Source organism: Streptomyces sp. NPDC020299, from assembly GCF_044387825.1.
GTDB lineage: Bacteria > Actinomycetota > Actinomycetes > Streptomycetales > Streptomycetaceae > Streptomyces.
Genome location: NZ_JBIRWL010000003.1, coordinates 648,416 through 703,971, shown reverse-complemented (window position 1 = coordinate 703,971; position 55,556 = coordinate 648,416). Strand labels below are relative to the sequence as shown.

Annotated in this window: 55 protein-coding genes and 1 pseudogene (1 of these 56 cut by a window edge); 23 read left to right on the top strand and 33 right to left on the bottom strand. The window is 70.9% G+C overall.

Features of this window, described 5'->3' with window-relative positions; translation table 11 throughout:
* Positions 1-126 precede the first annotated feature (126 nt).
* On the bottom strand, positions 127-1,722 hold the full coding sequence (locus ACH45E_RS11200; protein WP_361445983.1) for an MDR family MFS transporter: 1,596 nt from the start codon (positions 1,720-1,722) through the stop codon (positions 127-129).
* A 122-nt stretch (positions 1,723-1,844) separates the two neighbouring features.
* On the opposite strand from ACH45E_RS11200, the gene ACH45E_RS11195 reads away from it, so the two are divergent.
* Positions 1,845-2,447 (top strand): TetR/AcrR family transcriptional regulator, encoded by a 603-nt coding sequence (locus ACH45E_RS11195; protein WP_361445986.1) that lies wholly within the window; start codon positions 1,845-1,847, stop codon positions 2,445-2,447.
* Here ACH45E_RS11195 and ACH45E_RS11190 read toward each other — a convergent pair.
* Positions 2,444-3,058, bottom strand: a complete 615-nt coding sequence (locus ACH45E_RS11190) for a M23 family metallopeptidase (RefSeq protein ID WP_361445989.1) — start codon at positions 3,056-3,058, stop codon at positions 2,444-2,446. The genes ACH45E_RS11195 and ACH45E_RS11190 overlap by 4 nt on opposite strands.
* A gap of 601 nt (positions 3,059-3,659) precedes the next feature.
* Between ACH45E_RS11190 and ACH45E_RS11185 the strand changes: the two genes are divergently transcribed.
* Both ACH45E_RS11185 and ACH45E_RS11180 read left to right on the top strand, forming a co-directional pair.
* Positions 3,660-3,812, top strand: a complete 153-nt coding sequence (locus ACH45E_RS11185; RefSeq protein ID WP_361445992.1) for a hypothetical protein — start codon at positions 3,660-3,662, stop codon at positions 3,810-3,812.
* 120 nt (positions 3,813-3,932) lie between these two features.
* Entirely contained in the window at positions 3,933-4,550 is a 618-nt protein-coding gene (locus tag ACH45E_RS11180; protein WP_361445995.1) for an HAD family acid phosphatase, read from the top strand.
* An 82-nt stretch (positions 4,551-4,632) separates the two neighbouring features.
* Here the strand turns inward: ACH45E_RS11180 and ACH45E_RS11175 are convergent, their stop codons facing one another.
* Positions 4,633-7,158 carry an ATP-dependent Clp protease ATP-binding subunit gene (locus tag ACH45E_RS11175; RefSeq protein WP_361445998.1) on the bottom strand — a complete coding sequence of 842 codons (2,526 nt, stop codon included), beginning with the start codon at positions 7,156-7,158 and terminating at the stop codon, positions 4,633-4,635.
* A gap of 431 nt (positions 7,159-7,589) precedes the next feature.
* Here ACH45E_RS11175 and ACH45E_RS11170 point away from each other — a divergent pair, with 431 nt between their 5' ends.
* Positions 7,590-8,198 carry an SCO3374 family protein gene (locus tag ACH45E_RS11170; protein ID WP_399040442.1) on the top strand — a complete coding sequence of 203 codons (609 nt, stop codon included), beginning with the start codon at positions 7,590-7,592 and terminating at the stop codon, positions 8,196-8,198.
* On the opposite strand, the gene ACH45E_RS11165 is transcribed toward ACH45E_RS11170, so the two are convergent.
* From ACH45E_RS11165 to ACH45E_RS11120, 10 genes are all read right to left on the bottom strand, one after another.
* Complete coding sequence (locus ACH45E_RS11165; RefSeq protein WP_361446004.1) at positions 8,177-8,512, bottom strand: Lsr2 family protein; 336 nt, start codon at positions 8,510-8,512, stop codon at positions 8,177-8,179. The two genes, ACH45E_RS11170 and ACH45E_RS11165, sit on opposite strands and share 22 nt — an antisense overlap.
* Before the next feature lie 207 nt (positions 8,513-8,719).
* Positions 8,720-9,253 (bottom strand): amino-acid N-acetyltransferase, encoded by a 534-nt coding sequence (locus ACH45E_RS11160; protein ID WP_361446007.1) that lies wholly within the window; start codon positions 9,251-9,253, stop codon positions 8,720-8,722.
* Positions 9,254-9,262: 9 nt separating this feature from the next.
* On the bottom strand, positions 9,263-9,703 hold the full coding sequence (locus tag ACH45E_RS11155) for a BlaI/MecI/CopY family transcriptional regulator (protein ID WP_399040440.1): 441 nt from the start codon (positions 9,701-9,703) through the stop codon (positions 9,263-9,265).
* A gap of 144 nt (positions 9,704-9,847) precedes the next feature.
* The gene (locus ACH45E_RS11150) at positions 9,848-10,027 is read right to left on the bottom strand and encodes a hypothetical protein (RefSeq protein ID WP_361446013.1); all 180 of its coding nucleotides are present in this window, start codon (positions 10,025-10,027) and stop codon (positions 9,848-9,850) included.
* Between the two features lie 47 nt (positions 10,028-10,074).
* A complete protein-coding gene (locus ACH45E_RS11145) occupies positions 10,075-10,677 on the bottom strand; it encodes a hypothetical protein (protein WP_361446016.1) in 603 nt (200 codons plus the stop codon).
* Positions 10,678-10,907: 230 nt separating this feature from the next.
* Complete coding sequence (locus tag ACH45E_RS11140) at positions 10,908-11,705, bottom strand: type III pantothenate kinase (protein ID WP_361446019.1); 798 nt, start codon at positions 11,703-11,705, stop codon at positions 10,908-10,910.
* 5 nt (positions 11,706-11,710) lie between these two features.
* Entirely contained in the window at positions 11,711-12,697 is a 987-nt protein-coding gene (gene nadC / locus ACH45E_RS11135; RefSeq protein ID WP_361446022.1) for a carboxylating nicotinate-nucleotide diphosphorylase, read from the bottom strand.
* A gap of 5 nt (positions 12,698-12,702) precedes the next feature.
* On the bottom strand, positions 12,703-14,436 hold the full coding sequence (locus ACH45E_RS11130) for an L-aspartate oxidase (protein ID WP_361446025.1): 1,734 nt from the start codon (positions 14,434-14,436) through the stop codon (positions 12,703-12,705).
* The gene (panC, locus tag ACH45E_RS11125; protein WP_361446027.1) at positions 14,433-15,434 is read right to left on the bottom strand and encodes a pantoate--beta-alanine ligase; all 1,002 of its coding nucleotides are present in this window, start codon (positions 15,432-15,434) and stop codon (positions 14,433-14,435) included. The genes ACH45E_RS11130 and panC overlap by 4 nt, the downstream gene beginning before the upstream one ends.
* Positions 15,435-15,504: 70 nt before the next feature.
* Entirely contained in the window at positions 15,505-16,497 is a 993-nt protein-coding gene (locus ACH45E_RS11120) for a DUF2520 domain-containing protein (RefSeq protein WP_361446029.1), read from the bottom strand.
* 187 nt (positions 16,498-16,684) lie between these two features.
* Between ACH45E_RS11120 and ACH45E_RS11115 the strand changes: the two genes are divergently transcribed.
* Positions 16,685-17,857, top strand: coding sequence for a beta-eliminating lyase-related protein (locus tag ACH45E_RS11115; protein WP_361446031.1), 1,173 nt, complete (start codon positions 16,685-16,687; stop codon positions 17,855-17,857).
* Between the two features lie 22 nt (positions 17,858-17,879).
* Here the strand turns inward: ACH45E_RS11115 and ACH45E_RS11110 are convergent, their stop codons facing one another.
* The 3 genes from ACH45E_RS11110 to ACH45E_RS11100 all read right to left on the bottom strand — a co-directional run bounded on the left by ACH45E_RS11110 (position 17,880) and on the right by ACH45E_RS11100 (position 20,517).
* A complete protein-coding gene (locus ACH45E_RS11110; protein WP_361446033.1) occupies positions 17,880-18,512 on the bottom strand; it encodes an ATP-binding protein in 633 nt (210 codons plus the stop codon).
* 3 nt (positions 18,513-18,515) lie between these two features.
* Entirely contained in the window at positions 18,516-19,187 is a 672-nt protein-coding gene (locus ACH45E_RS11105) for a response regulator transcription factor (protein WP_361446035.1), read from the bottom strand.
* Between the two features lie 124 nt (positions 19,188-19,311).
* Positions 19,312-20,517, bottom strand: a complete 1,206-nt coding sequence (locus ACH45E_RS11100) for a sensor histidine kinase (RefSeq protein ID WP_361446037.1) — start codon at positions 20,515-20,517, stop codon at positions 19,312-19,314.
* 118 nt (positions 20,518-20,635) lie between these two features.
* On the opposite strand from ACH45E_RS11100, the gene ACH45E_RS11095 reads away from it, so the two are divergent.
* On the top strand, positions 20,636-21,700 hold the full coding sequence (locus ACH45E_RS11095; protein ID WP_361446039.1) for an SAM-dependent methyltransferase: 1,065 nt from the start codon (positions 20,636-20,638) through the stop codon (positions 21,698-21,700).
* On the opposite strand, the gene ACH45E_RS11090 is transcribed toward ACH45E_RS11095, so the two are convergent.
* A complete protein-coding gene (locus ACH45E_RS11090; protein ID WP_361446417.1) occupies positions 21,665-22,834 on the bottom strand; it encodes an NADH-quinone oxidoreductase subunit D in 1,170 nt (389 codons plus the stop codon). The genes ACH45E_RS11095 and ACH45E_RS11090 overlap by 36 nt on opposite strands.
* A 40-nt stretch (positions 22,835-22,874) precedes the next feature.
* Here ACH45E_RS11090 and ACH45E_RS11085 point away from each other — a divergent pair, with 40 nt between their 5' ends.
* Together ACH45E_RS11085 and ACH45E_RS11080 are read left to right on the top strand one after the other, a co-directional pair.
* Positions 22,875-23,378 carry a PH domain-containing protein gene (locus tag ACH45E_RS11085; protein ID WP_361446041.1) on the top strand — a complete coding sequence of 168 codons (504 nt, stop codon included), beginning with the start codon at positions 22,875-22,877 and terminating at the stop codon, positions 23,376-23,378.
* A complete protein-coding gene (locus tag ACH45E_RS11080; protein ID WP_361446043.1) occupies positions 23,375-24,712 on the top strand; it encodes a PH domain-containing protein in 1,338 nt (445 codons plus the stop codon). The genes ACH45E_RS11085 and ACH45E_RS11080 overlap by 4 nt, the downstream gene beginning before the upstream one ends.
* 84 nt (positions 24,713-24,796) lie before the next feature.
* Here the strand turns inward: ACH45E_RS11080 and ACH45E_RS11075 are convergent, their stop codons facing one another.
* The gene (locus tag ACH45E_RS11075; protein ID WP_361446044.1) at positions 24,797-25,930 is read right to left on the bottom strand and encodes a hypothetical protein; all 1,134 of its coding nucleotides are present in this window, start codon (positions 25,928-25,930) and stop codon (positions 24,797-24,799) included.
* A gap of 78 nt (positions 25,931-26,008) precedes the next feature.
* A complete protein-coding gene (locus ACH45E_RS11070) occupies positions 26,009-27,136 on the bottom strand; it encodes an alpha/beta hydrolase-fold protein (RefSeq protein WP_361446045.1) in 1,128 nt (375 codons plus the stop codon).
* Positions 27,137-27,365: 229 nt separating this feature from the next.
* Here ACH45E_RS11070 and ACH45E_RS11065 point away from each other — a divergent pair, with 229 nt between their 5' ends.
* The 6 genes from ACH45E_RS11065 (at position 27,366) to ACH45E_RS11040 (ending at position 32,450) form a co-directional block, all read left to right on the top strand.
* On the top strand, positions 27,366-29,186 hold the full coding sequence (locus ACH45E_RS11065) for a phosphatidylglycerol lysyltransferase domain-containing protein (protein ID WP_361446047.1): 1,821 nt from the start codon (positions 27,366-27,368) through the stop codon (positions 29,184-29,186).
* 117 nt (positions 29,187-29,303) lie between these two features.
* Positions 29,304-30,164, top strand: a complete 861-nt coding sequence (folP, locus tag ACH45E_RS11060) for a dihydropteroate synthase (protein ID WP_361446049.1) — start codon at positions 29,304-29,306, stop codon at positions 30,162-30,164.
* Positions 30,161-30,664 (top strand): nuclear transport factor 2 family protein, encoded by a 504-nt coding sequence (locus ACH45E_RS11055; protein WP_361446051.1) that lies wholly within the window; start codon positions 30,161-30,163, stop codon positions 30,662-30,664. Before folP ends, ACH45E_RS11055 begins: the two co-directional genes overlap by 4 nt.
* A 276-nt stretch (positions 30,665-30,940) precedes the next feature.
* Entirely contained in the window at positions 30,941-31,300 is a 360-nt protein-coding gene (gene folB, locus ACH45E_RS11050; protein WP_361446053.1) for a dihydroneopterin aldolase, read from the top strand.
* Entirely contained in the window at positions 31,297-31,908 is a 612-nt protein-coding gene (gene folK, locus ACH45E_RS11045) for a 2-amino-4-hydroxy-6-hydroxymethyldihydropteridine diphosphokinase (RefSeq protein WP_361446055.1), read from the top strand. The genes folB and folK overlap by 4 nt, the downstream gene beginning before the upstream one ends.
* Before the next feature lie 53 nt (positions 31,909-31,961).
* The gene (locus tag ACH45E_RS11040; RefSeq protein ID WP_361446057.1) at positions 31,962-32,450 is read left to right on the top strand and encodes a DUF3180 domain-containing protein; all 489 of its coding nucleotides are present in this window, start codon (positions 31,962-31,964) and stop codon (positions 32,448-32,450) included.
* Between the two features lie 9 nt (positions 32,451-32,459).
* On the opposite strand, the gene folE is transcribed toward ACH45E_RS11040, so the two are convergent.
* From folE to dacB, 6 genes are all read right to left on the bottom strand, one after another.
* Positions 32,460-33,065 carry a GTP cyclohydrolase I FolE gene (folE, locus tag ACH45E_RS11035; protein WP_361446059.1) on the bottom strand — a complete coding sequence of 202 codons (606 nt, stop codon included), beginning with the start codon at positions 33,063-33,065 and terminating at the stop codon, positions 32,460-32,462.
* A gap of 116 nt (positions 33,066-33,181) precedes the next feature.
* Complete coding sequence (gene ftsH / locus ACH45E_RS11030) at positions 33,182-35,221, bottom strand: ATP-dependent zinc metalloprotease FtsH (protein WP_361446419.1); 2,040 nt, start codon at positions 35,219-35,221, stop codon at positions 33,182-33,184.
* 196 nt (positions 35,222-35,417) lie between these two features.
* Positions 35,418-35,978, bottom strand: coding sequence for a hypoxanthine phosphoribosyltransferase (gene hpt, locus ACH45E_RS11025; RefSeq protein ID WP_361446061.1), 561 nt, complete (start codon positions 35,976-35,978; stop codon positions 35,418-35,420).
* 75 nt (positions 35,979-36,053) lie between these two features.
* The gene (gene tilS, locus ACH45E_RS11020; RefSeq protein WP_361446063.1) at positions 36,054-37,103 is read right to left on the bottom strand and encodes a tRNA lysidine(34) synthetase TilS; all 1,050 of its coding nucleotides are present in this window, start codon (positions 37,101-37,103) and stop codon (positions 36,054-36,056) included.
* Positions 37,104-37,295: 192 nt separating this feature from the next.
* On the bottom strand, positions 37,296-38,423 hold the full coding sequence (locus tag ACH45E_RS11015; RefSeq protein WP_361446065.1) for a zinc-dependent metalloprotease: 1,128 nt from the start codon (positions 38,421-38,423) through the stop codon (positions 37,296-37,298).
* 281 nt (positions 38,424-38,704) lie between these two features.
* Complete coding sequence (gene dacB / locus ACH45E_RS11010; RefSeq protein ID WP_361446067.1) at positions 38,705-40,339, bottom strand: D-alanyl-D-alanine carboxypeptidase/D-alanyl-D-alanine-endopeptidase; 1,635 nt, start codon at positions 40,337-40,339, stop codon at positions 38,705-38,707.
* Between the two features lie 79 nt (positions 40,340-40,418).
* Between dacB and ACH45E_RS11005 the strand changes: the two genes are divergently transcribed.
* Together ACH45E_RS11005 and ACH45E_RS11000 are read left to right on the top strand one after the other, a co-directional pair.
* Positions 40,419-40,910, top strand: coding sequence for an inorganic diphosphatase (locus tag ACH45E_RS11005; RefSeq protein ID WP_046730908.1), 492 nt, complete (start codon positions 40,419-40,421; stop codon positions 40,908-40,910).
* A gap of 118 nt (positions 40,911-41,028) precedes the next feature.
* The gene (locus ACH45E_RS11000; protein ID WP_361446070.1) at positions 41,029-42,693 is read left to right on the top strand and encodes a threonine/serine exporter family protein; all 1,665 of its coding nucleotides are present in this window, start codon (positions 41,029-41,031) and stop codon (positions 42,691-42,693) included.
* Positions 42,694-42,710: 17 nt separating this feature from the next.
* Here ACH45E_RS11000 and ACH45E_RS10995 read toward each other — a convergent pair whose 3' ends face one another.
* A complete protein-coding gene (locus ACH45E_RS10995; protein ID WP_361446072.1) occupies positions 42,711-43,628 on the bottom strand; it encodes a VTT domain-containing protein in 918 nt (305 codons plus the stop codon).
* A gap of 141 nt (positions 43,629-43,769) precedes the next feature.
* On the opposite strand from ACH45E_RS10995, the gene ACH45E_RS10990 reads away from it, so the two are divergent.
* Positions 43,770-44,135, top strand: coding sequence for a YbjQ family protein (locus tag ACH45E_RS10990; protein WP_361446074.1), 366 nt, complete (start codon positions 43,770-43,772; stop codon positions 44,133-44,135).
* Between the two features lie 17 nt (positions 44,136-44,152).
* Here ACH45E_RS10990 and ACH45E_RS10985 read toward each other — a convergent pair whose 3' ends face one another.
* Positions 44,153-44,914 (bottom strand): MerR family transcriptional regulator, encoded by a 762-nt coding sequence (locus ACH45E_RS10985; protein WP_361446076.1) that lies wholly within the window; start codon positions 44,912-44,914, stop codon positions 44,153-44,155.
* A 113-nt stretch (positions 44,915-45,027) separates the two neighbouring features.
* Here ACH45E_RS10985 and ACH45E_RS10980 point away from each other — a divergent pair, with 113 nt between their 5' ends.
* Both ACH45E_RS10980 and ACH45E_RS10975 read left to right on the top strand, forming a co-directional pair.
* Positions 45,028-46,317 (top strand): ion channel protein, encoded by a 1,290-nt coding sequence (locus tag ACH45E_RS10980; RefSeq protein WP_361446078.1) that lies wholly within the window; start codon positions 45,028-45,030, stop codon positions 46,315-46,317.
* A 34-nt stretch (positions 46,318-46,351) separates the two neighbouring features.
* Positions 46,352-47,764 carry a glutamate decarboxylase gene (locus tag ACH45E_RS10975; protein WP_361446080.1) on the top strand — a complete coding sequence of 471 codons (1,413 nt, stop codon included), beginning with the start codon at positions 46,352-46,354 and terminating at the stop codon, positions 47,762-47,764.
* 301 nt (positions 47,765-48,065) lie between these two features.
* On the opposite strand, the gene ACH45E_RS10970 is transcribed toward ACH45E_RS10975, so the two are convergent.
* From ACH45E_RS10970 to ACH45E_RS10960, 3 genes are all read right to left on the bottom strand, one after another.
* A complete protein-coding gene (locus tag ACH45E_RS10970; protein WP_361446082.1) occupies positions 48,066-48,602 on the bottom strand; it encodes a DinB family protein in 537 nt (178 codons plus the stop codon).
* A gap of 101 nt (positions 48,603-48,703) precedes the next feature.
* Positions 48,704-50,164, bottom strand: a complete 1,461-nt coding sequence (locus ACH45E_RS10965) for an aldehyde dehydrogenase family protein (protein WP_361446084.1) — start codon at positions 50,162-50,164, stop codon at positions 48,704-48,706.
* A 176-nt stretch (positions 50,165-50,340) separates the two neighbouring features.
* The gene (locus tag ACH45E_RS10960; RefSeq protein ID WP_361446421.1) at positions 50,341-51,165 is read right to left on the bottom strand and encodes a helix-turn-helix transcriptional regulator; all 825 of its coding nucleotides are present in this window, start codon (positions 51,163-51,165) and stop codon (positions 50,341-50,343) included.
* A 333-nt stretch (positions 51,166-51,498) separates the two neighbouring features.
* On the opposite strand from ACH45E_RS10960, the gene ACH45E_RS10955 reads away from it, so the two are divergent.
* Positions 51,499-52,011: an ATP-binding protein gene (locus ACH45E_RS10955; protein ID WP_399040427.1), complete on the top strand. Its 513-nt coding sequence runs from the start codon at positions 51,499-51,501 to the stop codon at positions 52,009-52,011.
* A 101-nt stretch (positions 52,012-52,112) separates the two neighbouring features.
* Here the strand turns inward: ACH45E_RS10955 and ACH45E_RS10950 are convergent, their stop codons facing one another.
* Both ACH45E_RS10950 and ACH45E_RS10945 read right to left on the bottom strand, forming a co-directional pair.
* Positions 52,113-52,382 (bottom strand): DUF397 domain-containing protein, encoded by a 270-nt coding sequence (locus ACH45E_RS10950; RefSeq protein WP_399040425.1) that lies wholly within the window; start codon positions 52,380-52,382, stop codon positions 52,113-52,115.
* 159 nt (positions 52,383-52,541) lie between these two features.
* Positions 52,542-52,718: pseudogene (locus ACH45E_RS10945) on the bottom strand (SRPBCC domain-containing protein); the annotation flags it as partial.
* Between the two features lie 152 nt (positions 52,719-52,870).
* Between ACH45E_RS10945 and ACH45E_RS10940 the strand changes: the two are divergent.
* Together ACH45E_RS10940 and ACH45E_RS10935 are read left to right on the top strand one after the other, a co-directional pair.
* Positions 52,871-53,368 (top strand): hypothetical protein, encoded by a 498-nt coding sequence (locus ACH45E_RS10940; protein WP_361446088.1) that lies wholly within the window; start codon positions 52,871-52,873, stop codon positions 53,366-53,368.
* A gap of 81 nt (positions 53,369-53,449) precedes the next feature.
* Positions 53,450-53,971, top strand: a complete 522-nt coding sequence (locus ACH45E_RS10935; protein ID WP_361446090.1) for a DUF4232 domain-containing protein — start codon at positions 53,450-53,452, stop codon at positions 53,969-53,971.
* 19 nt (positions 53,972-53,990) lie between these two features.
* Here the strand turns inward: ACH45E_RS10935 and ACH45E_RS10930 are convergent, their stop codons facing one another.
* A complete protein-coding gene (locus tag ACH45E_RS10930) occupies positions 53,991-55,103 on the bottom strand; it encodes a DUF2786 domain-containing protein (protein WP_361446092.1) in 1,113 nt (370 codons plus the stop codon).
* A gap of 134 nt (positions 55,104-55,237) precedes the next feature.
* Between ACH45E_RS10930 and ACH45E_RS10925 the strand changes: the two genes are divergently transcribed.
* Positions 55,238-55,556: the 5' portion of a LysE family translocator gene (locus ACH45E_RS10925; RefSeq protein WP_361446094.1), read on the top strand. Its footprint extends 308 nt past the window's final position; 319 of the gene's 627 nt are visible here — the first part of the coding sequence; its start codon is at positions 55,238-55,240; its stop codon lies off the right edge, out of view.

Below are 55,556 nucleotides of genomic sequence, written 5' to 3'. Positions count from 1 at the left end.
CGGGGATGGTGGCACGAGGCACTGACAACGGCGCCGCGACTTCAGCCGCGCAGCCGCGACTTCGGCCGCCCATGGCGAAGGCCCCCGGGGCGGACACACTCCGGGGGCCTTCGGCTCACTGTCCGGTCAGACGGCCTCGACGACCGGTGCCGGTACCGCGTCGGCGTCGCCCGCCGCGCCGCCCCCCGGCTTCTGCGGTCCGCCCTTGAGCGGGACCTCCTTGACGAAGAAGGCCGCCACCAGCACGACCACCGCGACGACCGCGCCCAGCAGGAACGCCGAGTGCGTACCGGCGGAGACCGCGTGCTGGTACGCCTCCCGGGCCGCCGCCGGCAGCTTCTTCAGGCTGGCCGCGTCGAGCTGCGCGGACTGCATCTTGGAGGCCGCGGAGCCGACCCGCTCGGCCATGACGTCCTTGACCCGGTTGTTGAACAGGGCGCCCATGATGGCGACGCCGAAGGAGGAGCCGAGCGTACGGAAGAGGGTGGTGGACGAGGAGGCCACGCCCATGTCCTTCATCTCCACGCTGTTCTGCGCGACCAGCATGGTGATCTGCATCAGGCAGCCCATGCCGAGGCCGAGGACCGCCATGAACACCCCGGAGGTGAACCGGGAGGTCCCGGTGTCCATCGTCGACAGCAGGTACAGGCCGGTGATCATCAGGACACCGCCGGCGATCGGGAAGACCTTGTAGCGCCCGCTGTTGGTGGTGATCCGCCCGGCGACCATCGAGGTCACCAGCATCGCGCCGAGCATCGGCAGGAGCAGCAGCCCGGAGTTGGTCGCGGAAGCGCCCTGCACGGACTGCTGGTACAGCGGCAGGAAGAGCGTGGCGCCGAACATCACGAAGCCGGTGATGAAGCCGATGACCGACATCAGCGTGAAGTTGCGGCTACGGAAGATGTGCAGCGGTACGACCGGCTCGGCGGCCCGGGTCTGCCAGAACACGAACCCGACCAGCGCGGCGACACCGATGCCGATCAGCTCCATGATCCGCGCGGACGTCCACGCGTACTCCGAGCCGCCCCAGGTGGTGACCAGCACGATCGAGGTGATGCCGATGGTCAGCAGCGCGGCGCCCAGGTAGTCGATGCGGGCCTTGGAGCGCTTCTTCGGCAGGTGCAGGACGGCGCTGACCAGCGCCAGCGCGACCGCGCCGAGCGGCAGGTTGATGTAGAAGGACCAGCGCCAGCCCCAGTTGTCGGTGATGGTGCCGCCGACCAGCGGGCCGCCGATCATCGCCAGTGCCATGACGCCGGCCATCATGCCCTGGTACTTGCCGCGCTCCCGGGGCGGGATCAGATCACCGATGATCGCCATGACTCCGACCATCAGACCGCCGGCGCCGAGCCCCTGAACGGCCCGGAACCCGATGAGCTCACCCATGTTCTGGGCCATGCCGCTGAGCGCGGACCCGATCAGGAAGATCACGATCGAGGTGAGGAAGGTGGCCTTACGGCCGAACATGTCGCCGAGCTTGCCCCAGATCGGGGTCGCCGCGGCGGTCGCCAGGGTGTATCCGGTCACCACCCACGACAGGTGCTCCAGGCCCCCGAGCTCGCCCACGATCGTCGGCATCGCGGTGCCCACGATCATGTTGTCCAGCATCGCGAGCATCATCGCGATCATCAGTGCGAGCAGGACGACCCGCACGCTCCGGGGCTTTTTGCCCTCTGCTCCATCACTTGCCACGATTTGCGCGCCCTCTGTGTCCGCCGCCATCTTTCCCACTCCCCCAGACTGCCACTTACTTGCCGCCCGGCTAGTTGACTACACTGGTGAAGGTAGCGATGTCACTAGCCGGGCGTCAAGTAAGTTTCCGCGGGAGCGCGAGGAGTACGAGGATGGGCGTCACCATGGACGGCACCAAGCAGCAGCGCCGCGGCAACACCCGCCAGCGCATCCAGGACGTGGCCCTCGAACTCTTCGCCGAGCAGGGCTACGAGAAGACGTCCCTGCGCGAGATCGCCGAGCACCTGGACGTCACCAAGGCGGCGCTCTACTACCACTTCAAGACCAAGGAAGAGATCATCGTCAGCCTCTTCGAGGACCTGACGCAGCCGATCCTGGAACTGATCGAGTGGGGCGCGCGACAGCCGCACACGCTCGAGACGAAGCAGGAGATCGTACGGCGTTACAGCCAGGCGCTGACCGGCGCCGAACCGCTCTTCCGCTTCATGCAGGAGAACCAGGCGACGGTACGGGAACTGCGCATCGGCGACACCTTCAAGGACCGCATGCGCGGCCTGCGCGACATCATCATCGACCCCGACGCGCCCCTCGTCGACCAGGTCCGCTGCGTCAGCGCCCTGTTCACGCTGCACGCGGGCATGTTCATCATGCAGGACGTCGAAGGCGACCCCGAGAAGAGGCGCGAGGCCGTACTCGAGGTCGCCGTGGACCTGGTCACGCAGGCGCACGAGGGCGCCCGCGGGACGGGAAGTTAGACGATCACGCCCTTGGCCCGCAGGAAGGGGACCGGGTCGATCGCGGAACCGTAGTTCGGGGTCGTGCGGATCTCGAAGTGCAGGTGCGGGCCGGTGGAGTTGCCGGTGTTGCCGGACTTGGCTATGTGCTGGCCCGTGCTGACGGTCTGGCCGATCCTGACGTCGATCCGCGACAGGTGGGCGTACTGCGAGTACTGACCGTCGGCATGCTTGATGACGATGGCGTTGCCGTAGGCGGGACCGTCACCGGCGCCGTTGCCGCCGGCCTTCACCACGGTGCCGTCGTGCGCGGCGAAGACGTTCGTACCGCTCGGCACGGCGAAGTCCTGCCCGCTGTGCTTGTGCATCCAGTGGCTGCCGGCCTGGTCGAAGCCCGCGGACAGCGTGTACTTCTTCACCGGGTCGACCCAGGCGGGCTTCACGGCGTGCTTGGCAGCGGCGGCCGGCTTGGCGGCGACGGTCTTGGTGGTGGCCGCGGCCTCGTGCGTGCCGGCGGCGCTCGCGACCCCGACGCCCAGCACGGCCGACGCGCCCACGCCTACGGCCAGAGCGGCGACGCGGGTGCGCAGAAGGGACGTACGGGCGGAACGGGACGGGACGCGCTGGAACATCAAAACCTCGTGAGTTCGGGAACGGGGAAACCACCCGACGCGACTGCGTCCAGCGGGTGGCGCCATCCCTTGGTACAGCCCGGCACCATTCACCCCAAAACGGACCAGCTACGGCCATAGGTAGTAAGCGGCCCCGAATCATCCCTACGCCTTGACAGGCGAGAAGCGCGTCGGCAGACCGCCTCCACCCCACCCCCAAGTCCCACTATCTCCACTAGTAACGGACATATCGCCTGTGCGGCATGTCACCGACTCCCAAGACCCACGACCCCCCCGAATGTGACCCGCGCTACGCACCAGACACGGACCAACGGGACGACACCCGGCCGCTGTCGAGCCGGAACCACACGCCTTTGCCCCGCTCGGCCCTGATAGAAGTCCTCGTTCAGGGAAGCCGGCGGAGCCAACTGCCTGAACCTCGCCACCCCACCCCCGCCGGCCCCATCCACCTCCGCGAGAGCGACCACCCCGAGACGATCCTCACGACCACCCCCACCGCCCTGGCCGCCCTCATACGAACCCTCACCGCAAACTCGCATGTTCGGATGACCTGATCCCATTCGCCCCGCGCACGAAGATCACCCTGCGCGACGCTCACGCCATGCTCCAACTCGCCCTCGACGCGAGCAACAACCCGCTCGCCGTGACCAACTACTCGACACTCTCACCCGCCGACCGCGAACTCGTGCCGACGGAAGAGGACTTGGCCCAGGTGGTCCAGCAGGCGATCGACCACGTCGGTCAACTTCCGTAGTGTGACGCACATCTCTGTACGACTACCCCTCAGTAACCTTACGGTTCCCCTCGCGCCACCCTCACGCACGATCATGCCCACGACATCGGCAGCGTATGGAGTGAGAGGAACCCCCCACCGATGAGCAGACGACGCCCCTGGGCGCTGCGCGTATCCGCGACCGCAGTATCCGCGGCCGCCTTCGTCGCCATGGCCGCCCCGGCCGACGCCGCGACGACCGACAGCACGAGCACCACCGCCGCCAAGGTGGACTACGCGACCTGGCAGAAAGACTGCCAGGCGGTCATGGACCAGGCCCTGCCATACCTGGAGCAGCGGATCGCGGCCGCCAAGCCGGGCGAGAAGCAGGCGATCGTCTTCGACGTCGACAACACCACGCTGGAGACCGACTTCGGCTTCAGCTACCCGCAGCCGGCCAACAAGCCCGTGCTGAACGTCGCCGAGTACGCCCAGGAGCACGGCGTCTCCCTGTTCTTCGTCACGGCCCGCCCGGGCATCATCGCCGCGCCCACCGAGTGGAACCTCGAGCACGACGGTTACGAGGTCTCCGGTCTGCGCGTACGCGGTCTGCTCGACCTGTTCAAGGACGTCGCCGCCTACAAGACCGCCCAGCGCGTCGACATCGAGAACGACGGCTACACGATCATCGCGAACATCGGCAACAGCGCCACCGACCTGTCGGGCGGCCACGCGGAGAAGACGTACAAACTGCCGGACTACGACGGGCAGTTGTCCTGAGGTAAGGCGTAACAAAAAGGGGGCTGCCCCGGGACGGAATGTCCCGGGGCAGCCCCCTTCGGGTTGAAGCCGAGCGCAGCGCTTACGCGTCCTTGCTCAGGTTGGGGCCGGCCCCGCCCGCGGCCTGCTCGATCGGCGGGACGTCGGGGAGGGCGGACTTCTCCTCGCCGCGGAAGGTGAAGGTCGTGTTCTCGCCCTCGCCCTCGGTGTCCACGACCACGATGTGACCGGGGCGCAGCTCGCCGAAGAGGATCTTCTCGGAGAGGCTGTCCTCGATCTCGCGCTGGATCGTGCGGCGCAGCGGCCGGGCGCCCAGCACGGGGTCGTAGCCCTTCTTGGACAGCAGCTCCTTGGCGGACTGGGAGAGCTCGATGCCCATGTCCCGGTCCTTCAGGCGCTCGTCCACCTTGCCGATCATCAGGTCGACGATCCGCAGGATGTCCTCCTGCGTGAGCTGCGGGAAGACGACCACGTCGTCGACGCGGTTGAGGAACTCGGGGCGGAAGTGCTGCTTGAGCTCGTCCGAGACCTTGTTCTTCATGCGCTCGTAGTTGGTCTTCGAGTCGCCCGAGGCCGCGAAGCCCAGGTTGAAGCCCTTGGAGATGTCCCGGGTGCCGAGGTTGGTCGTCATGATGATGACCGTGTTCTTGAAGTCCACGACCCGGCCCTGGGAGTCGGTCAGGCGACCGTCCTCCAGGATCTGCAGAAGGCTGTTGAAGATGTCCGGGTGAGCCTTTTCGACCTCGTCGAAGAGGACCACCGAGAACGGCTTCCGGCGGACCTTCTCGGTCAGCTGGCCGCCCTCTTCGTAGCCCACGTAGCCGGGGGGCGAACCGAAGAGCCGCGACACCGTGTGCTTCTCGCTGAACTCCGACATGTCGAGGGAGATCAGCGCGTCCTCGTCGCCGAAGAGGAACTCGGCGAGCGCCTTGGACAGCTCGGTCTTACCGACACCGGACGGGCCGGCGAAGATGAACGAGCCACCGGGACGCTTCGGGTCCTTCAGACCGGCACGCGTACGACGGATCGCCTTCGACAGCGCCTTGACGGCGTCGACCTGGCCGATGACCCGCTTGTGGAGCTCGTCCTCCATGCGGAGCAGGCGGCTGGACTCCTCCTCGGTCAGCTTGAAGACCGGGATGCCGGTGGCCGTGGCGAGGACCTCGGCGATCAGCTCGCCGTCGACCTCGGCGACGACGTCCATGTCGCCGGCCTTCCACTCCTTCTCCCGCTTGGCCTTGGCGGCCAGGAGCTGCTTCTCCTTGTCGCGCAGGGAGGCGGCCTTCTCGAAGTCCTGCGAGTCGATCGCGGACTCCTTGTCCCGGCGGACGCCGGCGATCTTCTCGTCGAACTCGCGCAGGTCCGGCGGAGCGGTCATCCGGCGGATGCGCATCCGGGAACCGGCCTCGTCGATCAGGTCGATCGCCTTGTCCGGCAGGAAGCGGTCCGAGATGTAGCGGTCGGCCAGGGTGGCGGCCTGGACCAGCGCCTCGTCCGTGATGGAGACGCGGTGGTGCGCCTCGTAACGGTCGCGCAGACCCTTGAGGATCTCGATGGTGTGCGGGAGCGAGGGCTCGGCGACCTGGATGGGCTGGAAGCGGCGCTCGAGGGCGGCGTCCTTCTCCAGGTGCTTGCGGTACTCGTCCAGCGTCGTGGCGCCGATCGTCTGGAGCTCACCTCGGGCCAGCATCGGCTTCAGGATCGAAGCGGCGTCGATGGCGCCCTCGGCGGCACCCGCACCGACCAGCGTGTGCAGCTCGTCGATGAACAGGATGATGTCGCCGCGGGTGCGGATCTCCTTGAGCACCTTCTTCAGGCGCTCCTCGAAGTCACCGCGGTAGCGGGAGCCGGCGACCAGCGCGCCGAGGTCCAGGGTGTAGAGATGCTTGTCCTTGAGGGTCTCGGGCACCTCGCCCTTGACGATGGCCTGGGCGAGGCCCTCGACGACGGCGGTCTTGCCGACGCCGGGCTCACCGATCAGGACCGGGTTGTTCTTGGTACGGCGGGACAGCACCTGCATGACCCGCTCGATCTCCTTCTCGCGCCCGATGACCGGGTCGAGCTTGGACTCACGAGCGGCCTGGGTGAGGTTCCGGCCGAACTGGTCGAGGACCAGGGACGTCGAGGGGGTGCCCTCGGCAGGGCCGCCGGCGGTGGCGGTCTCCTTGCCCTGGTAGCCGGAGAGCAGCTGGATGACCTGCTGCCGCACCCGGTTGAGATCGGCGCCCAGCTTGACCAGGACCTGGGCGGCGACGCCCTCGCCCTCACGGATCAGGCCGAGCAGGATGTGCTCCGTGCCGATGTAGTTGTGGCCGAGCTGAAGGGCCTCGCGGAGCGACAGCTCCAGGACCTTCTTGGCACGGGGGGTGAAGGGGATGTGCCCGGACGGGGCCTGCTGGCCCTGGCCGATGATCTCCTCCACCTGCTGGCGGACCGCCTCGAGCGAAATCCCGAGGCTCTCAAGGGCCTTGGCGGCGACACCCTCACCCTCATGGATCAGGCCCAGGAGGATGTGCTCGGTGCCGATGTAGTTGTGGTTGAGCATCCGGGCTTCTTCCTGAGCCAGGACGACAACCCGCCGCGCGCGGTCGGTGAACCTCTCGAACATCGTTAATCGCTCCTCAGAGCGGTCAGGCAGTGGGGGGAACTTCCCCTCCCTGTCCTTCCGCAGCTTAGTCCCGCAAGCGGGGACCGCTCATTCCAACTGCCGACACCGTCGATGGCCTCCTGACCCGTGACGCCGACATCTGCTCCAACCCGATGGTGCGAGACGATGTTCCCGCAGGCCAGGCACTTACCCCTCTCGCCAGTACGCCGATGGCGAACGTGAGACAAGCCCGTCCTGCGCGTCGCCCCCTCCCACTAGGGATGTCTTACCCGTACGCGCTGACAGTCCATGCCGCGCGCACCGGTTCGCTCCGCTATGGGCGAACAACCTTGCGCCCCTACGCGCCCCCCGAGTGCCCCTTTTCGGACACCAGACGCAATCGGTTGTAAACCCAGCGTAACCCGGAGCCTGTTTCGGCGGTTTCTCTTGTCATGGTTGGCACTGCCCCCGTGGTCCCCATGGTCCCCCTCCCTCGTCGACCGCTCGACTCGAACGCCGGAGTCGCGAACGCCGGAGTCCGGCACTGGTACGAGAACGATCTGGGATGGGCCACGGTGCCGGGATCGCCGGGATCGCCGGTACGGCTCGTCACCGGCCTGCGCTTCGACGTCCTGGACGTGCCGGCCGAGGCGGGCGTGGCCGCGCTCAGGCGCCTGGGGCCGGGCTCTCCGGTGGCCGTGCAGGGCGACCGGATGCGGCTGCTGGTGGCCGCGGGCAGCGCCGAGGAGCTACCGGGGCTGCTGGACTGGCTGGAGTGGGGCGTGCCGGCGCTGGATCTGGTGGCGCTGGGCGCGGAGGGGCGCATGGACGCGCCGGCGCCAGTGCCGACGCCTTGCGATCAGGCTGTCCTACAGGGGGCCGCCGTGTGGCTGCGGCCCCCCGAGCCGGGGCGCGAGGTCGAGGCCTCGTTGCCGACGCTGTCGGCCCTGGGGGGCGGCGCGGGCGCCCCCGATCTCGTACGACTGGTGGACACGGTGGCAACGCATTGTCACCGGGTCCGGCTGCGGCGCGTGTGCGCTCAGCCGTTGGCCTTCTCGTAGGCCTCGCGGATGGTCGCGGGAACACGGCCGCGGTCATTGACCTCGTAACCGTTCTCCTTCGCCCAGGCGCGGATCTGCGCGGTGTCCTGGCTGCCGCCGGAAGCGGCACGGGCCTTTCCACGCCCACCCGCGGAACGGCCTCCGGTACGACGACCGCCCTTCACATAGGGCTCGAGAAGTCCGCGCAGGTTGTCCGCATTGGCGGTCGTGAGATCGATCTCGTATGTCTTGCCGTCCAGCGCGAACGTGACGGTCTCGTCCGCCTCGCCACCGTCGAGGTCGTCGACAAGAAGGACCTGAACCTTCTGTGCCACCGGATTTCCTTTCATCGATAACGTTAGGGCCGGGGGTGTGCGGCGCCCGCCGTTTCGCCGACCCCCTGTTATATGCAGTACTGCAGTACGTCGGAAAGCAAACCGCTTTTGCCGGAAAAACACAAACCCCTGGGAGAGACTCAGGGACCGCTCAAGACCGGAAACATGCGCGTTTCGGACATAGGGCGCGCGGGCATTGCCCGATGATCACAGATGCAGAAGCATCCGGCTGTTGCCCAAGGTGTTCGGTTTCACTCGTTCGAGACCGAGGAACTCCGCGACGCCCTCGTCATAGGAACGCAACAGCTCCGCGTAGACATCGGTGTCGACGGGTGTCTCGCCGATCTCCACGAAGCCGTGCTTCCCGAAGAAGTCGACTTCGAAGGTCAGACAGAAAACGCGGCGAACGCCGAGCCAGCGGGCGGTCTCGACCAACTTCCCCAACAACTGGTGGCCGACGCCGGCGCCCTTCAGTCCGGGCTTCACGGCGAGAGTGCGCACTTCCGCGAGGTCTTCCCACATCACGTGCAGAGCGCCGCAGCCGACGACCTCGGCGTTGTCGTCACGTTCGGCGACCCAGAACTCCTGGATGTCCTCGTAAAGCGTCACGGTCGCTTTGTCGAGCAGGATGCGGTCACGGACGTACACGTCGAGGAGGCGGCGCACGGCCGGGACATCGCTGGTCCTCGCCCGCCGGACGGTGATGGCTTTTGCGGTGACTTCGGGACGCTCTGCTGACATGAGCGGACGCTATCGCCCGCCGGGCTCCCGCACCGAGCCGGGGTTCTCGTCGCCGGTATCGGGGCTGGTTTGGGGGGCGGTATCGGGGCTGGTATCGGCCCTGGTATCCGCCGGGGCGCTATCCGTGGGGCCCTGGACGATGCGTACGGCGTCCCTGAGGGCCTGGCGCTGTTCCTCGCTCATCATCCCGAAGAACGCGACGAGAGCGGCGGCGGGGTTGTCGCTCTGCGACCAGGCGTCGTTCATCAGTGCGGCGGCGTAGGCGGCCCGGGTGGAGACGGCCTCATATCGATAGGCCCGGCCTTCCGCCTCGCGGCGCACCCAGCCCTTCTGATGGAGATTGTCCAAAACGGTCATGACCGTGGTGTACGCGATCGACCGTTCTCGCTGAAGGTCTTCCAGGACTTCTCGAACGGTCACCGGGCGGTTCCACTTCCACACCCGCGTCATGACCGCGTCTTCGAGTTCTCCCAATGGCCGGGGCACACCTCAGAACAATAGTGGGAGATCCCGGCAATGGCGTGCCGGACGTACGCTTTCCGCGTGAACGCGAACAAAAGGGGCGTACGTCGCGACCAGCCGCGCGTGTCTTTCTCAGGCGTCGGTGCCGGCGGGGGCCTGGCGGGCGCCGTCCGTGCGCGCGAGCGCGGCGTCGACGGCCGCGTCCTCCTTGGCCTTGGCGGCGCCGCCCTGGGTCTTCACGATCACCCTGACCACACCGATGAAGAAGATGGCCATGACGACCGGGGGTACGAGCGCGGAGACGTAGTCCATGCGTCCAGGGTAGCCACGTGCATTCGCCCGACCCGGCAGGGGTGCGCTCAGACGGCGGCGAGCTGCCGGGAGGGCTCCTCGGACGGCGGGGCCGGCTTGCGGCGCGGGAAGACCTCTCCAGGGGTCGGAATGGGCCGCGCCGGCCGGGGTGTGACGGGCTCGGCGGGCTTCTCAGCGGGCTCGTCAGCGCCGTCCTCGCCCGATTCCCCCGGTTCTCCCGGCTCCCCCGATTTCGCGGACCGGCCCTTCGGAAGGGCCGACAGCGGCGTACGGCAGGCCGGTACGGTCACGGCGCACCTCTCCAGCAGCGCCGCCGCGGCCGGATTCCCGCGCAGGGCCCCCAGCGCGGCCAGATCGTCGGCCGTCGGCCGGTGCCCCGCGCGCAGCGCCTCGTCCAGGAGCGCCAGATAACCGGCGGCCGTGCCGGGCAGCGCGGCCCGGAACCTGGCCAGATCGGCCACCACGAAGGCGCGCAGCCTTGCCCCCTCGCGCATCGCCTCGTCGAGCGACTCGGCGAGCCGGAAACACTCCTGCACGTCCTCGGCCGAAGCCGGGCCGGGATGAAGGGCAAGGGCGAGAGCGCGGCGGAGCACACGCAGCTCCTCCACACCGAACGCCATGCCGCCGCGGGTTCCGTATGGCGTGGGCATGCGCCGACGATACGCGCTAATCAGACAAACTCGACATAAGAGGCTGGTGTGGCGCGAGTGCTCCACCCGTCCGGAGCCGCTTCCCCGATCACCCCAGCCACTCCCGGCCCAGCCGGCCTGCCGTTCGGTCCGAAGCGCGCCCACAGGACGGCGCCCCCTTCCGGGCGCAGGGACCCAAGCCCCGCACAGCCCCGGCGGGGGCGAGGCTCGGGATCCGCGCCCGCTCGCCCTCACATGCGGGACACGTTCCGTTCGTACACCAACCGCAGCCCCACCAGCGTCAGCCACGGCTCATGCTCGTCGATGACGGAGGACTCGCCCAGAACCATCGGCGCCAAGCCGCCCGTCGCGATCACGGTCACCTCGTCCGGATCGTCGGCCAGCTCCCGTGCCATCCGGCTCACCACGCCGTCGACCTGCCCGGCGAACCCGTACACGATCCCGGCCTGCATCGCCTCGACCGTGTTCTTGCCGATGACGCTGCGCGGCCGGGCCACCTCGATCTTGCGGAGCTGTGCGCCCTTGACGCCGAGCGCCTCGACCGAGATCTCGATGCCGGGGGCGATGACCCCGCCGACGTACTCCCCGCGCGCGGACACCGCGTCGAAGGTCGTGGCCGTACCGAAGTCCACGACGATCGCCGGCCCGCCGTACAGCTCGACGGCGGCGACCGCGTTGATGATCCGGTCCGCGCCGACCTCCTTGGGGTTGTCGGTGAGGATCGGCACGCCGGTCTTCACGCCGGGCTCCACCAGCACCGCGGGCACGTCCCCGTAGTACCGCCGCGTCACCTCACGCAGTTCGTGCAGCACGGACGGCACGGTCGCGCAGATCGCGATCCCGTCGATCCCGTCGCCCAGTTCGTCGCCGAGCAGCGGGTGCATGCCCATCAGGCCCTGGAGCAGCACCGCCAGCTCGTCCGCCGTCCGGCGCGCGTCCGTGGAGATCCGCCAGTGCTCGACGATGTCCTCGCCGTCGAACAGGCCGAGCACCGTGTGCGTGTTGCCCACGTCGATCGTGAGGAGCATGGCCGTTACTCCGCCTCGCGCAGGTCCAGGCCGATGTCCAGGATCGGCGAGGAGTGGGTCAGGGCCCCGACGGCCAGGAAGTCGACGCCGGTCTCCGCGTACGCGCGCGCGTTGTCCAGGGCCAGCCGGCCCGAGGCCTCCAGCAGCGCCCGCCCGTCGACGAGCGCCACGGCCTCCTCGCACTCCATCGGCGTGAAGTTGTCCAGCAGGATCAGGTCGGCGCCCGCGTCCACGACCTCGCGCAGCTGGTGCAGGGTGTCGACCTCGACCTCGATCGCCACCTCGGGGAAGGCCTCGCGTACGGCCTTGAAGGCCTGCGCGACCCCGCCCGCGGCCACGACGTGGTTGTCCTTGACCAGGGCCGCGTCGGAGAGCGACATACGGTGGTTGACGCCCCCGCCGCAGCGCACCGCGAACTTCTCCAGCGCCCTGAGCCCCGGCGTGGTCTTGCGGGTGTCCCGCACCTTCGCCTTGGTGCCCTCCAGCACGTCCGCCCACGCGCGCGTGGCGGTCGCGATGCCCGACAGGCGGCACAGGATGTTCAGCGCGCTGCGCTCGGCGGTCAGCAGGTCACGGGTGCGCGTGGTGACCGACAGCAGCTTCTGCCCGGCCGCCACCGGGTCGCCGTCCTCGACGTGCCGCTCGACCTCGAACTCGTCCGTGCAGACGACGGAGACGACGGCCTCGGCGACTCTGAGGCCCGCCACCACACCGGCCTCACGGGCGGTGAAGTCGGCGGTGGCCACCGCGTCCTCGGGGATGGTCGCGACCGTCGTCACGTCCACACCGTGGGCGAGGTCCTCCTGGATGGCCACGTTGGCGATGTCCTCGACCTCGACCGGGTCGAGTCCGGCGTCGGCCAGGAGCTGTGCGAGCGCGGGGTCGAGCCCGCACTCCATGTACTCGTCGTATCCCTCGTCACCGCCCGCGCCGCAGGCGCAGCCGTCGCCGCAGCCGCCGGACGGGGCGAGGGGAAGGTCGGGGGTGCTCACGTGACTCACTGCTCCTGGGGACGCTGATGCTGCCGGGTAGGGGGGAAGTCTGCGGTGTCGGTGGTGTGCACGGCCAGCGACCGGTCGGGATTCAGCCGTACGACGATGTGGCGGCGCCAGTTGGCGTCGTCGCGGTCGGCCCGGTCCTCGCGCCAGTGGCAGCCGCGGGTCTCCTCGCGCAGCCGCGCGGCGGCGACCAGGACGCGGGCCACGCACAGGAGGTTGGTGGACTCCCAGGTGTCGACGCCGGGCTCGGCGGTCTTGCCGTTCTCGTCGAGGGCGTCGCGGGCCTCGGAGTGCAGCCGCTGGAGCTGGTCGGCGGCCCTGGCGAGGGACTCCTCCGAGCGCAGCACACCCGCGCCCTCGGTCATGATCCGCTGGATCGCGAAGCGGGACTCGGGGGCGAGCAGGGGGTGCGCCGGCCTCTCGGGGTCCGGTACGGGCTCGGGCACGCGCGCGTGAAGGCCCTCGACCGCGTGGCCGGCCGCGATGTCGGCGGCGATGCGCTCGGCGTAGACCAGGCCCTCAAGGAGGGAGTTGGAGGCGAGCCGGTTGGCGCCGTGCACGCCGGTGCAGGCGACCTCGCCGCACGCGTACAGGCCCGGGACGGTGGTCCGGCCGTGGGAGTCGGTGCGTACGCCCCCGGAGGCGTAGTGGGCGGCCGGGGCGATCGGGATGGGCTCGGTGACCGGGTCGATGCCGTTCGCGCGGCAGGCGGCCAGGATCGTCGGGAAGCGGTGCTCCCACATGTCGGCCCCGAAGTGCCGGGCGTCGAGGTACATGTGCTCGGCGCCCTGCTCCAGCATCCGCCGCAGGATGCCCTTGGCGACGATGTCCCGGGGCGCCAGCTCGGCCAGCTCGTGCTGCCCGGCCATGAAGCGCACGCCGTCGCCGTCGACCAGGTGGGCGCCCTCGCCGCGCACCGCCTCGGAGACGAGCGGCTGCTGACCCTCCGCGTCCGGGCCGAGGAACAGCACGGTCGGGTGGAACTGCACGAACTCCAGGTCGGAGACCTCCGCGCCCGCGCGCAGCGCCAGCGCCACGCCGTCGCCGGTGGACACCGACGGGTTGGTGGTCGCGGAGAACACCTGGCCCATGCCACCGGTCGCGAGGACCACCGCGGGGGCGTGCACGGCGCCCACGCCGTCGTGCTGGCCCTCACCCATGACGTGCAGGGTGACACCGGCCGTACGGCCCTCGGCGTCGGTCAGCAGGTCCAGTACGAGCGCGTTCTCGATCGTGCGCACCCCGCGCGCGTGCACGGCTTCCACGAGCGCCCGGGAGACCTCCGCGCCGGTGGCGTCGCCGCCCGCGTGCGCGATCCGGCGCCGGTGGTGGCCGCCCTCGCGGGTGAGGTGGATGTCGCCCTCGTCGTCGGTGTCGAAGTGCGCGCCGGTGGAGATCAGCCGCCGTACGGCGCCGGGTCCCTCGGTGACGAGGATCCGGACGGCCTCCTCGTCGCACAGGCCCGCGCCCGCCACCAGGGTGTCGTCGAGGTGCTGTTCGGGGGTGTCGCCCTCGCCGAGGGCCGCGGCGATGCCGCCCTGGGCCCAGCGGGTGGAGCCGTCGTCGAGGCGGGCCTTGGTGACGACGACCGTGGTCAGTCCCGCCGCCTCGCAGCGCAGGGCCGCGGTGAGGCCGGCCACTCCGGAGCCGACGACGATGACGTCCGCGGAGATGGACCACCCGGGGGCGGGGGCGTGCAGTCGTATGCCTGTGCTGGTGCCTGTGCTGGTCACGAGGCGGCTCCGAGGGTTCCGAAGGTGAGGGTGAGGTTGTCGATCAGCCGGGTCGTGCCGACCCGGGCGGCGACGGCGAGGACGGCTTCACCGGTGAAGTCGTCGCCGATCTCGGTGAAGTCGGACGGGTCGACCAGGGCGAGGTAGTCCAGTGCGAGCGGCGGGTCGAGCCGGGCGGCCTCGTCGAGGATCTGGCGGGCCGCCGCGCGGACGGCCGCCGGGCCGCCCGGGGCCGCCTTGGCGACGGCGTGCGCGTCGGCCGCCGCGCGGGACTCCCCTATGGCGCTGAGCGCCTCGGCACGCGCACGCGTGGCGGGCACCTCGCGGGCCCGCGCGAGCAGCGCCTCCTGGGCGACGTGCCGGTCGCGGCCCGCGAACAGGGCCAGGGACAGGGAGAGGGCCGTGCGCCGCTCCCGGGGCGAGAGGTAGCGGTTGCGGCTGGACAGGGCCAGGCCGTCCTCCTCCCGCACGGTCGGTACGCCGACGATCTCCACGCCGAAGTTCAGGTCGCGCACCATGCGCCGGATCAGGGCCAGCTGCTGGGCGTCCTTCTGCCCGAACAGGGCCACGTCGGGGCGGGTGAGGTGCAGCAGCTTGGCGACGACGGTCAGCATGCCGTCGAAGTGCCCGGGCCGGGAGCCGCCCTCCAGGCGTTCGCCCATCGGGCCCGCGGAGACCCGCACCTGGGGTTCGCCGCCCGGGTAGACCTCGTCCACGGCGGGAGCGAACACGGCGTCCGCGCCGGACTGCTCGGCGAGCTTGAGGTCGGCGTCGAGGGTGCGCGGGTAGCGGTCGAGGTCCTCACCGGCGCCGAACTGCAGCGGGTTGACGAAGACGGTGACGACGACCTCGCCGTCCGGCCCGGCGAGCTCGCGCGCGGTGCGGATCAGTGTGGCGTGGCCCTCGTGCAGGGCGCCCATGGTCATCACGACGGCGCGGCGGCCCTCGCGCACGCGCGCGTGCAGCTCGTCGGCGGTGCTGAGCAGGGCGGCGGTCATCGCAGGTCTCCGTTCCCGGGCGCGCACGTCGCCGGGCGGCCCTCCGTCGCGGTCTTGGACCCGGTCCCGGTCATCGGCCGTCTCCCTCGGCTCCGCCGGACCCCTCGGTGCCGTCGGATCCGCCGGATCCCCCGGTGCCGTCGGATCCCGTGGCGCCGGCCGCCCCGTCGGCGAGTACCCCGAGGAGGTCCTGAGCGAGCTCGGGCTTCAGCAGTCCGTGGGCGAGCGCGCGGTCGGCGGTGGCGCGGGCCATCGCCAGATAGCCGGCGACGGCCTGCGGGGCGTGCGCCCGCAGCTCGGCGACGTGCGCGGCGACGGTGCCCGCGTCCCCGCGCGCGACGGGCCCGGTCAGCGCCGCGTCGCCGGAGCGCAGGGCGTTGTCCAGGGCGGCGCCCAGCAGCGGGCCGAGCATCCGGTCGGGGGCCTCGACACCGGCCGTGCGCAGCAGCTCCATGGACTGGGCGACCAGGGTGACCAGGTGGTTCGCGCCCAGGGCGAGGGCGGTGTGGTAGAGCGCGCGGTTCTCCTCGGCGATCCACTCGGGCTCGCCGCCCATCTCGATCACGAGGGCCTCGGCGGCCAGCCGCAGTTCCTCGGGCGCGGTGACGCCGAAGGAGCAGCCTGCGAGCCGCTGGACGTCGACGGGGGTGCCGGTGAAGGTCATCGCGGGGTGCAGGGCCAGCGGCAGCGCGCCCGCGCGCAGGGCGGGTTCGAGCACCTTGGCGCCGTACCGCCCGGAGGTGTGCACGAGGAGCTGTCCCGGGCGTACGGCCCCGGTCTCGGCGAGGCCGGTGACGAGGCCCGGCAGCGTGTCGTCCGGCACGGTCAGCAGGACCAGGTCGGCGCGCTGGAGGACCTCGGCGGGCGGCACGACGGGCACGTCCGGCAGCAGGAGCGCGGCCCGCCGCCGGGAGGCGTCGGAGACGGCGGAGACCGCCACCGGGCGGTGCCCCGCGAGTTGGAGGGACGCGGCGAGCGCGGGACCCACGCGGCCGGCGCCGATGACGCCGACGGTGAGCCGCGCGGGGCGGTCCTTGGAGTCTTGCTGGTGGACTGTGGTCACGCGACGACGGCCTTCCCGTTCCAGTCCGCTCTGGGTACCGGACGATTTCTCGTCATGTTAACGCTATCGGGTCGAGAGGCGGTCGGTTGTCCACAGGCTGTGGGTTTCCGCACACGGCTCGGGAACGGTAGATCGGGGACGGTAAATCCGGTGCCCGGCCGGGGCGGCGCGCGGCATGATCCGGGGCATGAGCGATACGGCGGAGCAGGGCGAGCAGAAGTCGGCGCAGGAGCGGTTGCGGGAGCGGCGCGCCGTCGTGTTCCGGAAATCCCCCCGGGTGCTGGAGCGCGGGGGTTTCCGGACCACGCTGGGGGAGCGTCTGGCGCGGCTGCGGGAGGCGGCGCCCGAGGTGTACGACCTGGACGAGTGGCCGGACATGTACGGCGACGGGGTCGTGGCCGCCCTGGAGAAGCGGGTCGCCGCACTCCTGGGCACCGAGGCCGCCGTGTTCTTCCCGACCGGCACGATGGCCCAGCAGGTGGCCCTGCGCTGCTGGGCGGGGCGCACCGGCAACCCGATCGTCGCCCTGCACGCGCAGGCGCATCCCGCGGTGCACGAGCGGAACGCGTTCAGCGAGGTCAGCGGGTTGCGTCCGGTCCAGGTGACCGGCGAACCCCGACTCCCCACGGCCGCGGAGATACGCGACTTCGAGGAGCCCTTCGGGGCGCTGATGCTGGAGCTGCCCCTCAGGGACGCCGGCTTCGTGCTGCCGACCTGGGAGGAGCTCACCGAGGTCGTCGCGGCGGCCCGGGAGCGCGACGCGGTGGTGCACTTCGACGGCGCGCGCCTTTGGGAGACCACCGTCCACTTCGGCCGCTCCCTGGAGGAGATCGCCGGGCTCGCCGACAGCGTCTACGTGTCGTTCTACAAGTCCCTCGACGGCTTCGGCGGCGCCGCGCTGGCCGGCCCGAGGACGCTGGTGGAGGAGGCGAGGACCTGGCGGCACCGGTACGGCGGCATGGTGTTCCAGCAGTTCCCCACGGCGCTGTCGGCGCTTGTCGGGCTGGAGCGGGAGCTGCCCCGGCTGCCGGAGTACGTGCGCCACGCGCGCGTGGTGGCCGCGGCGCTGCGCGAGGGGTTCGCGGAGGCAGGACTGCCCTGGGTGCGTGTCCATCCGGAGGAGCCGCACACGCACCAGTTCCAGGTGTGGCTGCCGTACGACCCCGACGTGGCGGCGGAGGCGGCGGTGCGGCAGGCCGAGGAGACGGGGACGCTGCTGTTCCCCGTCGGCTGGATGCGCGGCGGCCCGGGGCTGGGCTTCACCGAGATCACCGTCCGCGCCGCCGGCCTGGAGTGGACGCCGGCCGATGTGAAGGCGGCGGTCGCGGACTTCGTGGCCCGGCTGCCGGAAGGAACGTGACCGCAGGCGTGGGGCGGCGGTCTCAGTCGAACCGGATGTGCCGCAGCCCCACGCCCACCTGCCTCATCCGGGTCCGCAGCGCGCCCTCGTGGTTGGGGCGCAGGGTGAGGCCGGCCAGGGCGGCGATGCGGTCCGCCGTCCCGGGGACGGTGACGTGGTCCGTCCACAGGTGCTCGGCGAACTCCGGTTCGCGCAGCCGCTCCAGGCAGTGGTCGAGCTGGCTCACCGCCCAGGTCTCCCTGCCCAGCCCGGAGTTCTTCCCGCCGGCGAACTGAAGGAGATGCCCGAAACCGCCTTCCCGCAGCCGCTTCAGCACGGTCCCGCGTTCGGCGAGCAACGTGAAGTGCCGTACGTCATGGCCGAGTTCGCGCAGGCGGCCGACGGTCTCGGCGAAGTGGCCGGAGTCGGTGACCGTCATCGGGGCGATGATCACGCCGTCGTGCCCGGTGAGGGCGAGGTCGAGCACCTCGACGACGCCCTGCCGCCAGGCGGCCAGGTCCTGGAAGTTGCCGCGCAGGCCGGGCGGAAGCATGCGGTGCAGGCCGAATCCGGCGTGCTCGGGGTCGCAGATGACGCTGCCGGGCAGGCGGCGCCGTATCTCGTGCGCCGTCTGCGTCTTGCCGCCCCCGAAGGGGCCGTTGATCCACAGCAGCATGGGTCAGCCGTGCCCGCCCGCCCGTACGAGTCCCGTCTCGTAGGCCAGGACCACCACCTGCACCCGGTCCCGGAGGCCCAGTTTGGTCAGGATGCGGCCCACATGGGTCTTCACGGTCGCCTCGGACAGCACCAGCCGGGCGGCGATCTCGCCGTTCGACAGGCCCTGGGCGACCAGCACCATGACCTCGCGCTCGCGGTCGGTGAGCCGCTCCAGCTCCCTGTGCTGCGGCTCCTTGCCGGCGGAGGGCAGCATGGGCGCGAAGCGGTCCAGCAGCCGGCGGGTGGTGGACGGCGCCACGACGGCGTCGCCGCTGTGCACGGAGCGGATGGCGGTCAGCAGGTCGCCGGGCGGCACGTCCTTGAGCATGAAGCCGGAGGCACCCGCCTTGAGCCCGGAGAACGCGTACTCGTCGAGGTCGAAGGTGGTCAGGATCAGCACCTTCGGCGGGTCGGGCTCCAGACAGATACGGCGGGTGGTCTCCACGCCGTCCAGCTTCGGCATGCGTACGTCCATCAGGATCACGTCGACCGCGGTGGAGCGCAGCACCTGGAGGGCCTCGACGCCGTCGCCCGCCTCCGCGACGACCTCCATGTCCGGCTGGGCGGCGAGCACCATCCGGAACCCGGTGCGCAGCAGCACCTGGTCGTCGACGAGCATCACGCGGATCGTCATCGGGGGCCTCTTCCGTTCTTCAGCGGGAATCGTTCTTCAGCGGGAGTCGTTCGTCAGCAGGGGTCGTGGGGCGGGTGGGTCGTGCGCGGGCGTGACAGGTGTCAACGCGGGGCGTGCGTCGGCGTCAGTGCGCCGCTTTGAGGGGCAGCAGGACGCTGATACGGAAGCCTCCACCGGGGCGCGGGCCCGCGTCCAGGGTGCCGCCGACCATACCGACCCGCTCCCGCATGCCGATCAGGCCGTGCCCCTGGCCGTCGGCGCCGCCCTCCTCGTACAGCTCGTGCGGGGCGCCCTTGCCGTCGTCCTCGACGAGCAGGCCGAGCCCGTCGTCGAAGTAGACCAGCCGCACGCTGGCGCCCGCGTTGGGCCCGCCGTGCTTGCGGGTGTTGGTCAGCGCCTCCTGCACGATCCGGTACGCGGTGAGCTCGACGCCGCTGGGCAGCGGGCGCGGGGTGCCCTCCACCTTGAAGTCGACGGGCAGGCCGGAGGTGCGGCACTGCTCGACCAGGTCGTCGATCTGCTCGACGTCGGGCTGCGGGACGTACTCGCCGCTCTCCTGGTGCTCGCCGGTGCGCAGCACGCCCAGCAGGCGGCGCATCTCGGCGAGGGCCTGGCGGCCGGTGGAGGAGATCGTCTCCAGGGCCTTCTTCGCCTGGTCGGGCGCGGAGTCGAGGACGTAGGCGGCGCCGTCGGCCTGCACCACCATCACCGACACGTTGTGCGCGACCACGTCGTGCAACTCGCGCGCGATGCGGGCGCGTTCGGCGGCGACCGCGACCTTCGCCTGCGCCTCGCGCTCCTTCTCCAGGCGTGCGTTGCGCTCCTCCAGCTGCGCGAAGTAGGCGCGGCGGGTGCGCATGGAGTCGCCGAGCACCCAGGCGAGGGCGAACGGCACCGTCTGGAACACCACGACCGCGATGCGGGCCAGGCCGGTGGACTCGTCGACCGGCCAGCGGATCTGCGCCAGGGTCGCCGCGCACAGGCTGATGGCCAGGGCGAACCGGGAGGCCCAGCGGGCACCGGCCGTGGCGACCGTGTAGGTGATCACCAGCATGGCGAAGTCGGCGACGGTCGTCTCGACGTCCAGGATCAGCTGGGCGAGGCCCGTCGCGGCGGCCAGCAGCAGCATCGGCTCCGGGAAGCGGCGGCGCAGCGCGACGACCACGCACAGGACGGCGGAGACGGCCAGCCCGGCGGCGAGGGACATGTGGTGGTCCGGCGCCCCGTTGACGTTGGTCACGCTCACGCACGAGAGCCCGAACAGGGCGACGGCCCAGAAGGTGTCGACCCACGTCGGATGCCTGCGGAGGAAGTCATAGAGGCGCTGCACGTAACCCAGAGTAGGGAAGCGTGAAGTGTGCAGGGGTCAACCGGAGGGCCGATCCGTTCCCGACCGGCATACTCCGCAAGGTGGAGGACGTGATCGCCCGTGCGCCTAGTCTGTCCCGGTGAGGGATGAGAACTCCGGTGAGTGGCGGGGCTGGCGGGCGGCCACCGAGACGGCCCTGTACGGGCCCGGCGGCTTCTACCGGCGGCCCGAGGGGCCGGCCGGGCACTTCCGGACCTCCGTCCACGCTTCGCCGCTGTTCGCGCGGGCGGTGGCGCGGCTGCTGTGCCGGGTGGACGAGGCGCTGGGGCGGCCGGGGACGCTGGACTTCGTCGACCTGGGAGCCGGTCGGGGCGAGCTGGGCGCGGGCGTCCTGGCCGCGCTGCCGGGCGAGGTGGCCTCCCGCGCGCGCGGGTACGCCGTCGAGCTGGCCGACCGTCCGGCGGGGCTCGACGAGCGGATCGCCTGGCTGAGCGAACCGCCCCGGGGGATCCGCGGGCTGCTGTTCGCCAACGAGTGGCTGGACAACGTACCCGTGGACGTCGCGGAGGTTGACCCGGCGGGCGTGCCCCGGCGGGTGCTGGTGCGCGAGGACGGGCGCGAGCGGCTCGGGGAGCCGGTGTCGGGGGCCCAGGCCGAGTGGCTGGCGCGGTGGTGGCCGCTGCCGCCCGAGGAGGGGCTGCGGGCGGAGATCGGGCTGCCCAGGGACGCCGCGTGGGCGTTGGCCGTCGAGCGGGTCGAGCGGGGGCTGGCGGTCGCCGTGGACTACGCGCACACGGCGGCCACGCGTCCGCCGTTCGGGACGCTCACCGGTTTCCGGGAGGGGCGCGAGACAGCGCCCGTGCCGGACGGGTCGTGCGACATCACCGCGCATGTGGCCCTGGACGCGTGCGCGGCGCGCCCCACGGCGCGTGCACTCCCCGGCGCGCGCCTTCTCGTCCAGCGCGACGCCCTGCGTGCCCTGGGCCTCACGGGCGCACGCCCCCCGCTCGCGCTGGCGTCCACCGACCCGGCGGGCTACGTAAGCGCCCTCGCGAGCGCCGGTGAGGCAGCCGAGCTGACGGCACCGGGCGGCCTCGGGGACTTCGGGTGGCTGCTCCAGCCGATCGGGGTCACGGACGTGCTCGACCTGTTCGCGGACGTACCGGACCTATTTGTCGATGTCCCCGACCACGAAGAACATTGAGCCCAGGATCGCCACCATGTCCGCCACCAGCGTCCCCGGCAGCAGCTCGGTCAGCACCTGGATGTTGTTGTACGAGGCCGAGCGCAGCTTCAGCCGGTACGGGGTCTTCTCACCCTTGCTGACCAGGTAGTAGCCGTTGATGCCGAGCGGGTTCTCGGTCCACGCGTACGTGTGGCCCTCGGGCGCCTTCAGGACCTTCGGCAGCCGCTGGTTGACCGGGCCGGGCGGCAGCTGGGCGAGCCGGTCCAGGCAGGCGTCGGCCAGGTGCAGCGCGTTGTGGGTCTGCGCCAGGAGGCACTCGAAGCGGGCCAGGCAGTCGCCTTCCTGCCGGGTGACGACCTCCAGGACGTCCTGGAGCTCCCCGTACGCCAGGTACGGCTCGTCGCGGCGCAGGTCGAAGTCGACGCCCGAGGCGCGCGCGATGGGCCCGCTCACCCCGTAGCCGTGCACGGCCTCCGGCGAGAGCGTCCCCACGTCCCGGGTGCGCCCCCGGAAGATCTCGTTGCCGAGCACCAGGTCGTCGAAGACGTCCATGCGCGAGCGGACGGCGGCGACGGCGGCACGCGCGCGTGCGGCCCAGCCGGCCGGCAGGTCCTCCTTCAGGCCGCCGACGCGGTTGAACATGTAGTGCATGCGCCCGCCGGAGACCTCCTCCATGACGTTCTGGAGCACCTCGCGCTCGCGGAACGCGTAGAAGACCGGGGTGATGCCGCCCAGCTCCAGCGGATAGGAGCCCAGGAACATCAGGTGGTTCAGCACCCGGTTCAGCTCGGCCAGCAGTGTCCGCGTCCACACCGCGCGCGCGGGGACCTCCATGCCGAGCATCCGCTCGACGGCGAGGACCACGCCCAGTTCGTTGGAGAAGGCCGACAGCCAGTCGTGACGGTTGGCGAGCATGATGATCTGGCGGTAGTCGCGGGCCTCGAAGAGCTTCTCCGCGCCGCGGTGCATGTAGCCGATCACCGGTTCCGCGTGCACGATGCGCTCGCCGTCCAGCACCAGCTTCAGCCGCAGCACGCCGTGCGTGGACGGGTGCTGGGGGCCGATGTTCAGCACCATGTCGGTGCTCTCCGCGGCGCCGCCGATCCCGACCGTGGTCTCCGTCGCGGGGGTCGCGGGGGTCGCTGGGGTCATGGACGTCATGGACACAGTCTCCCCTACGTAGGCTGACCGTATGGAGACGGGGAGCGGAGAATCCGGCGCGGCGACGGCGGCCGAGCCGGTGTGGCGGGGGCTGCCCCCGGGGCTGCTGCGGATGCGGCGGCTGCTGCTGGTGCTGTGGCTGGGCGTGGTGGCGCTCGCCGTGGGGCTGCTGCTCGGGCTGCTCGCCGGGCCGGGGTGGGCCGCGTTCGCGCTGCTGCCGCTGGCCCTGACGGCGTGGGGCTGGGTGCTGCTCGGCCGCAACTGGCGGTCCTGGCGGTACGCCGAGCGCGCCGACGACCTGCTGATCAGCCGCGGTGTGCTGTGGCGCGAGGAGACCGTCGTACCGTACGGGCGGATGCAGCTGGTCGAGGTGACCTCCGGGCCGGTGGAACGGCACTTCGGGCTGGCGAGCGTGCAGCTGCACACGGCGGCCGCCGCGACCGACGCGGCCATCCCCGGCCTCGACCCCGCCGAGGCGGAACGGCTGCGCGACCGGCTCACCGAGCTGGGCGAGGCCCGATCGGCGGGGCTGTGACGGCACCGGAAGCCGCCGACGGCATACGACAGGTTCCGCCGGCCCCGCCCCTGGCCGAGCGGCGGCTGCACCCCGTGACGCCGTTCCGGCGGGCGTGGGCGCCGGTCGCCGTGCTCGCCGGGTGGGCCGCGCACGACCCGAACCAGGCGCAGGAGCAGCTGACGAGGCTGACCACGACCATGCTCCTGGCCGGGCTCGCCGTGCTGCTCCCGGCGGCCTCCCTCTACGGCTTCCTGTCCTGGTGGTTCACGCACTTCGCGGTGACCGACACCGAGCTGCGCATCCGCACGGGCCTGCTGTTCCGGCGCACCGCCCACATCCGGCTGGAGCGGATCCAGGCCGTCGACATCACCCAGCCGCTGCTCGCGCGCGTGGCCGGTGTCGCCAAGCTGCGGATCGATGTCGTAGGGGCCGACAAGAAGGACGAACTCGCCTTCCTCGGCGAGGGGGAGGCCCGGGCGCTGCGTGCCGAACTGCTCGCGCGCGCGGCCGGTTTCGCACCGGAGGCGGCGCGCGAGGTGGGTGAGGCGCCGGCCCGGGAGCTGATGCGCGTGCCCCCGCTCGGGCTCGCGGTCTCGTTGGTGCTGACGGCCGCCACGTGGGGCTCGCTGGGCGCCGCCCTCGTCGTCCCGCCCGTGCTGTGGCTGGCCACCCACAGCGTGTGGACGGTGCTCGCCACGGGGCTGCCGTTCCTCGGCGCGGCGGGCGCGCACACCGTGGGGCGGTTCGTCGGGGAGTACGACTGGACGGTGGCCGAGTCCCCGGACGGGCTGCGGATCGACCACGGGCTGCTGGACCGCACGCACGAGACGGTGCCGCCGGGGCGGGTGCAGACCGTACGGATCGTCGAGCCGCTGCTGTGGCGGCGGCGAGGGTGGGTGCGGGTGGAGCTGGACGTGGCGGGGTCGTCCAACTCCGTGCTGGTGCCGGTCGCTCCGCGCGCGGTCGCCGAGTCCGTCGTCGCGCGGGTGCTGCCCGGGGTGACGGTGCCCTCCGCGCCGGTACGGCCGCCCCGCCGGGCCGGGTGGTGCCTGCCGGTGTGGTGGCGGGGCCACGGCATCGCGGTCACGGACACCGTGTTCGCCGCCCGGCACGGGCTGCTGCGCCGCCGCCTCTGTCTGGTCCCGCACGCCAAGGTCCAGAGCGTCCGGCTCACCCAGGGGCCCTGGGCACGCCTGTGGCGCCTCGCCGACGTCCATGTGGACACCGGAGCCGGCAAGACGGTCACGGCCCGCCTGCGCGACGCGCACGAGGCCGCCGCGCTGCTCCACGCCCAGGCGGACCGCTCCCGCACGGGCCGCCGGGACGCGGGGCCGGAACGCTGGATGAGCTAGCCCGCACCAAATCGGCCCCCTGGGGATGGGAATGGGTAAGGGCGGCGGGGGCGAAGAACGCACCCCAACCGCCCTCGGCAAGGTTCAAGAGGCCGCGCTGCGCAGCCCCTGTATGTCGATCTGTTCCGTCTCGTCATGGGCCGTCAGGTCGATGACCTGACCGACAGAGCGGGCCCCCTCGTCGGCGGGCTTGAAGTGCGCCTCCGACTCGGCCTTGTGAAGGGCGAGGGCCTCCTGGCCGACCACATCGGCGAGGTCCTCGTTCTGCACGGCGTCCAGCGCGGTGGACGGCGCCTCCTTCTGCGTACCGAAGAAGTCGAAGCCACCCTCGACCGACGGGCGCCGCACGGGCGCGGCCGGCACGACGGCCACCGCGGTCGGCACCGTGAAGTGCCCCGTCGTGGTGCTGGTGGCGGCGGCCGCGTGCTCGTGCCCGTCGACCGCCTCGGGCTGCCCCGTGGCCTCGTCCTCCGAGGCGGATGCCGTCACGTCCTCGCCGACGCTCTCTCCTTTGGCGGCAACTTCGCCACCTTCGACGCTTTTTCCGGCTCCTTTGGCGACGACTTCGTCCTCCGCCGTCTCGTCACCGGTGCCGAACCGGGCCAGCGCCACCCTGGCCCGCAGGAACAGCTTTGAACCCTCTGGGGAGAAGACTCCAGAAGCCGCGGAAGCCACCGGTACATCCTCGGCGACCGCGGTCTCGACCTCGTCCTCCTCCGCCGCACGCGCCGGCGGAAGCGCGAGCGACGACGAAGGCGACGGCGCGGCCTCTATCTCCAGCAGCCGCCGTCCCTCCAGCGCGCTGGCCCGCTCGGTCTCCGCCGTGGCGTACCGCCGCAGCAGCGCGGCGTGCTCGTTGCGCAGGCCCGCCAGCTCCGCCCGCTTGGCCCGCAGCCGCTTCTCCAGCTTCCCGCGCACCTCGCGGGACTCCTCGAGGTCGGTCTCCAGTTCGGCGACCCGCTCCTCGAACCGCCACTCGTCACCCGCCCGCGCGCGCGTGAGGTCGGCTACCTCCTTGCCCGCATGGATGTCCCAGCGGCGCATGACGACCGCACCGACGACCGCCGTCGCCGCGGCGAGCGCGGCCAGGGTGCGGAGCATCGTCTGCTCCGAGAACACCCAGGGGCCCAGCGCGCAGACGACGGAGACGCCTGCGATCGCCGACGGAGGCAACAGCCTGTGCAGAGGTGGGGAATGGCGATGACGTCCACGTGGCATGGCCAGAAACTTACCGCGAGTAGGCGAACCTTGGCGCCCCGCCCCGCAAAAACACAGCCATAACGAAGTCTTCACATTTCAGCGGTCGCTGAGCCGGCCGCTCATCCACTGGAGTGTCGCCGGGATCTCCCGTCGCCAGGTATTGAAGTTGTGGCCGCCGCTGTCCAGGATGATCGAGGAGATCCGGGTCAGGTTCGTGGCCCGCACCTGATCTATGAATTTCAGCGTGGCCTTGTAGTTGGATTCGCCGATCTTGCTGCTGGTGACGAGCAGTGAGGTGTCGGGCGCGGCCTCATGCTTGAGGAACCACCGCAGATCGGAACGATTCCGCAGCTTCTTGTCGCCGTGGAAGAGGTCGCCGGTCGTGGGGTCGGTCGGCGCCTTGTAGTAGGGGGACAGGCCCGCCCCGGCCGCGTACACGCCCGGGTGGTGCATGGCGAGCTTCAGTGCGCAGTAACCACCCGTCGAGTCCCCGATGATTCCCCAGCTCCCGGGCTTCTTGCCCACCCTGTAGTGGGCCAGTACGGCGTCGGGCAGATCCTTGGCGAAGAACGTCTCCGTCTGCGGCCCGCCCGGAATGTCCACGCACTCCGTGTCGCGCGGCGGCGCCACCGTCGGCCGCAGCATGATCAGGATCATCGGCTGCATCCGCCCGTTCTTCGCCAGCTCCTGCGCCGTACGCGGGTAGCGCAGTTTGTCCACCAGCGCCTGCGCGGTGCCCGGATATCCGGTGAGGACGACGGACGCGGGGAACGTACGCGTGCGGTACTGCGGCTGGAAGTACTCCGGCGGCAGATACACGTACGCCGGTGTGGCGACATGGGTCGTACGGCCGACGATGTCCACCTTCTGGACCTGACCGGCCGTCTGCGGCTTTCTCCCGTCCACCCCCTGCACCAGCGCCGTGGTGCGCACCTGGAGCGGGCCGCCGCTGCCGCCGCCCGGCGCGTAGTCGACGACGACGCCCTGTGCGGTCTCCCGGCCGAACAGGTCCGCCCAGCTGGCGTAGAAGCCGAAGGCCTGGTTGGCGGCGATGCCGAAGGCGGCGAAGACCGCCACCTGGGTGGCGAGGAGCAGGCCGACCCGCCCGCTGACGGACCGCCAGCCGCGCTGGGCCAGCCGCGGCCACTGCCACACCGTGCCGGCGAACAGCAACACGGCGAGCACGATCACCATCAACAGCACTTTGTTGCTCGTGAGTCCCATGAGCTGTTCCTGCCTGCGCTTTCCGCCCACAGCTCGCCCACGCGATCGTCGCACTGGCTTGCCCCGGGCTTTCCTTGGGCTTTGAACCGGCTTTCCGGCGAGGAAGGAACCTTCTTCCCCGAGACACCGTCCTAGAGGGCGCAATGTCGCCGGATGCCCGAATGGGGCACCGGACTCAAGGTCTCTCGCAGAACTACGGGATGCGATGTCTGTCAGGATAGATGGGGAAATGTCGGGCCAGGTTCCGAGCCGATCAAGCCGAGCGCGGCGCATAGTCCGCGGTCCGCGTCCCGAGGCCGTCCCCGCACTGGTCGGCAGGGCCGGTGCGGTCGTGGGGCTCCTGGACATTGCCGCGGGCGTGTTCCCGCGCTTCCGTCACAGCCGTATGCACGCCATCGCGGAGGTGCTGCCGGGATCCTTCGGTCCCTTCGCCGCGGCCCTCTCGCTCAGCGCGGGCGTGCTGCTGCTGCTCCTCGCACACGGGCTCAAACGGCGCAAGCGCAGGGCCTGGCGGGCCGCGGTGGCACTGCTGCCGGCCGGCGCGGCGGCGCAGTTCGTGTACCGGCACTCCATCGTCGGAGCGCTGATCTCGCTGGCACTGCTCGTACCGCTGCTGCGCCACCGCCACGAGTTCGAGGCCCTGCCCGACCCCCGCAGCCGGTGGCGCGCGCTCGCCAACTTCGTCCTCATGGGCGCCGGTTCCCTCGTCCTCGGACTGGTCATCGTCAGCGTCCACCCGGACCGGATGGTCGGCGACCCGAGCCTGGCCGATCGGCTGACCCACGTCATCTACGGCCTGTTCGGCTTCGAGGGCCCGGTGGACTACCAGGGCAACACCTCCTGGACGGTCGCCTTCTCCCTCGGCGCCCTCGGCTGGATCACCGCCGCCACCACCATCTATCTGGCCTTCCGCCCCGAACACCCGGCCGCCCAGCTGACCGAGGACGACGAGGCCCGGCTGCGGACGCTGCTGGACAAGCACGGCGGCCGCGACTCCCTCGGCCACTTCGCCCTGCGCCGCGACAAGGCCGTCGTCTTCTCCCCCAGCGGCAAGGCGGCGGTGACCTACCGGGTCGTGTCCGGCGTGATGCTCGCCAGCGGTGACCCCATCGGCGACGTCGAGGCCTGGCCCGGCGCCATCGAGCGGTTCATGGACGAGGCCAAGGCCCACTCCTGGACCCCCGCGGTCATGGGCTGCTCGGAGACGGGCGGCGAGGTGTGGACCCGTGAGACCGGCCTGGACGCCCTCGAACTGGGCGACGAGGCGGTGGTGGACGTCGCGGATTTCTCACTCGCCGGACGCGCGATGCGCAACGTGCGACAGATGGTCAAGCGCATCGAGCGAGCCGGCTACGAAACCCGGGTACGGCGTATCCGTGACCTCGGCGAGGCCGAACTGGACCGTATCCGGCGCGCGGCTGAGGAGTGGCGCGGCACCGACACCGAACGCGGCTTCTCCATGGCGCTCGGCCGCATCGGCGACCCCTCGGACGGCGACTGCCTGATCGCCACCGCGCACAAGGCGGACGACGAGCCCGGCGAGTTCGGCGACCTCAAGGCGGTCCTCCACTTCGTGCCCTGGGGCACCGACGGTGCCTCCCTGGACCTGATGCGGCGCGACCGCGCGGCCGACCCCGGCATGAACGAGCTGCTGATCGTCGCCGCCCTCCAGGCCGCCCCGAAGCTCGGCATCACCCGCGTGTCGCTGAACTTCGCGATGTTCCGCTCGGCCCTCGCGCGCGGGGAGAAGATCGGCGCGGGCCCGGTGCTGCGGGCCTGGCGCGGACTGCTGGTGTTCCTCTCCCGCTGGTTCCAGATCGAGTCCCTGTACAAGTTCAACGCCAAGTTCCAGCCCCGCTGGGAGCCGCGCTTCGTGGTCTACCGGGCCTCCGGCGACCTGCCCCGCATCGGCTTCGCCGCCATGCAGGCGGAGGGCTTCGTCAACCTCGCCCTGCCGCTCCCGCGCTTCCTGCGCCGCCGCACCGCCGCCGCCCGCCCGTGCTCCCACGGGCTCGCGGAACACGAGGTCCGCGACGTGCGGGCGGCGTGACCCGACTGGCCCGGACGAAAAGCCCCACCCCCGGGGGCTTTTCGTCCGGGCCGCACGACCGCCGGGCGGGCGTCACGCGGCAGAGGCCACTTCCGTGGCAGGCCCTAGGCTGAACGTATGAGCAACCAGAGCGGGCGCGGCACAGTGGCGGGCCTTCCGGCATGGGACCGCTGCGCGGTCATGGGCGTCGTGAACGTGACCCCCGACTCCTTCTCCGACGGCGGCCGCTTCTTCGACACCACGGCCGCCGTCAAGCACGGGCTCGACCTGGTGGCCGAGGGCGCCGACCTGGTGGACGTCGGCGGCGAGTCCACCCGCCCCGGTGCCACCCGCGTCGACGAGGACGAGGAGCTGCGGCGCGTCGTCCCCGTCGTCCGCGGCCTCGCCTCCGAAGGCGTCGTCGTCTCCGTCGACACCATGCGCGCCTCGGTGGCCGCACAGGCCCTCGCCGCGGGCGCCGCACTCGTCAACGACGTCAGCGGCGGCCTCGCCGACCCCGCCATGATCCCGGTGGTGGCCGAGGCGGGCGCCCCCTTCGTCGTCATGCACTGGCGGGGCTTCCTCCAGGGCGGCAACGTCAAGGGCGTGTACGAGGACGTCGTCACCGAGGTCGTCGACGAGCTGCACGCGCGCGTGGAGGCCGTCCTGGCGGGCGGCATCGCCCCCGACCGGATCGTCGTCGACCCCGGCCTCGGCTTCTCCAAGGAGGCCGGGCACGACCTCACCCTCCTCGCCCACCTCGACCGGCTGCGCCCCCTGGGCCACCCCCTGCTGGTCGCCGCCTCCCGCAAGCGTTTCCTCGGCCACGTCCTCGCCGGCCCCGAGGGCGCCCCTCCCCCCGCCCGGGAACGCGACGCCGCCACCGCCGCCGTCTCCGCCCTCGCCGCCCGGGCCGGCGCCTGGGCGGTCCGGGTCCACGAGGTACGCGCCACGGCCGACGCGGTCCGGGTGGCGCGGGCGGTGGAGGGGGCGCGGTGAGCGCTCCCCACACCGACGTCGAGCAGGTCGAGCTCGCCAACACCGCCTTCTACGAGGCCATGGAACGCGGCGACTTCGAAGAGCTGTCCGCGCTCTGGCTCTCCCCGTCCGACCTGGGCGTCGACGAGACGTACCACGACCCGGCGGACGCCGGCGTGATCTCCTGCGTGCACCCCGGCTGGCCGGTGCTCTCCGGCCGCGGCGAGGTCCTCAGGTCGTACGCGCTGATCATGGCGAATACTGACTACATTCAGTTCTTCCTCACCGACGTGCATGTCTCCGTCACCGGCGACACCGCCCTCGTGACCTGCACGGAGAACATTCTCAGCGGAGGACCCGCGCCGGAGGGCGGCGAGGAGCTGGGCCCCCTCGTCGGCCAGCTCGTCGTCGCCACCAACGTCTTCCGCCGCACGTCCGCCGGCTGGAAACTCTGGTCCCACCACGCCTCCCCCGTTCTGGCCGAGAACGACGAGGACGAGGACGACGACACACCCGCCTGAGCGGGTAGGCGGCCCGCAGGGGCCAAGAAGTGGTTGGAATCACGAACTCACGGGTAGGTGCGGCTACCAGCCCGTGATCCGCCGGGTTCCGCAGGGGAAACACGCGATGAACCCTCCCGGCCCCATCGCCGCCCCACGCCCCCGCAGCCCGGCTCTGTCCGTGTCCACGGGTAGATTCGTCCGAGGCCGGTGTGCCGCCCGCGCACGGAAGGGAACGGCCGGGGTCCGGGGTGCCCCCGGAGATGTACAAGTCCGACGACTGCAGGAGTGATTCGCGTGGATCGTGTCGCGCTGCGCGGCCTGAAGGCCCGCGGGCACCACGGTGTGTTCCCGGAGGAACGCGAGAAGGGCCAGACCTTCGTCGTGGACCTCGTGCTGGGCCTGGACACCCGGCCGGCCGCCGCCGACGACGACCTCGCGAAGACCGTGCACTACGGCATCGTGGCCGAGGAGGTCGTGGCCGTCGTCGAGGGCGAGCCGGTGAACCTCATCGAAACGCTCGCGGAGCGCATCGCCCACGCCTGTCTGAAGCACGAAGGCGTCCAGGAGGTCGAGGTCCGCGTCCACAAGCCGGACGCACCGATCACGGTCCCCTTCGACGACGTGACCGTCACCATCACCCGGAGCCGAGTATGAGCGCATTCTTCACGCAGGGTCCCACCGACCCGACCGTACAGCCGGTGCCCGCCTCCGTCGTGGCGCAGGTCGACGCCGCCGACACCACCCTGCAGAACCCGAAACGGGCCGTGCTCTCCCTCGGCTCCAACCTCGGCAACCGCCTGGAGATCCTCCAGGGCGCCATCGACGCCTTCGAGGACACCCCCGGCGTCCGCATCAAGGCGGTCTCCCCCGTGTACGAGACGGAGCCGTGGGGCGTGGAGCCCGGCAGCCAGCCGTCGTACTACAACGCGGTCGTGGTCCTGAAGACCACCCTCCCCCCGTCCTCCCTGCTGGAGCGCGCACACGCCGTCGAGGAGGCCTTCAACCGGGTACGGGACGAGCGCTGGGGGCCGCGCACCCTCGACGTCGACATCGTCGCGTACGACGGCGTCACCTCCGACGACCCGTACCTCACCCTGCCCCACCCGCGCGCCCACGAGCGCGCCTTCGTCCTGGCGCCCTGGCACGACGTGGACCCCGACGCCCAGCTGCCCGGCCGCGGCACGGTCGCCGACCTCCTCGGCGTCGTCACCCGTGACGGTGTGGAAGCCCGGGGGGACCTGGAACTCCGACTGCCCGAGTAGTCGTTAAGGTCATGACGACCTGGACACCGGCACGCAGGAGCTGAAGGGACACCGTGAGAGAGCTGCGCATCAGGGTGCTGGCCGGCGTTTTCGTCGTGGCCGGCGTCCTGTCCTGGGCGGGCGCCCGCCTGTGGAATTCGATCGGCACCCTGCCCAGCGTCCCGCTGGCCGCGCCCATCGTCCTCGCCTTGATCGCCGTGGTCCTGCTGTCCACGGCGTTCTCGTTGCGCGCCCGCCTCAAGGCCCAGCGCGAACGCCGCCCCGAGGCCAAGGGCGTCGACCCCATGATGGCCGCCCGCGCGGTCGTCTTCGGCCAGTCCAGCGCGCTGGTCGCCGCCCTCGTCGCCGGCATGTACGGCGGGACGGGCGTCTTCCTCCTGGAACTCCTCGACATCCCGGCCCGCCGCGACCAGGCCTTCTACGCCGGCTTCTCGGTCCTGGCGGGCATCGCCGTCATAGCGGCCGCCCTGTTCCTGGAACGGGTCTGCAAACTCCCCGAGGACGACGACGAGAACCACCCGGGCGCGGAACCGGCGGCCTGACCTGGCGGTCTACCGCGCCATGATCAGGCTCATCGCCTCATTGCGCGTGGCCGAGTCACGGAGCTGACCGCGCACCGCCGAGGTGATGGTCTTCGCTCCGGGCTTGCGGACACCCCTCATCGACATGCACATGTGCTCGCACTCGACGACGACGATCACGCCCCGGGGCTCCAGGATCTCCATGAGAGAGTCGGCGATCTGCGTGGTGAGCCGTTCCTGCACCTGCGGGCGGCGGGCATAGACGTCCACGAGCCGGGCCAGCTTGGACAGGCCCGTGATCTTGCCGTCGGTGGACGGGATGTACCCGACATGGGCGACTCCGACGAACGGCACGAGGTGGTGTTCACAGCTGCTCAGGACCTCGATGTCCTTCACGAGCACCATCTCGTCGTGCCCGAGGTCGAACGTCGTGGTCAGCACGTCCTCGGGCTTCTGCCACAGCCCCGCGAAGATCTCCTTGTAGGCCCGCGCCACCCGCGCAGGGGTCTCCTTCAGGCCCTCACGGTCCGGGTCCTCGCCGACCGCGATCAGGAGTTCGCGGATGGCGTTCTCGGCGCGCTTCTCGTCGAACTCGCCGATCGTGCCCTCGCCGTCCAGCGTCACGGGGTCGGTCATGGTGAAGCCTCGTTCCTTCGTCACTCAGCGGCGGGCATGTGAAACGCCGCGCCCCCCAGGCTAGAACCTGGGGGGCGCGGCTCACATTCCGGGCCGGTCGAGCTCCGGGAACCGGCTCAGCTCTCCGGACGGTCCTCCGGCGACGGCTCGGTCGCCGGGGCGGGCTCCGCCGCCGTGGACTTCGCCGTGCTGATCGCCGGGGTCGCGCCGTTGGCACCGTTGGTCAGTGCGAGCTCCTTGGGGGAGAGCACCGGCGGGCGGGTGGACGGCGTACGACGGGAGGAGCCGGTCCACGCGGGCCGCGCGGGCCGCTTGTGGATCGCCGCGAAGATCTCGGCGATCTCCTCCTTGCCCAGGGTCTCCTTCTCCAGCAGCTGGAGCACCAGGTTGTCGAGGACGTCGCGGTTCTCGACCAGGATCTCCCAGGCCTCGTTGTGCGCGTTCTCGATGAGCTTCTTGACTTCCTCGTCCACCAGCGCGGCGACCTCTTCCGAGTAGTCGCGCTGGTGAGCCATCTCACGGCCGAGGAACGGCTCGGTGTTGTCGCCGCCGAACTTGATGGCACCCAGGCGCTCGGTCATGCCGTACTGGGTGACCATCGCGCGGGCGGTGGCGGTGGCCTTCTCGATGTCGTTCGCCGCGCCCGTGGTCGGGTCGTGGAAGACGAGCTCCTCGGCCGCGCGGCCGCCCAGCATGTACGCCAGCTGGTCCAGCATCTCGTTGCGCGTGGTCGAGTACTTGTCCTCGTCCGGGAGCACCATCGTGTAGCCGAGGGCCCGGCCTCTGGACAGGATCGTGATCTTGTGGACCGGATCGGAGTTCGGGGATGCCGCCGCGACCAGGGCGTGACCGCCCTCGTGGTACGCGGTGATCTTCTTCTCCTTGTCCGACATGATCCGGGTCCGCTTCTGCGGGCCCGCGACCACACGGTCGATCGCCTCGTCCAGCATCTTGTTGTCGATGAGCTTCTGGTCGCTGCGGGCCGTGAGCAGGGCCGCCTCGTTCAGCACGTTCGACAGGTCGGCGCCGGTGAAGCCCGGTGTACGGCGGGCGACCGCGGACAGGTCGACGTCCGGGGCGACCGGCTTGCCCTTCTGGTGGACCTTGAGGATCTCCAGACGGCCCTGCATGTCCGGGCGGTCGACCGCGATCTGGCGGTCGAAGCGGCCGGGGCGCAGGAGGGCCGGGTCGAGGATGTCGGGCCGGTTCGTGGCGGCGATGAGGATCACACCGCCCTTGACGTCGAAGCCGTCCATCTCGACGAGCAGCTGGTTCAGCGTCTGCTCGCGCTCGTCGTGACCGCCGCCCAGGCCGGCGCCGCGGTGGCGGCCGACCGCGTCGATCTCGTCGACGAAGACGATCGCCGGGGCGTTCGCCTTGGCCTGCTCGAACAGGTCACGGACTCGCGAGGCACCGACACCGACGAACATCTCGACGAAGTCGGAACCGGAGATCGAGTAGAAGGGCACGCCCGCCTCGCCCGCGACGGCGCGCGCGAGCAGGGTCTTGCCGGTGCCGGGCGGGCCGTACAGCAGCACGCCCTTGGGGATCTTGGCGCCGACGGCCTGGAACTTGGCCGGCTCCTGGAGGAACTCCTTGATCTCCTGGAGCTCCTCGACGGCCTCGTCCGCGCCCGCGACGTCGGTGAACGTCGTCTTCGGGGTGTCCTTGGTGATGAGCTTCGCCTTGGACTTGCCGAAGTTCATGACCCGGGAGCCGCCGCCCTGCATCTGATTCATCAGGAACAGGAAGACGACCACGATGAGGACGAAGGGGAGCAGGGAGAGCAGGACGCCGAGGAACGGGTTCTGCTTGGACGGCGACACCGTGTAGCCGTCCGGAATCTGCTTGTCCTGGTACTTGGTCTGCAGCGTGCTGGCGATGGCCACGCCCTGGTCGCCGATGTAGCTCGCCTGGATCTTCGAGCTGCCGTCGACCTTCACGCCGTCCTTGAGCGTGACCTTGACGGTCTGCTCGTCACCGGTGGTGAGCTTGGCCGACTCGACCTTGTTGTCATTGATCGCCGCCACGACCTGGCCGGTGTCCACCGTCTTGTAGCCGCCGGACGAGCCGACGACCTGCATCAACACGACCACGGCAAGGACGGCCAGCACGATCCACATGACCGGCCCACGGAAGTATCGCTTCACGTCCATCCATACGGAGCGGTGCCGCCCCGTCCCTCCTGCCATAGTGAGTTTGATAAGACAGTTCTTCTGACGGTACCCCAGCTTGGTTGCCCGAAGCCGCCTGAAGGTGCTCGGACGGTTCGCTGTCCCGTCTCTGCATGCTCCAACGGTAAGAAACCCGCTGGGGTTCCCGATCGTCTTACGTGCTTGGGCCCATTCAGGCTCAGCCGCCGTAGACGTGAGGGGCGAGCGTACCGACGAACGGGAGATTGCGGTACTTCTCGGCATAGTCGAGGCCGTAGCCGACGACGAACTCGTTGGGGATGTCGAAGCCGACCCACTCCACCTCGATGGCCACCTTGGCGGCGTCCGGCTTGCGCAGCAGCGTGCACACCTTGAGCGACTCGGGCTCGCGCGAGCCCAGGTTGGACAGCAGCCAGGACAGCGTCAGGCCGGAGTCGATGATGTCCTCGACGATCAGGACGTGCTTGCCCTTGATGTCGGTGTCGAGGTCCTTGAGGATCCGCACGACCCCGGAGGACTGGGTGCCCGCGCCGTACGACGACACGGCCATCCAGTCCATCGTGACGGGGGTGGACAGCGCCCGGGCGAGGTCCGCCATGACCATCACGGCGCCCTTGAGCACGCCGACGATCAGCAGGTCCTTGCCCTCGTACTCAGCGTCGATCTTCGCGGCCAGCTCGGTCAGCTTGGCGTCGATCTCTTCCTTGGTGATGAGCACCTGCTTGAGGTCGGCACCCATGTCTTTCGCGTCCACCCGCATCACTTTCGGTCGTCCCGCACTTACGGCCGCCGGCTGCCCGGGACCGCCGGAGGGTTGCTCCGGGAGGTACGGGATTCAGCCTTGCCGAATCACCAGTCTGCCACCCTGCCGCTGGGCGACGACTCTGCCCGGGAGATTGATGGCTCCCTGACCTCGCCAGCCGGTGATCAGCCGGTCGACTTCCTCGATGTGGCGGGCGAACAGCGAACCGGCCGGGGCGCCGGCCTCGATGGCGGCGCGGCGCAGGATGCGGCGGCGCACGGCGGGCGGGAGGGCGTACAGCTTGGCGCACTCCAGCAGACCTGCGGCGTCGCGGACGGAGGGCTCGGCCTGGCGGGCCCAGGCGTCAAGGGCGTCGGCGTCGTCACGGGAGAGCTGGGCGGTGCGGGCGAGGGCCTCGACGACGCCCTTGCCGAGCGCCTTCTCCAGGGCGGGCAGACCCTCGTGGCGGAGCCGGGAGCGGGTGTAGGCGGGATCCGCGTTGTGAGGATCGTCCCAGACGGGGAGGGACTGGACCATGCACGCCTTGCGGGCGGTCTGCCGGTCGAGCTGGAGGAAGGGGCGCCGGTAACGGCCGCCGGCCCCCGAGACCGCGGCCATTCCGGACAGGGAGCGGATGCCGGAGCCGCGGGCGAGGCCGAGCAGGACGGTTTCGGCCTGGTCGTCGCGGGTGTGTCCGAGCAGGACCGCGGTGGCGCCGTGGCGTTCGGCGGCCGCGTCGAGGGCGGCGTAGCGGGCGTCCCGGGCGGCGGCCTCGGGCCCGCCCTCGCGGCCGACGGTCACGGCGGCGGACTCCACCGGGTCCAGGCCGAGCTCGCGCAGCCTGAGGGTGACCTCTTCGGCACGCAGGTCGGAGCCGGGCTGCAGGCCGTGGTCGACGGTGACGCCGCCGGCGCGGATGCCGAGCTTGTGGGCTTCGAAGGCCAGGGCGGAGGCGAGGGCCATGGAGTCGGCGCCGCCGGAGCAGGCGACGAGCACGAGCGGGGCGGGGGGCCGCTCGGCGGTGTCGTCCGGGGCTGGGCCGGAACTCTCGTGGAGGTGGTCGTCGGGGACGTCGTTGAGGATGTCGTGGAGGACGCGGCGGACCGCCAGGCGTATCGCCGCGACCGCAGGATGGGGACCCATGTCCGGTTCCCTTCATGAAGTTTTCGGGGGGTGAGCCCGAGATCGGTCACTCAGAGTGTGTAAATGGTGACAGAAGCGGGCCGTTCCCCGAGCATTGCACGCTTACCCATGCCTCACGGTCCCTCGGACGGGTGATTGGAGGGGCGTTCGCCTGCCGTCGGCCGGATTCGGTTCACGACTTCCCGGTGGTGTTCACGACTCGGCCTTGCGGTGCACCCGCGCGACCCAGTCCGCCGGTTTGGCGATCTCCGCCTTGGTGGGCAGGGTGTTGGGGGAGGTCCACACCCGGTTGAAGCCGTCCATGCCGACCTGGTCGACGACGGCCCGTACGAAGCGTTCGCCGTCCCGGTACTGCTTGAGCTTGGCGTCGAGGCCGAGCAGCTTGCGCAGGGCCATGTCGAGACGGGAGGCGCCCTTGGCGCGGCGCTGCTGGAACTTCTCGCGGATCTCCGCGACGGTCGGTACGACCTGGGGGCCGACGCCGTCCATCACGAAGTCGGCGTGGCCCTCCAGGAGCGACATCACGGCGGTGAGGCGGCCGAGGATCTCGCGCTGTGCCGGGGTCTGCACCAGCTCCACGAAGGACCGGCCGCCGTCGTCCTCCTCGGCTTCGGGACGGCCCCCGGCGAGCGACTGGGCGGCCTCCCGGACGCGTTCCAGGACGGTCATCGGGTCGACGTCCGTCTCGGACAGGAAAGACTGGATCTCGCCCTCGAGGTGGTCGCGCAGCCAGGGCACGGCGGTGAACTGGGTGCGGTGCGTCTCCTCGTGCAGGCAGACCCACAGGCGGAAGTCATGGGGCTCCACGTCGAGTTCGCGCTCCACGTGGACGATGTTCGGCGCGACCAGCAGCAGCCGGCCGCCGCCGTTCGCGCCGGCCGGGAGGTCGCGGGTGGTGGGCGCGAAGGTCTCGTACTGGCCGAGGACGCGGGAGGCCAGGAAGGACAGCAGCATGCCGAGTTCGACGCCGGTCACCTTGCCGCCGACGGCGCCGAGCACCGCGCCGCCGGGGGTGTCGCCGCGCCGCTCCTGCATCTTGTCCAGCAGCGGTTTGAGGATCTCCCGGAACCCGGCGACGTTCGCCTGGACCCAGCCGGGCCGGTCGACGACCAGGACGGGGGTGTCGTGGGCCTCCTCGGTCTCCATACGAGTGAAGCCCCGGACGTGTCCTTCCGAGGCTTTGGCGTGGCGGCGCAGCTCCGCGACGACGGCCCGGGCCTCGTCGCGGCTGACCTCCGGTCCCGGCCGTACGAGCCGGGTCGCGGTCGCCACCGCGAGGTTCCAGTCGACCATCCCTGAAGAGGCACCGATGCTCGTCATGTGTCAACCGTACGTGAGCGGTGCCGCTTGGGGCAGGGCGTACGGGGCCGGCGGGGCCTCGGGGGGCTGTCGGGGGCGGTGTTGGCGCGAGCCAGGGTCGGCACGGCGCACTTCCGTGAGCAGGGGCCGGAGTACGCCCGCGAGGCGCCTGGCGCGGCCGGGACGAGTGGAAACCGCGGCCGGTGGGAGGAGGACGGCCAAGGCCGGGCGGGCGCGTCCGGCTGGGCGGACGGGCGCGGTCGGCCGGCGGACGGGCGCGGGCAGACGGGCGGCCACGGTGGTCACCGGGCGCAGCCGCAGCCCGCCAGTGCCGTCGCCGTGCGGTCCAGGGCTTTCTGGGCCTCGTCCGGGGCTGTGGTGTCGGAGGCCAGGAAGGCGAAGGCCAGGAGGCGGCCGTCGCGGTCGACCACCGTGCCGGCGAGGGTGTTGACGCCGGTCAGCGTGCCGGTCTTGGCGCGGACGACGCCGGCCGCGCCGTTGGTGTAGCGGCCGGCCAGGGTGCCGGTGAAGCCCGCGACGGGGAGGCCGGTGAGGACGGGGCGGAGTTCGGGGTGGGAGGGGGTTCCGGCCTTGACGAGCAGGGCGGTCAGCAGGTCCGCCGTCATCCTGTCGTCGCGGTTCAGGCCGCTGCCGTCGTGGAAGTCCGCTCCGGTGACCGGCAGGCCGAGTCTGCTCAGCCGGGCGCCGATCGCGGTGGCGCCGCCGTCGAAGCTCGGGCGCTTGCCGGTCGCGAGGGCGGTCTGACGGGCCAGGGCCTCGGCGATGTCGTTGTCGCTGTTGGTCAGCATGCGTTCGACCAGGGCGGACAGCGGCGGCGAGGAGACGGTGGCCAGGGTGGTCGCACGGCTGGTGGCCTTGGAGGGGCCGGGGGACGTCGTCCTGATCCCGTCGTCGGCCAGGAACCCGGCGAACGCGGCCGCCGCGGTCTTCGCCGGGTCGGTCACGCGGGTCACCGGACCGCGGGTGGAGCCGTCGGTGCGGCCTTCGTCGGCCATCAGGGCGCTGACGGGGGCGAGGTTGTCGTTCACGCCGATGGGGTGCAGCCCGGAGCCCGCGTACAGGGTGGCGTCGTACGAGAGGGTGACCTTGTGGACGCCCCGTTTCTTCAGCGCGGCAGCCGTGTCCCGGGCCAGCGTGCGCAGGCTCGCCCAGCCTTCCGCGTCCTTGTGTGCGGTGAGGGTCGGGTCGCCGCCGCCGACCAGGACGAGCTCCCCGGTGTCCGGCAGCAGCGCGGCGCGGGTGGTCAGGCGGTGGTCGGCGCCCAGGGCGGACAGCGCGGCGACGGCGGTGGCGATCTTGGTGGTGGAGGCGGGGGTCATGGCCTTGTCCGCGTCGGCGCCGTACAGGCGCGTGCCGGTGGCCACGTCGACGACCGACGCCGTGTGGACCCTGCCGAGGTCCGCGGAGTCCAGGAGAGGGCCCAGGAGGTCCTTGACGGCCTTTTCGGCGGGCGCGGACCTCACGGTCGTCGCGGTGCCGCCGAGGCCGGTCAGGACGGACGCGGCGCTCGGGGCGGGGCGGGGGCCCTCCGCCCGCGTGCCCGGGCCGTCGTCGTGATCTGTGCCACCTGCCCGCTCCTGGGCGGTCGCCCGCTCCCGCTCGGCCGTACGCTGACCGTCGGCGTCCCAGGGACCCGCGGCGGTCACCACACCGGCGGCCAGTGCCAGTCCGGCGGTGGCGGCGCCCGCGGTGTACCCCCAGGTCCTCAGGGCCGTCGGCCGGGAGATCGCCGGGAACCGCGTCAGGGACGTGGGCGGCGTGATCCGTGCCAGCCGTGGTCCCACGGCCCGCGTCACCCGCGCGACCCGCGGTTTCGCGGCCGTCACGGCCCGTGCCAGACGCGGTCGTACGGCCTCCGCGATCCGCACCACGTGCGGTCTCGCGGCACGCCAAGGCCTCAGTTCTGGCACGACCAACAGCCCCTTTCGCGATCACACACCTGCGTGAGGGACACTTAACCACCAGAACTATGTGCTGATCATGGAGGAGCCACCGGTGGAGTTCGACGTCACGATCGAGATCCCGAAGGGTTCGCGCAACAAGTACGAGGTGGACCACGAGACCGGTCGGATCCGCCTGGACCGTCGCCTCTTCACCTCGACCGCCTACCCGACCGACTACGGCTTCGTCGAGAACACCCTCGGCGAGGACGGCGACCCGCTGGACGCGCTGGTCATCCTGGACGAGCCGACCTTCCCGGGCTGCCTGATCAAGTGCCGCGCGATCGGCATGTTCCGGATGACGGACGAGGCGGGCGGCGACGACAAGCTGCTGTGCGTGCCGGCCACCGACCCGCGTGTGGAGCACCTGCGGGACATCCACCACGTGTCGGAGTTCGACCGCCTGGAGATCCAGCACTTCTTCGAGGTGTACAAGGACCTGGAGCCCGGCAAGTCGGTCGAGGGTGCCAACTGGGTGGGCCGCACGGACGCCGAGGTGGAGATCGAGCGGTCGTACAAGCGCTTCAAGGAGCAGGGCGGTCACTGACGACCTGCTGGTTTGATGATCGCGGGCCGCGGCACCCTAGGAGGGTGGCGCGGCCCGTTCGTATGCTCATGCGCATACTGAGGCTTTACGGAAGGTGTCGTTCAGGGAGCGTTGGGGAGTGACGGAGGCGGAGGACCGCAAGCCCCGGTCGGACGAGGCGAGAGGCTCGTACGACCCGGAGATCACGTCGGAGTTCGCCGTTCCGGCCGGGCTCGCGGTGCCCAGGACGGTCGGCGGTGAGTCCGAGACGACCTCCGAGTTCGCCGTGCCCCAGGGGCTGGGCACGCCGCAGGTGCCGAGCCCCGAGCCGGAGGGGTCGGCGTTCAGCACGCCCAGCACCTACAGCGCCGCCCAGGCCCCGGCCGCCTTCACCCCGGCGACCGGGATTCCGGTGGTCAGCCTGGTGAAGGACGCGCCCTGGCAGGACCGGATGCGCGCGATGCTGCGGATGCCGGTGGCGGAGCGGCCGGCGCCGGAGTCGGTGCAGAAGGTGGAGGAGGAGGGTCCGGCCGTCCCGCGCGTGCTGGACCTGACCCTGCGTATCGGTGAGCTGCTGCTCGCAGGCGGTGAGAACGCCGAGGACGTGGAGGCCGCGATGTTCGCGGTGTGCCGCTCCTACGGTCTTGACCGGTGCGAGCCGAACGTGACCTTCACGCTGCTGTCCATCTCGTACCAGCCCTCCCTGGTGGACGACCCGGTGACGGCGTCCCGGACGGTGCGGCGCCGGGGCACCGACTACACGCGTCTGTCGGCCGTCTTCCGGCTGGTGGACGACCTGTCGGACCCGGAGACCCACATCTCGCTGGAGGAGGCCTACCGGCGCCTCGCCGAGATCCGCCGGAACCGGCACCCCTACCCGGGCTGGGCGCTCACCGGGGCCGCGGGGCTGCTGGCGGGAGCGGCCTCCCTGCTCGTCGGCGGTGACGCGATCGTGTTCGTGGCCGCCGCGCTGGGCGCGATGCTCGGCGACCGGCTGGCGTGGCTGTGCGCGGGGCGCGGCCTGCCGGAGTTCTACCAGTTCACGGTGGCCGCGATGCCGCCCGCAGCGATCGGCGTGGCGCTCACGGTGACCCATGTCCACGTGGTGGCCTCCGCGGTCATCACCGGTGGGCTGTTCGCGCTGCTGCCGGGGCGGGCGCTGGTGGCGGGCGTGCAGGACGGGCTGACCGGCTTCTACATCACCGCCTCGGCGCGCCTGCTGGAGGTCATGTACTTCTTCGTCGGCATCGTCACCGGCGTACTGGTGGTGCTGTACTTCGGCGTGAAGGTGGGGGCCGAACTCGATCCGGACGCGGCGGTGAACATCGCCAACCGCCCGGTGATCCAGATCATCGCGTCGATGCTGCTGTCGCTGACCTTCGCGGTACTGCTCCAGCAGGAACGGTCCACCGTGCTGGCGGTGACCCTCAACGGCGGTGTCGCGTGGTCGGTGTACGGGGCGATGCAGCACGTCGGCGGTATCTCCCCGGTGGCCTCCACGGCCGTGGCCGCGGGCCTGGTGGGCCTGTTCGGTCAGTTGCTCTCCCGCTACCGGTTCGCTTCCGCCCTGCCGTACACGACCGCGGCGATCGGGCCCCTGCTGCCGGGCTCGGCCACCTACTTCGGGCTGCTGTCGATGGCGCAGAACAAGGTGGACGAGGGCCTGGTCTCCCTGGCCAAGGCGGCCTCGCTCGCCATGGCCATCGCGATCGGGGTGAACCTCGGCTCGGAGATCTCCCGCCTGTTCCTGCGGTTCGGCTCCGCGGAGGGGCGGCGGGCGGCCAAGCGGACCAGGGGGTTCTGAGGGCTTGCCGGAGGGCTCTACTGGCGGTAGTTGCCCTGGTCGTAGTCGTACGGATACTGCTGCTGGTCGTGTTCCTGCGGGTACTGCTGCTGGCCATATCCCTGGGGGTACTGCTGCTGGCCGTAGTCCTGCGGGTACTGCTGCCCGCCGTGGTACTGATCCTGGGAACCGTACGGCTGCTGCTGGCCGTAGGCCTGCTCCTCGTACTCCGGGTACTCCGGGTACTCCGGCTCGATGCGGCGCAGCCGGGTCGTCGCGTCGTCCATGGCGGGGGGCTGCCGGCGCGGCTGGGGCTGTTCGGCGGGCGGGGCGTTCCTGGCCTTGGAGCGGGCGCGCAGGAACTCGATGGCGATCGGGACCACCGAGATCAGGACGATCAGGATGAGGATCGTCTCGATGTGGTCCCGTACGAGCGCGTGCTTGCCGAGCCAGGAGCCGAGCAGGGTGACGCCCGCACCCCACAGGACGCCGCCGATGACGTTGAAGGTCAGGAACGAGCGGTACCGCATGCCGCTGACGCCGGCGATGATCGGCGTGAAGGTGCGCACGATGGGCACGAAGCGGGCCAGGACCAGGGACTTGGGGCCGTACTTCTCGAAGAACTCGTGCGCCTTGGTGACGTTCTCCTGCTTGAACAGGCGGGAGTCCGGGCGGTTGAAGAGGGACGGGCCGACCTTCCTGCCGAACATGTAGCCCGCCTGGTCGCCGAGGACCGCGGCGAGGCAGATCAGGGCGATGGCACCCCACAGCGGGAAGTCCAGGTCGTTCGTCGTGATCAGCAGGCCGCAGGTGAACAGCAGCGAGTCGCCCGGCAGGAAGAAGCCGATGAGCAGGCCCGACTCGGCGAAGACGATGAGCAGCAGGCCCCAGACGCTGTATGTGTCGAGCAGGTAGTTGGGGTCCAGCCAGCTCGGGCCTAGGGCGAGTGTCATCACGGGTCCGGGCTCCTGAGGGGGTGAAGTCGATCGCGGCGTCCTTGCGCGCCCGCACAAAGCTATCAACGCGATGTGCCCGCCCCAGGTTCCACCGGTGCCTCCAGGATGCACTGTGCGGCGACTGGCACAAAGCTGTGAGCCATGGGAATCGACGACTACGGCGGCGGCCAGGGGCCCCAGCCGGACGTGCTGGTGGTGACCACGAACGACGTGCCCGGATACGTGGTCCAGGAGGTACTGGGCGAGGTCTTCGGGCTGACCGTGCGCTCCCGGCATGTGGGCAGTCAGATCGGCGCGGGCCTGAAGTCGATGATCGGCGGCGAGCTGAAGGGGCTCACCAAGACGCTGGTGCAGACCCGCAACCAGGCGATGGAGCGGCTCGTCGAGCACGCACGCGCGCGTGGGGCCAACGGGGTGCTGATGTTCCGCTTCGACGTGACGGAGGCGGCGGACGTCGGCACGGAGGTGTGCGCGTACGGGACGGCGGTGGTCCTGGCCCGGAAGTAGTCCCCCGGGCCAGGCGATCACGCGGTGTGACGGGCGGCGTTCGCGAGGATCGCCTCCTTGAGGTGCTCGGCCAGGCCCTCCCGCATGGAGTCGTAGAACGCCTTGAAGCGCTCGTCGGCGACGTACATCTCGGCCAGGCAGCGGTGCATCTCGTACCCGCATTCGTAGTACCACCCGCTGATGTGCTGCCGGTGTTCCTCGGCCATGTCCATCGCCGCCTCGCCGGCCGGCGGCTCCCCGGCCTCCATCAGGGCGGTGTAGCGCTCGCTCCAGGCGTCGACCTCGGCCTGCAGCCGTTTCCAGTCGTCCTTGGTGTAGCGGGCGGCTCGGCGCTGTGACTCGGCGTACGCCTCCGTGCCGCCCCAGCGCTGTTCGGCCTCCTCGGCGTACTGCTCGGGGTCCTTGTCCCCGAAGACCTCGAACCGTTCCTCGGGCGTGAGGTTGATGCCCATCTTTCGTGCCTCCATGGCGTGTTCCACGGCCTCGGCCATCTCGCGCAGCTTCTCGATCCGGGCGGTCAGCAGTTCGTGCTGGCGGCGCAGGTGCGCGCGCGGGTCCACCTCCGGGTCGTCGAGCAGGACCGCGACCTCGTCGAGCGGGAAGCCGAGCTCCCGGTAGAACAGGATCTGCTGCAGCCGGTCGAGGTCGGCGTCGCTGTAGCGCCGGTGCCCCGCGTGGCTGCGCTCGCTCGGGGTGAGCAGGCCGATGTCGTCGTAGTGGTGCAGGGTGCGCACCGTGACTCCGGCGAAGCCGGCGACCTGTCCCACTGAGTAGCTCACTTCGTCCGCTCCCTTCTCGGTACGGGCTCCAGGCTGGGCCCTCACGCCACGTGAGGTGCAAGCCCAGGACGCTTCGGGATGTTCAGTCCGCTTTGCCCACTTATGGTGAGCTGGTGGCCCAGGACACCGCGCCGCAGGCGCCCCCGACCCCGCCGGCGACGCCCGCGCGTGACCTGCTGCCGCTGATCCTGCCCGCGGTCCTCGTCGGGGCCGGTTCGAGCCTGCTGTATCTGCTGGTGAGCGGGCTGGCCGAGCGATTGCAGGGTGTCCTTTGGGGGCCACTGCCCGACGCGCTGGGCATCGGACCGTACTCCGTGCTGTGGATGCTGGTCATGCTCACCGCGACCGGGATCGCCGTGGGGCTCGTCGTGTGGAAGGTCCCCGGCCACGCGGGGCCCGATCCGGCCACCCTGGGGATGAGCGCCCGGGTGCTGCCCGCCGTGGTGCTGCCCGGCCTGCTGCTGGCGACCGCGCTGATGCTGGCGGGCGGCCCGAGCCTCGGCCCCGAGAACCCGATCATCGCGGTGAACGTGGGGCTCGCCTTCTGGCTCGGCCGCAGGCTGGTGCCGCGGATGCCGGGGGCGGTGTGGCCGATGCTCGCGGAGGCGGCGACGATCGGCGCCCTGTTCGGCACGCCGGTGGCGGCGGCGCTGGTCTTCTCCGAGGCGCTGGCCGGCCGGCAGCTCAGGGGCGCCCTGTGGGACAACCTCTTCGCGCCGCTGGCCGCGGGCGCCGTGGGTGCCATGACCACCACCCTGCTGGCCCACCCCACCTTCGACCTCGGGCTGCCTCCGGTCGGCAATCACCCCGGCTGGGGCGATCTGTCGGCCGCGCTGGTGGTCGCCTCGCTGGCCGCGCTGTTCGGCATGTGCGCGGTGTACGCCTTCCCGTACGTCCACAGCGTCTTCCGGCGGCTGCGGCACCCGATGCTGGCCCTTCCCGCCGGCGGGTTCGTCCTGGGGCTCCTGGGAGCCCTGGGCGGTCATCTGACGCTCTTCAAGGGGCTGGCGGAGGTGGAGGAGCTGGCCAAGAGCCCCGACGGCTGGTCGGCGGGGCAGTTCGCGACGATGACGGTGGTGAAGCTGGCCGCGCTGCTCGTCTCCGCCTCCTGCGGGTTCCGCGGCGGGCGGATCTTCCCGTCCATCTTCATCGGCGCCGCCTTCGGGCTCACCGCCCACGCCCTGGTGCCGGGGGTGCAGCCGGCGGTCGGCGTGGCGGCGGGGGTGCTGGGCATGCTCCTCGCCGTCACCCGTCAGGGCTGGGTGAGCCTGTTCACCGCCGCGGTCCTCGTGGCCTCACCGACGATCATCGCCCTGCTGTGCATCGCCTCACTGCCGGCCTGGCTGCTGGTGACGGGGCGGCCCCAGATGCAGTTGCGCGACGACGGAACTCCGATCCGCTGAGCCTCGTTCCCAAAAGAAGGCAGGAAGGCACCCCATGGCACTGCACAAAGGCACCGGCAAGCCCGACGAACGCCCCATGTCCGTCAACCCCTTCTTCGGGGAGGCGAACCCGGTCGTCGAGATGACCGAGGCCCCGCCCAAGCACCGGCTCCCCGACGGGCCCCTGCCGCCGACCACGGCGGCGCAACTCGTGCACGACGAGCTGATGCTGGACGGCAACGCCCGGCTGAACCTGGCCACCTTCGTCACCACCTGGATGGAGCCGCAGGCCGGGGAGCTGATGGCGCAGTGCCGGGACAAGAACATGATCGACAAGGACGAGTACCCGCGCACCGCCGAACTGGAGCGGCGCTGTGTGGCGATGCTCGCCGACCTGTGGCACGCGCCGGACCCATCGGCGGCCGTGGGGTGTTCGACGACCGGCTCCAGCGAGGCGTGCATGCTCGCCGGCATGGCGCTCAAACGGCGCTGGACGCGGCGCAACGCCGACCGCTACCCGTCGGCGGGCGCCCGCCCGAACCTCGTCATGGGCGTCAACGTCCAGGTCTGCTGGGAGAAGTTCTGCAACTTCTGGGAGGTGGAGGCCCGCCTGGTGCCCATGGAGGGCGACCGGTACCACCTCGATCCGCAGGCGGCGGCCGAGCTGTGCGACGAGAACACCATCGGGGTCGTCGGCATCCTCGGCTCCACCTTCGACGGGTCGTACGAGCCGATCGCCGACCTGTGCGCCGCCCTGGACGACCTCCAGGCGCGGACCGGGCTGGACGTCCCGGTGCACGTGGACGGCGCGTCCGGCGCGATGGTGGCGCCCTTCCTGGACGAGGACCTGGTGTGGGACTTCCGCCTGCCGCGGGTGGCCTCCATCAACACCTCGGGGCACAAGTACGGGCTGGTCTACCCGGGCGTCGGATGGGCGCTGTGGCGCGACAAGGAGGCCCTCCCGGAGGAGCTGGTGTTCCGCGTCAACTACCTGGGCGGGGACATGCCGACCTTCGCCCTCAACTTCTCCCGGCCGGGCGCCCAGGTCGTCGCCCAGTACTACACGTTCCTGCGGCTGGGCCGGGACGGCTTCCGGGCGGTGCAGCAGGCCACGCGTGACGTCGCGCGCGGGCTGGCCGACCGGATCGAGGCGCTGGGCGACTTCCGGCTGCTGACCCGCGGCGACGAGCTGCCCGTCTTCGCCTTCACCACCGCCGAGGACGTCACGGCGTACGACGTGTTCGACGTCTCCCGGCGCCTTCGGGAGAGCGGCTGGCTGGTGCCGGCGTACACCTTCCCGCCGAACCGGGAGGACCTGGCCGTCCTGCGGGTGGTGTGCCGCAACGGCTTCTCCGCCGACCTGGCCGAGATGTTCGTCGAGGACCTGGGCCGCCTGCTGCCGGAACTGCGCCGGCAGCCGCAGCCGCTGACCCTGGACAAGGAGGCGGCCACCGGGTTCCACCACTAGGGCCTGTCTGACAATTCCCGTCGTCCGCCCGAAGGGCGGGCCCCGCGGCGGCGATGGGGGTCCCCCCGCGCGAGCGCGTTCGAGCGTGGGGGAGCGTGCGATCGCAAGGCGCCGGAGCGCCCTCGATGGGGGTCCCCCCGCTCGAGCGAAGCCGAGAGTGGGGGAGGAGCCACGTGGGCGGTTCGGCAACGCGGCATGGGGGTCCCCCCGCGCGAGCGAAGCCGAGCGTGGGGGAGTGCGTGCCAGACGCCGCGGGGCAGGCGGGAATTGTCAGACAGGCCCTAAGGTCTGCTGCCGGAGCTCAGTTTCCGGCGAGGGCGACCAGCTCGAACGCCGTTCTGCCGTCGAGCGACTCCCGGATGATGTCGGCGTGGCCCGCGTGCCGGGCTGTCTCCCGGATCAGGTGCAGGCAGAGCCAGCGCAGCGAGACGGCCGCGTCCGGCGGGAACCAGGGGTCGTTCGGCAGCGGGAAGGTGTCGTCGAGGCTCGGGGCGGAGCGGACGAAGGCCTCCGTCTCGGCCGCGACCTCCTCCCAGTACGCCAGCTGGGAGGCGAGGGTCTCGCCGTCGACCAGCTGGAAGCACTCGTGCCAGTTCGACTCGTCCCGCTTGACCGCCGGCTGCTCGCGCTTGGCCCGGGCCACCCAGGCCTGTTCGACCTCGGCGACGTGCTTGACCAGCCCGGCGAGCGACAGCTCACTCGCGCTGGGCCGGCTCGCGGCCTGCTCCTCGGTCAGCCCCAGCACCGCCCGCCGGATGCCGCCGCGCTCCGCGGCGAGGTAGGAGAGCAGCGCTCCCCGCTCGTCGCCCCGCACCTCTGCGCTCACGTGAGTGACCATGACCGGCCGCCTTTCGTCGGGTTGGCTCCTGCTGCCTGACACCGACGACGTTACGGACCCTTGCGGTCAGGTTCTGTCCGCAAGCACCCAGCGCCCCGGCATTAGAACGGGAACACGCTCCGCCCGTACTGCACCGAGATCCACTTCAGCGTGGTGAAGGCGTCGAGCGTCGTCTCGCCGTTCAGCCGGCCGATCCCGGAGTGCTTCTCGCCGCCGAAGGGGACCAGCGGCTCGTCGTGGATCGTGCCGTCGTTCACGTGGAACATGCCGGTGTCGATGCGCTTGGCGAAGGACACCCCTCGTTCGACGTCCGCGGTGTGGACGGCGCCGCTCAGGCCGTACGGCGTGTCGTTGACGATGCGGACCGCCTCCTCCTCGCCGTCGAAGGGGACGAGCAGGGCGACGGGGCCGAAGATCTCCTTGTGCAGGAGGGAGGAGCCGGACGGCACGTCCGTCAGGACGGAGGGCTCCACCAGGTTGTCGGTGGTCGAGCCGCGCACCAGGAGCGTGGCACCCTCGGCCACGGCCTGGTCGATCGCGGCCGAGATGGTGTTCGCCTGGAGGGAGTTGATGACCGGGCCGATGAGCGTCTGCGGGTCGCTCGGGTCGCCGGTCTTGAGCGTTCTGACCTTGGCGACGAACTTCTCGGTGAACTCGTCCGCGACCGAGCGGTCCACCAGGACGCGGTTGGCGGCCATACAGACCTGGCCCTGGTCGGCGTACCGGCTGAAGACGGCCGCGTCGACCGCGTAGTCGACGTCGGCGTCGTCCAGCACCACCAGCGCGCTGTTGCCGCCGAGTTCGAGGACCGTGCGCTTGAGCTGCGCGGCGCACACGGTGGCGATGTGCCGGCCGACCTTGTCGGAGCCGGTGAAGGAGATCAGCTTGGGGACCGGGTGCTCGATGAAGGCGTCGCCTATCTCGGCTATGTCGGTGAGCACCACGTTCAGCAGGCCGGGCGGCAGGCCCGCGTCCTCGAAGAGCTTGGCGAGCAGCGTGCCGCCGCAGATCGGGGTGTCCTGGTGCGGCTTGAGGACGACGGCGTTGCCGAGGGCGAGGGCCGCCGCGACCGGCTTGACGGACAGCAGGAAGGGGAAGTTGAAGGGGCTGATGACGCCCACCACGCCGACCGGGACGCGGTAGAGACGGTTCTCCTTGCCGTCGACCGGCGACGGCAGGAACCGGCCCTCGCAGCGCAGCGCCAACTGGGCCGACTCGCGCAGGAACTCCTTGGCCAGGTGCAGTTCCAGCTGTGCCTTCATACGGGTGCCGCCGAGCTCCGCGATGATCATCTCGGTGATCTCGGTCTCCCGCTCCTCCAGCAGGCGCAGGACCTTCTCGAAGAAGACACGGCGGGTGTAGGGGTTGGTCTCGGCCCACTCCCGCTGGGCGCGGGCAGCCGCCCGGTAGGCCTCGTCGACCTCGTCGGTGGTGGCTATGGTGATCGAGGCCAGCTTCTCGCCGTTGTACGGGTTGAAGTCGATGATGTCCCAGGAGCCGGTGCCCGGGCGCCACTCACCGTCGATGTACTGCTGGGCCAGGTCGGTGAAGCAGGACGACATGTGATCCCTCGATCCCTTGCTGCCGAAGCGGTCGAGACAGACACCCGATCAACTTCACGGTCCGATGAGACTGATCACACGTCATCGTACTTGTGATTTCGGTGAGTTGGGGTGCCACCTGGGATACGACGCCATGAGATGTCAAGGGCGCCTCGTGCGCCTCCCGCCAGGACGGCTCAGGACAGCTGGAGCAGTCCCCGCAGCAGGTCCCGGCTCTCGTCCGGTCCGGGGCTGTCCTGCTGGAGCTCCTTCAGGGCCTGCTCGTACTGGGCCACGTCCTCGCGCTTGTCCAGGTACAGGGCGCTGGTCAGCTGCTCCAGGTAGACCACGTCCGACAGGTCGGACTCGGGGAAGCTGAGGATGGTGAAGGCCCCGCTCTCGCCCGAGTGGCCGCCGAAGCCGAACGGCATGATCTGCAGCCGGACGTTGGGCCGCTCCGAGATCTCGATCAGGTGCTGGAGCTGCCCGCGCATCACCTCGCGGTCGCCGTACGGCCGGCGCAGGGCGGCCTCGTCGAGCACGATGTGGACGTCGGGGGCGTTCTCGGCGACGAGGTACTTCTGCCGCTCCAGGCGCAGCGCCACGCGCCGCTCGACATCGGCGGTGCTCGCGCCCTTCATTCCGCGGCGCACCACCGCGCGCGCGTACTCCTCGGTCTGCAGCAGGCCGTGCACGAACTGCACCTCGTAGGCCCGGATCAGGGCGGCCGCGCCTTCCAGGCCGACGTAGGTGGGGAACCAGCTCGGCAGCACGTCGGAGTAACTGTGCCACCACCCGGCCACGTTGGCCTCCTTGGCGAGGGAGAGCAGGGAGTCGCGCTCGGCCTCGTCCGTGATGCCGTACAGCGTCAGCAGGTCTTCCACGTCCCTCGTCTTGAAGCTCACCCGGCCCAGCTCCATCCGGCTGATCTTCGACTCGGAGGCACGGATCGAGTAACCCGCCGCCTCGCGCGTGATCCCCCGCGCTTCACGCAGTCGCCTGAGTTGTGATCCGAGCAGCATGCGCCGCACCACCGATCCCGGCTCTCCCGCGCTCACGTTCGCCAGCCTCCCCAACCGTCTTCAGGGGCCGCAGTCTGCCACTAAAACACTTCGAGCAGTACTCATCCGGTTACGGAAACGGAAAGAGGCCATTGATTTGGCACAGGAAGTTGCAAGGGAGAGGTGTGGGACGTGCATGAGCTTGGCGGAAAAAATGACCTACAAGCGGTACGGGGCGGCTCAATTCGGTCTCGTGCACGTGCATCTGCCCTTGCATCTGCTGTGCGCATCCGAAACCATGGTGCAGCGCCACCGCTGCATCGCAACGACCGCGAATTCCCGGGAGTGCCTCGCATGGGGACGAATGGATCGACCATGCTCGAGCCGTTACGGCAGGGCCTTCCACCGCTGGATCCCGCGGCCGTGTCCAGCGCCGCCTCCTGCGCCTTGCCCGCCCGCTACGAAGCGGTGCGCGAAGCCCGCGTGTTCACCCGCCGGACGCTCGACCAGTGGGACGTGGGCGACCGCTTCGACGACATATGCCTGGTCGTCTCCGAACTGGTGACCAACGCCCTGCGGCACGCGCTTCCGGGTGATGCCGGGCCGTGCCAGGACCAGGCGTCGCCGGTGCGGCTGCACCTGATGCGGTGGACCGAGCGGCTGGTGTGCGCGGTGCGCGACCCCAGCCATGACACCCCGGTCGCGCGCGACTCGGAGGACTTCTCGGCGGAGTCGGGCCGCGGCCTGTTCCTCGTCGACTCCTTCAGCGACAGCTGGGGCTGGCACCCGCTGGCCGGCACCCTCAACGGCAAGGTCGTCTGGGCGCTGTTCCGGCTGCTGCCGGCCGAACTGCAGCCGGCCGAATAGCGAAACGCGGCGTCGTCTGACGCCGCGTTTCTACGCGCGTCCGCGCAAGCGCTTTCTGCGGGGTGAGCAGGTCGGTCGCGCGGGTGCCCGGCGCGAGCGGATCAGCCGGCTATCAGGTGGTCGAACTCGCCGTCCTTGACGCCCAGCAGCATCGCCTCGATCTCCGCGCGCGTGTAGACGAGCGCGGGGCCGTCCGGGAAGCGCGAGTTGCGCATCGCGACGTCGCCCCCGGGCAGCCGGGCGAACTCCACGCAGGAACCCTGCGAATTGCTGTGCCTGCTCTTCTGCCAGGCCACTCCGTCCAGCTGCGCGGCAGCCATGCCGTTGTACACGTCGTACCCCCCGTACACGCCGTCAACGTCGCGGTCCACAGGTCGCTCCCCGGTGGTGCACTTGGCTGTTGTGGCCATAGATGCGGTGGTCAACTGACCCGGATCATAACCCCGTTCACGTGCAGATGCATGAGCAGATGCACGTGCACGCGGGGTGTTCCTCCGGTTACAGCTTTGACGAGTGCTTTACCGACCGTTTCACCGAAGCCGTTGCAGCGTCTGCCCCAGAGCTTGTAGGACATGCGAACGCCAGCCCCCGTCCGGATCGAATCCTTCGTGCACTAGGAAGAGACGCGTACCGCGCCCTTACTGTTCCAGCGTCCACGTGTTGGTCCGGTCCGTGGGATCGGCATCACATGCCGTGGGATCCGCATCACACAGCGGATCCCCGCCGGGCACACAGAGTTCCTCCTGGCGAGTACTGGTAGCTTGCCGCGGTACCGCCGACCGACCGGCGGCCGTTTCCGGCTACAGCTTGGGAGCATGCAGTGACTTCGCCGACCAGGAAGGTGGCGCCGACGGCGCCCATGAGGGTACGGACAGTGGCCGTGGCGGCGGGGCTGGCGGGCGCGCTGGCGCTGACCGCGTGCGGCGGCGGCGACTCCAAGGACGACTCCTCTACGGCCCCGAGCGCGTCCGCTTCGGCCCCCTCGGCCTCTTCGTCCGCGGACACCGGGGGCGGCACGGGCGGGGTCACGGGCTCGTCCGCCAAGCTCCAGGGCAACTGGCTCGCCATGACCGACGGCAAGGCCGTCGCCCTGGTCGTCACCGGCAAGAGGGCCGGGCTGTTCGCGACCGGCGGCACCGTGTGCAACGGGACCGCCGGCGAGGAGGCCGGGATGGAGATGATCCACCTGACCTGCGCCGACGGCAGCAAGGACCGGGCGACCGGGATGGTCGACTCGACCGGCAAGGGCTCACTCAGAATCACCTGGTCGGGTAAGGCCGGCAAGGAGACGTACACCAAGGCCAAGGGCGGCAAGCTGCCGTCGGGGCTGGCGACGGCGAGCTTCCCCGCGTCCTGACCGGTGGGGCGTGCGACGGGACTCCGCGCGCGGGCGCGATGATGCTGGGGCACCGTCACGCTCTCGACAGGGACACCATTCATGCGCGTCATTCCGCTCACCGTCACCGCCCTCGCCGCCGCCCTCGTCCTGACCGCCTGCGACGACGGCGGTGGCAGCGGCGACAAGGGCAAGGGCAAGAACAGCACCGCCTGCGAGATCGGCGGGGTCTCCGTGCAGATCGGCTCCGCGAGTGTGGCACCGGCCGCCGGGGACACGGGCGAGGTGCCCGTCAGCATCACCAACCAGAGCGCCCCGTGCACCCTGGAGCACTTCCCGGGCGTCACGCTCGAGGGGAACGGGGCCACGGTGAGCCTGTCCGCCCAGCAGGGCGCGAAGGCGCAGAAGCTGAAGCTCGCCAAGGGCGACTCCGCCTCCTTCACCATCACGTACGTACGGGGCGCGGCGGGCGGCAGGAACAGCCTCGCCGCCAAGACCGTGAAGATCACCCTGCCCGGCGGCACCGCCGCCCAGAGCTTCCCCTGGAAGTACGGTCCCGTCGAAGGGAAGACCAAGGCCGGCGACCAGGCCTCGGTGAGCGCCTTCCAGCAGGTCGGCGACTGAGACTCGGCCCGGCCGGGGCTCAGTCCAGGCGCGGGCGGGCCCTGACCTGGGCCCGGTCCGCCGCCTGGGCGCCCTCCGTCCAGCCCGCCGCGTCGCTCACGCCGCGCAGCCGGGTCGTGGTGGTCTCCGGGAACAGGTTCTCCAGACGGTCGGTGACGGCTATCTCCCGGGTGGCCAGGACCGGGAGCAGGTCCTGGGTGACCTGGGTCTCGGCGGCGGCCGCGAGGCGCTCGCCGACGCGGTGTGCGTAGGCCGCGAGGAACGACTGCCGGAAGGTCTTCGTCCGTTTCCGGCCGCCGGCGCGCTGGGCCGCCTCGGCCTTCGTCATCGCGTGCGTGGCCTGCACGAGGAGTGAGGTGTAGAGCAACTCGACCGCCTCCAGGTCCGGCTCGAAGCCGACGACCGTGGAGAAGGCGAGCGGTTCGTTCCACACCGCCCGGCAGTGGTTGGCGGTGGCGACCGCGTCGAGCAGGACCGCCTTGGCCTGTTCGTACGGCGGCTCGACACCGATCCGGCAGGCGCCGGGCGCGTCCGCCGAGGGCGCGCCGGCCGCGAGCAGCGCCTCGTCGATGCTGTGCCGGGCCATCAGCTCCTGCGCCTTGGCACTCAGCGCCTCCGCCTCCTCCGGATACCCGGTCGCCTCCGCCTTGGCGAGCAGGGCGCGGATCCGGGTGAGCATGCGAGAGGCGGGCCGCTGCTGTTCCTGGCGGGGCTCCTCCAGGGGCTCCAGCGCGGGCAGCCGCAGCAGCAGGCGGTACAGCTCGAGGACGGCGGTGGCGTGCGAGAACCGGTCGGCCACGCGCGCGGGTCCGTCCGGGTCCGGAAGGGCATCGAGCTGCGCCGCCCAGCGCCGGCCGCGCGGCCGGTCCCCCGGCACCTGCGCCCGGATGAGCCGCGCCGCCAGCGCCACATGCGCGTCGTCCAGCTCGCGCCGCACCAGCCGTACGACATCGGCGGGCTGCCAGCCGCGCCGCCAGGCCGCCGCGACCAGCTCCGCGCCACGCCGGGCCAGTTCGGCGTCCGCGCCGGGGTCGGCGGCGAGGAGGGACGCACCCGTGTCCAGGCCGGGGTCGGAGTCGTCGTACAGGGCGGCCCCAAAGGCGCGCTCGACGGTGCTGGTCTCGCTGCTCACCCGTCGATCGTGCCATGGGCCGCCGACAGCGGGCGGGGGTCGTCCACAGCCTGTGGACAACCGGCCGTATCCCGTTCCGTCTCACTCCTCGAAATTCGGTCGACCCACCGCCGAGTCGCGCCAAGCTGGTCGGCATGGTCGACACATCTCTCTACGCGGCGTTCCTCGTCGCCGCCTTCGCGCTCTGTGTCACTCCCGGTCCCGACATGATGTTCATCGTGGCGATGGGCGGCCGGGGCGGGCCCTCGGCGGGGGTGACGGCCGCTGTCGGGGTGGCCTGCGCGATGTTCGTGCACACCATCGCCGCGGCACTCGGGCTGTCGGCGCTGTTCCTGACGCTGCCGGTGCTCTACCACGTGCTGCGCTGGGCGGGCGCCGCCTATCTGCTGTACCTCGCGGTCAAGGCGTTCCGCGGCGGCTCGGTGCCGGCCGAGGCGGACGGGCCCGCGGGCG

Bases quoted from the DNA above. Each gene is read 5' to 3' on its own strand.
- ACH45E_RS11200 (WP_361445983.1), bottom strand. From the start codon at position 1,722: ATGGCGGCGGACACAGAGGGCGCGCAAATCGTGGCAAGTGATGGAGCA.
- ACH45E_RS11195 (WP_361445986.1), top strand. From the start codon at position 1,845: ATGGGCGTCACCATGGACGGCACCAAGCAGCAGCGCCGCGGCAACACC.
- ACH45E_RS11190 (WP_361445989.1), bottom strand. From the start codon at position 3,058: ATGTTCCAGCGCGTCCCGTCCCGTTCCGCCCGTACGTCCCTTCTGCGC.
- ACH45E_RS11185 (WP_361445992.1), top strand. From the start codon at position 3,660: ATGCTCCAACTCGCCCTCGACGCGAGCAACAACCCGCTCGCCGTGACC.
- ACH45E_RS11180 (WP_361445995.1), top strand. From the start codon at position 3,933: ATGAGCAGACGACGCCCCTGGGCGCTGCGCGTATCCGCGACCGCAGTA.
- ACH45E_RS11175 (WP_361445998.1), bottom strand. From the start codon at position 7,158: ATGTTCGAGAGGTTCACCGACCGCGCGCGGCGGGTTGTCGTCCTGGCT.
- ACH45E_RS11170 (WP_399040442.1), top strand. From the start codon at position 7,590: ATGGTTGGCACTGCCCCCGTGGTCCCCATGGTCCCCCTCCCTCGTCGA.
- ACH45E_RS11160 (WP_361446007.1), bottom strand. From the start codon at position 9,253: ATGTCAGCAGAGCGTCCCGAAGTCACCGCAAAAGCCATCACCGTCCGG.
- ACH45E_RS11155 (WP_399040440.1), bottom strand. From the start codon at position 9,703: ATGACGCGGGTGTGGAAGTGGAACCGCCCGGTGACCGTTCGAGAAGTC.
- ACH45E_RS11150 (WP_361446013.1), bottom strand. From the start codon at position 10,027: ATGGACTACGTCTCCGCGCTCGTACCCCCGGTCGTCATGGCCATCTTC.
- ACH45E_RS11145 (WP_361446016.1), bottom strand. From the start codon at position 10,677: ATGCCCACGCCATACGGAACCCGCGGCGGCATGGCGTTCGGTGTGGAG.
- ACH45E_RS11140 (WP_361446019.1), bottom strand. From the start codon at position 11,705: ATGCTCCTCACGATCGACGTGGGCAACACGCACACGGTGCTCGGCCTG.
- panC (WP_361446027.1), bottom strand. From the start codon at position 15,434: ATGACCGCCGCCCTGCTCAGCACCGCCGACGAGCTGCACGCGCGCGTG.
- ACH45E_RS11115 (WP_361446031.1), top strand. From the start codon at position 16,685: ATGAGCGATACGGCGGAGCAGGGCGAGCAGAAGTCGGCGCAGGAGCGG.
- ACH45E_RS11110 (WP_361446033.1), bottom strand. From the start codon at position 18,512: ATGCTGCTGTGGATCAACGGCCCCTTCGGGGGCGGCAAGACGCAGACG.
- ACH45E_RS11105 (WP_361446035.1), bottom strand. From the start codon at position 19,187: ATGACGATCCGCGTGATGCTCGTCGACGACCAGGTGCTGCTGCGCACC.
- ACH45E_RS11090 (WP_361446417.1), bottom strand. From the start codon at position 22,834: ATGACCCCAGCGACCCCCGCGACCCCCGCGACGGAGACCACGGTCGGG.
- ACH45E_RS11085 (WP_361446041.1), top strand. From the start codon at position 22,875: ATGGAGACGGGGAGCGGAGAATCCGGCGCGGCGACGGCGGCCGAGCCG.
- ACH45E_RS11075 (WP_361446044.1), bottom strand. From the start codon at position 25,930: ATGCCACGTGGACGTCATCGCCATTCCCCACCTCTGCACAGGCTGTTG.
- ACH45E_RS11070 (WP_361446045.1), bottom strand. From the start codon at position 27,136: ATGGGACTCACGAGCAACAAAGTGCTGTTGATGGTGATCGTGCTCGCC.
- ACH45E_RS11065 (WP_361446047.1), top strand. From the start codon at position 27,366: ATGTCGGGCCAGGTTCCGAGCCGATCAAGCCGAGCGCGGCGCATAGTC.
- folP (WP_361446049.1), top strand. From the start codon at position 29,304: ATGAGCAACCAGAGCGGGCGCGGCACAGTGGCGGGCCTTCCGGCATGG.
- folK (WP_361446055.1), top strand. From the start codon at position 31,297: ATGAGCGCATTCTTCACGCAGGGTCCCACCGACCCGACCGTACAGCCG.
- folE (WP_361446059.1), bottom strand. From the start codon at position 33,065: ATGACCGACCCCGTGACGCTGGACGGCGAGGGCACGATCGGCGAGTTC.
- ftsH (WP_361446419.1), bottom strand. From the start codon at position 35,221: ATGGACGTGAAGCGATACTTCCGTGGGCCGGTCATGTGGATCGTGCTG.
- hpt (WP_361446061.1), bottom strand. From the start codon at position 35,978: ATGCGGGTGGACGCGAAAGACATGGGTGCCGACCTCAAGCAGGTGCTC.
- tilS (WP_361446063.1), bottom strand. From the start codon at position 37,103: ATGGGTCCCCATCCTGCGGTCGCGGCGATACGCCTGGCGGTCCGCCGC.
- ACH45E_RS11015 (WP_361446065.1), bottom strand. From the start codon at position 38,423: ATGACGAGCATCGGTGCCTCTTCAGGGATGGTCGACTGGAACCTCGCG.
- ACH45E_RS10990 (WP_361446074.1), top strand. From the start codon at position 43,770: ATGGGAATCGACGACTACGGCGGCGGCCAGGGGCCCCAGCCGGACGTG.
- ACH45E_RS10975 (WP_361446080.1), top strand. From the start codon at position 46,352: ATGGCACTGCACAAAGGCACCGGCAAGCCCGACGAACGCCCCATGTCC.
- ACH45E_RS10970 (WP_361446082.1), bottom strand. From the start codon at position 48,602: ATGGTCACTCACGTGAGCGCAGAGGTGCGGGGCGACGAGCGGGGAGCG.
- ACH45E_RS10965 (WP_361446084.1), bottom strand. From the start codon at position 50,164: ATGTCGTCCTGCTTCACCGACCTGGCCCAGCAGTACATCGACGGTGAG.
- ACH45E_RS10960 (WP_361446421.1), bottom strand. From the start codon at position 51,165: ATGCTGCTCGGATCACAACTCAGGCGACTGCGTGAAGCGCGGGGGATC.
- ACH45E_RS10955 (WP_399040427.1), top strand. From the start codon at position 51,499: ATGGGGACGAATGGATCGACCATGCTCGAGCCGTTACGGCAGGGCCTT.
- ACH45E_RS10940 (WP_361446088.1), top strand. From the start codon at position 52,871: ATGAGGGTACGGACAGTGGCCGTGGCGGCGGGGCTGGCGGGCGCGCTG.
- ACH45E_RS10935 (WP_361446090.1), top strand. From the start codon at position 53,450: ATGCGCGTCATTCCGCTCACCGTCACCGCCCTCGCCGCCGCCCTCGTC.